44 protein-coding genes, 1 tRNA gene, 1 rRNA gene and 1 other RNA gene are annotated in these 51,632 nt (G+C 69.1%); 19 read left to right on the top strand and 28 right to left on the bottom strand.

The features are described from left to right. Positions 1-382: 382 nt before the first annotated feature. Positions 383-756, bottom strand: a transfer-messenger RNA (tmRNA) gene (gene ssrA, locus GEV28_RS15550). A gap of 190 nt (positions 757-946) precedes the next feature. Here ssrA and GEV28_RS15545 point away from each other — a divergent pair. The 3 genes from GEV28_RS15545 to GEV28_RS15535 all read left to right on the top strand — a co-directional run bounded on the left by GEV28_RS15545 (position 947) and on the right by GEV28_RS15535 (position 3,524). After that, on the top strand, positions 947-1,666 hold the full coding sequence (locus tag GEV28_RS15545; protein ID WP_291412776.1) for a sensor domain-containing protein: 720 nt from the start codon (positions 947-949) through the stop codon (positions 1,664-1,666). Positions 1,667-1,776: 110 nt separating this feature from the next. Continuing rightward, on the top strand, positions 1,777-2,892 hold the full coding sequence (locus tag GEV28_RS15540; RefSeq protein ID WP_291412779.1) for a sensor domain-containing protein: 1,116 nt from the start codon (positions 1,777-1,779) through the stop codon (positions 2,890-2,892). After that, positions 2,880-3,524 (top strand): response regulator transcription factor, encoded by a 645-nt coding sequence (locus GEV28_RS15535; protein ID WP_291412775.1) that lies wholly within the window; start codon positions 2,880-2,882, stop codon positions 3,522-3,524. The genes GEV28_RS15540 and GEV28_RS15535 overlap by 13 nt, the downstream gene beginning before the upstream one ends. Before the next feature lie 61 nt (positions 3,525-3,585). Here the strand turns inward: GEV28_RS15535 and lon are convergent, their stop codons facing one another. The 8 genes from lon to GEV28_RS15495 all read right to left on the bottom strand — a co-directional run bounded on the left by lon (position 3,586) and on the right by GEV28_RS15495 (position 12,560). Continuing rightward, complete coding sequence (lon, locus tag GEV28_RS15530) at positions 3,586-5,967, bottom strand: endopeptidase La (RefSeq protein WP_291412774.1); 2,382 nt, start codon at positions 5,965-5,967, stop codon at positions 3,586-3,588. Positions 5,968-6,015: 48 nt separating this feature from the next. Then, positions 6,016-6,939, bottom strand: coding sequence for an amidohydrolase family protein (locus tag GEV28_RS15525; RefSeq protein ID WP_291412773.1), 924 nt, complete (start codon positions 6,937-6,939; stop codon positions 6,016-6,018). Next, positions 6,936-7,412: an SsrA-binding protein SmpB gene (gene smpB, locus GEV28_RS15520; protein ID WP_291412772.1), complete on the bottom strand. Its 477-nt coding sequence runs from the start codon at positions 7,410-7,412 to the stop codon at positions 6,936-6,938. Before smpB ends, GEV28_RS15525 begins: the two co-directional genes overlap by 4 nt. Positions 7,413-7,442: 30 nt before the next feature. Next, positions 7,443-8,345, bottom strand: a complete 903-nt coding sequence (gene ftsX / locus GEV28_RS15515) for a permease-like cell division protein FtsX (protein ID WP_291412771.1) — start codon at positions 8,343-8,345, stop codon at positions 7,443-7,445. 54 nt (positions 8,346-8,399) lie between these two features. Further along, a complete protein-coding gene (gene ftsE, locus GEV28_RS15510) occupies positions 8,400-9,089 on the bottom strand; it encodes a cell division ATP-binding protein FtsE (RefSeq protein ID WP_291412770.1) in 690 nt (229 codons plus the stop codon). 150 nt (positions 9,090-9,239) lie between these two features. Then, complete coding sequence (gene prfB / locus GEV28_RS15505) at positions 9,240-10,343, bottom strand: peptide chain release factor 2 (protein WP_291412769.1); 1,104 nt, start codon at positions 10,341-10,343, stop codon at positions 9,240-9,242. A gap of 50 nt (positions 10,344-10,393) precedes the next feature. Further along, complete coding sequence (locus GEV28_RS15500; RefSeq protein ID WP_291412768.1) at positions 10,394-10,894, bottom strand: PadR family transcriptional regulator; 501 nt, start codon at positions 10,892-10,894, stop codon at positions 10,394-10,396. 97 nt (positions 10,895-10,991) lie between these two features. Next, a complete protein-coding gene (locus tag GEV28_RS15495) occupies positions 10,992-12,560 on the bottom strand; it encodes an FAD-binding oxidoreductase (RefSeq protein WP_291412767.1) in 1,569 nt (522 codons plus the stop codon). A 271-nt stretch (positions 12,561-12,831) separates the two neighbouring features. On the opposite strand from GEV28_RS15495, the gene GEV28_RS15490 reads away from it, so the two are divergent. After that, positions 12,832-12,908, top strand: a tRNA-Met gene (locus GEV28_RS15490). Between the two features lie 293 nt (positions 12,909-13,201). On the opposite strand, the gene GEV28_RS15485 is transcribed toward GEV28_RS15490, so the two are convergent. Beyond that, complete coding sequence (locus tag GEV28_RS15485; protein WP_291412766.1) at positions 13,202-14,239, bottom strand: zinc-binding alcohol dehydrogenase family protein; 1,038 nt, start codon at positions 14,237-14,239, stop codon at positions 13,202-13,204. On the opposite strand from GEV28_RS15485, the gene GEV28_RS15480 reads away from it, so the two are divergent. Together GEV28_RS15480 and GEV28_RS15475 are read left to right on the top strand one after the other, a co-directional pair. Next, complete coding sequence (locus GEV28_RS15480; RefSeq protein WP_291412765.1) at positions 14,238-14,684, top strand: MarR family winged helix-turn-helix transcriptional regulator; 447 nt, start codon at positions 14,238-14,240, stop codon at positions 14,682-14,684. The genes GEV28_RS15485 and GEV28_RS15480 overlap by 2 nt on opposite strands. 394 nt (positions 14,685-15,078) lie before the next feature. Beyond that, on the top strand, positions 15,079-15,498 hold the full coding sequence (locus GEV28_RS15475) for an Lsr2 family protein (RefSeq protein WP_291412764.1): 420 nt from the start codon (positions 15,079-15,081) through the stop codon (positions 15,496-15,498). A 333-nt stretch (positions 15,499-15,831) separates the two neighbouring features. Here the strand turns inward: GEV28_RS15475 and GEV28_RS15470 are convergent, their stop codons facing one another. After that, complete coding sequence (locus GEV28_RS15470; protein ID WP_291412763.1) at positions 15,832-18,813, bottom strand: UPF0182 family protein; 2,982 nt, start codon at positions 18,811-18,813, stop codon at positions 15,832-15,834. Between the two features lie 146 nt (positions 18,814-18,959). On the opposite strand from GEV28_RS15470, the gene GEV28_RS15465 reads away from it, so the two are divergent. Beyond that, a complete protein-coding gene (locus GEV28_RS15465; protein ID WP_291412762.1) occupies positions 18,960-19,508 on the top strand; it encodes a PPA1309 family protein in 549 nt (182 codons plus the stop codon). 9 nt (positions 19,509-19,517) lie between these two features. Here GEV28_RS15465 and GEV28_RS15460 read toward each other — a convergent pair whose 3' ends face one another. Continuing rightward, positions 19,518-20,612: a PDZ domain-containing protein gene (locus tag GEV28_RS15460; RefSeq protein ID WP_367115107.1), complete on the bottom strand. Its 1,095-nt coding sequence runs from the start codon at positions 20,610-20,612 to the stop codon at positions 19,518-19,520. Positions 20,613-20,692: 80 nt separating this feature from the next. On the opposite strand from GEV28_RS15460, the gene GEV28_RS15455 reads away from it, so the two are divergent. Further along, the gene (locus GEV28_RS15455; RefSeq protein ID WP_291412761.1) at positions 20,693-22,036 is read left to right on the top strand and encodes a zinc-dependent metalloprotease; all 1,344 of its coding nucleotides are present in this window, start codon (positions 20,693-20,695) and stop codon (positions 22,034-22,036) included. A 66-nt stretch (positions 22,037-22,102) separates the two neighbouring features. On the opposite strand, the gene GEV28_RS15450 is transcribed toward GEV28_RS15455, so the two are convergent. Next, complete coding sequence (locus tag GEV28_RS15450) at positions 22,103-22,630, bottom strand: M48 family metallopeptidase (protein ID WP_291412760.1); 528 nt, start codon at positions 22,628-22,630, stop codon at positions 22,103-22,105. 122 nt (positions 22,631-22,752) lie between these two features. On the opposite strand from GEV28_RS15450, the gene GEV28_RS15445 reads away from it, so the two are divergent. The 3 genes from GEV28_RS15445 (at position 22,753) to GEV28_RS15435 (ending at position 26,184) form a co-directional block, all read left to right on the top strand. Beyond that, on the top strand, positions 22,753-23,868 hold the full coding sequence (locus tag GEV28_RS15445) for a ThiF family adenylyltransferase (RefSeq protein ID WP_291412759.1): 1,116 nt from the start codon (positions 22,753-22,755) through the stop codon (positions 23,866-23,868). Then, positions 23,858-25,162: an AarF/ABC1/UbiB kinase family protein gene (locus GEV28_RS15440; RefSeq protein ID WP_291412777.1), complete on the top strand. Its 1,305-nt coding sequence runs from the start codon at positions 23,858-23,860 to the stop codon at positions 25,160-25,162. Before GEV28_RS15445 ends, GEV28_RS15440 begins: the two co-directional genes overlap by 11 nt. 101 nt (positions 25,163-25,263) lie before the next feature. Further along, positions 25,264-26,184, top strand: coding sequence for a hypothetical protein (locus GEV28_RS15435; protein WP_291412758.1), 921 nt, complete (start codon positions 25,264-25,266; stop codon positions 26,182-26,184). Positions 26,185-26,314: 130 nt separating this feature from the next. Here GEV28_RS15435 and GEV28_RS15430 read toward each other — a convergent pair whose 3' ends face one another. The 7 genes from GEV28_RS15430 to GEV28_RS15400 all read right to left on the bottom strand — a co-directional run bounded on the left by GEV28_RS15430 (position 26,315) and on the right by GEV28_RS15400 (position 31,789). Next, entirely contained in the window at positions 26,315-26,503 is a 189-nt protein-coding gene (locus GEV28_RS15430) for a hypothetical protein (protein ID WP_291412757.1), read from the bottom strand. A gap of 16 nt (positions 26,504-26,519) precedes the next feature. Next, a complete protein-coding gene (locus GEV28_RS15425) occupies positions 26,520-27,401 on the bottom strand; it encodes a trans-aconitate 2-methyltransferase (protein WP_291412756.1) in 882 nt (293 codons plus the stop codon). Then, positions 27,385-27,783 carry a DUF742 domain-containing protein gene (locus tag GEV28_RS15420; RefSeq protein WP_291412755.1) on the bottom strand — a complete coding sequence of 133 codons (399 nt, stop codon included), beginning with the start codon at positions 27,781-27,783 and terminating at the stop codon, positions 27,385-27,387. Before GEV28_RS15420 ends, GEV28_RS15425 begins: the two co-directional genes overlap by 17 nt. A gap of 821 nt (positions 27,784-28,604) precedes the next feature. Next, the gene (locus tag GEV28_RS15415; protein ID WP_291412754.1) at positions 28,605-28,820 is read right to left on the bottom strand and encodes a hypothetical protein; all 216 of its coding nucleotides are present in this window, start codon (positions 28,818-28,820) and stop codon (positions 28,605-28,607) included. An 8-nt stretch (positions 28,821-28,828) separates the two neighbouring features. Continuing rightward, complete coding sequence (locus GEV28_RS15410; protein WP_291412753.1) at positions 28,829-29,215, bottom strand: WhiB family transcriptional regulator; 387 nt, start codon at positions 29,213-29,215, stop codon at positions 28,829-28,831. A gap of 129 nt (positions 29,216-29,344) precedes the next feature. Further along, positions 29,345-29,575: a hypothetical protein gene (locus GEV28_RS15405; protein ID WP_291412752.1), complete on the bottom strand. Its 231-nt coding sequence runs from the start codon at positions 29,573-29,575 to the stop codon at positions 29,345-29,347. A 123-nt stretch (positions 29,576-29,698) separates the two neighbouring features. After that, positions 29,699-31,789 carry an ATP-dependent DNA helicase UvrD2 gene (locus tag GEV28_RS15400; RefSeq protein WP_291412751.1) on the bottom strand — a complete coding sequence of 697 codons (2,091 nt, stop codon included), beginning with the start codon at positions 31,787-31,789 and terminating at the stop codon, positions 29,699-29,701. A gap of 94 nt (positions 31,790-31,883) precedes the next feature. On the opposite strand from GEV28_RS15400, the gene GEV28_RS15395 reads away from it, so the two are divergent. Beyond that, on the top strand, positions 31,884-32,618 hold the full coding sequence (locus tag GEV28_RS15395) for a DUF4191 domain-containing protein (protein ID WP_291412750.1): 735 nt from the start codon (positions 31,884-31,886) through the stop codon (positions 32,616-32,618). Positions 32,619-32,654: 36 nt separating this feature from the next. Here the strand turns inward: GEV28_RS15395 and GEV28_RS15390 are convergent, their stop codons facing one another. Continuing rightward, complete coding sequence (locus GEV28_RS15390; protein WP_291412749.1) at positions 32,655-33,140, bottom strand: RDD family protein; 486 nt, start codon at positions 33,138-33,140, stop codon at positions 32,655-32,657. Positions 33,141-33,303: 163 nt separating this feature from the next. Between GEV28_RS15390 and glnA the strand changes: the two genes are divergently transcribed. The 6 genes from glnA to GEV28_RS15360 all read left to right on the top strand — a co-directional run bounded on the left by glnA (position 33,304) and on the right by GEV28_RS15360 (position 44,058). Further along, positions 33,304-34,728, top strand: a complete 1,425-nt coding sequence (gene glnA, locus GEV28_RS15385; protein WP_291412748.1) for a type I glutamate--ammonia ligase — start codon at positions 33,304-33,306, stop codon at positions 34,726-34,728. 581 nt (positions 34,729-35,309) lie between these two features. Beyond that, positions 35,310-35,978, top strand: coding sequence for a hypothetical protein (locus GEV28_RS15380; RefSeq protein ID WP_291412747.1), 669 nt, complete (start codon positions 35,310-35,312; stop codon positions 35,976-35,978). 30 nt (positions 35,979-36,008) lie between these two features. Further along, positions 36,009-38,039 (top strand): N-6 DNA methylase, encoded by a 2,031-nt coding sequence (locus tag GEV28_RS15375; RefSeq protein WP_291412746.1) that lies wholly within the window; start codon positions 36,009-36,011, stop codon positions 38,037-38,039. Between the two features lie 10 nt (positions 38,040-38,049). Beyond that, positions 38,050-39,657: a class I SAM-dependent DNA methyltransferase gene (locus tag GEV28_RS15370; RefSeq protein ID WP_291412745.1), complete on the top strand. Its 1,608-nt coding sequence runs from the start codon at positions 38,050-38,052 to the stop codon at positions 39,655-39,657. Beyond that, positions 39,650-40,903, top strand: coding sequence for a restriction endonuclease subunit S (locus tag GEV28_RS15365; RefSeq protein ID WP_291412744.1), 1,254 nt, complete (start codon positions 39,650-39,652; stop codon positions 40,901-40,903). The genes GEV28_RS15370 and GEV28_RS15365 overlap by 8 nt, the downstream gene beginning before the upstream one ends. 14 nt (positions 40,904-40,917) lie before the next feature. Then, on the top strand, positions 40,918-44,058 hold the full coding sequence (locus tag GEV28_RS15360; protein ID WP_291412743.1) for a type I restriction endonuclease subunit R: 3,141 nt from the start codon (positions 40,918-40,920) through the stop codon (positions 44,056-44,058). Positions 44,059-44,343: 285 nt separating this feature from the next. On the opposite strand, the gene GEV28_RS15355 is transcribed toward GEV28_RS15360, so the two are convergent. Continuing rightward, positions 44,344-44,904 (bottom strand): TetR/AcrR family transcriptional regulator, encoded by a 561-nt coding sequence (locus tag GEV28_RS15355; protein ID WP_291412742.1) that lies wholly within the window; start codon positions 44,902-44,904, stop codon positions 44,344-44,346. A gap of 98 nt (positions 44,905-45,002) precedes the next feature. Here GEV28_RS15355 and GEV28_RS15350 point away from each other — a divergent pair, with 98 nt between their 5' ends. Then, the gene (locus tag GEV28_RS15350) at positions 45,003-45,392 is read left to right on the top strand and encodes a nuclear transport factor 2 family protein (RefSeq protein WP_291412741.1); all 390 of its coding nucleotides are present in this window, start codon (positions 45,003-45,005) and stop codon (positions 45,390-45,392) included. On the opposite strand, the gene GEV28_RS15345 is transcribed toward GEV28_RS15350, so the two are convergent. The 6 genes from GEV28_RS15345 to rrf form a co-directional block, all read right to left on the bottom strand. After that, a complete protein-coding gene (locus tag GEV28_RS15345; protein ID WP_291412740.1) occupies positions 45,389-45,811 on the bottom strand; it encodes a thioesterase family protein in 423 nt (140 codons plus the stop codon). The two genes, GEV28_RS15350 and GEV28_RS15345, sit on opposite strands and share 4 nt — an antisense overlap. Positions 45,812-45,864: 53 nt before the next feature. Next, a complete protein-coding gene (locus tag GEV28_RS15340; protein WP_291412739.1) occupies positions 45,865-48,867 on the bottom strand; it encodes a bifunctional [glutamine synthetase] adenylyltransferase/[glutamine synthetase]-adenylyl-L-tyrosine phosphorylase in 3,003 nt (1,000 codons plus the stop codon). A 196-nt stretch (positions 48,868-49,063) separates the two neighbouring features. After that, positions 49,064-49,819 (bottom strand): type 1 glutamine amidotransferase, encoded by a 756-nt coding sequence (locus GEV28_RS15335; protein WP_291412738.1) that lies wholly within the window; start codon positions 49,817-49,819, stop codon positions 49,064-49,066. A 33-nt stretch (positions 49,820-49,852) separates the two neighbouring features. After that, positions 49,853-50,695, bottom strand: a complete 843-nt coding sequence (locus GEV28_RS15330) for a GNAT family N-acetyltransferase (RefSeq protein WP_291412737.1) — start codon at positions 50,693-50,695, stop codon at positions 49,853-49,855. A gap of 40 nt (positions 50,696-50,735) precedes the next feature. After that, positions 50,736-51,428: an alpha/beta hydrolase gene (locus GEV28_RS15325; protein ID WP_291412736.1), complete on the bottom strand. Its 693-nt coding sequence runs from the start codon at positions 51,426-51,428 to the stop codon at positions 50,736-50,738. 72 nt (positions 51,429-51,500) lie between these two features. Next, a 5S ribosomal RNA gene (rrf, locus tag GEV28_RS15320) occupies positions 51,501-51,617 on the bottom strand. Positions 51,618-51,632 lie beyond the last annotated feature (15 nt).

The following is a 51,632-nucleotide window of genomic DNA, read 5'->3' as shown; positions in this document are numbered from 1 at the left end:
CCGTCACCGCCCAGGCCTCACGCTCCCGGCAGACACGACGAACGAGGGATGGGGACTTTCACCTGGCCACCAGCGAGGACCTCGACCTGGCCACACGCGAGGACTTTGTCATGGCCATGGACAGAAGCCGAAGGCGAGCAGTCCCGAAGCCGAAGGCGAGCAGTCCCGAAGCCGAAGGCGAGCAGTCCCGAAGCCGAAGGCGAGCAGTCCCGAAGCCGAAGGCGAGCAGTCCCGAAGCCGAAGGCGAGGACCCAGCTGGTCAATGCCCAACAGCACCGAGCCGGGTCCGGAGGAGCTCGCACCGTGGGGGTTTGGGGGGCTCGGCCCCCCAACGTGATCCGAAAACGAGCCGGCGAGCGCTCTCCGCGAGCACTCGCCGGCCGAGTGGAGGTGCCGGGAATCGAACCCGGGTCCTCTGCCGCCTTTCCAGGGCTTCTCCGTGCGCAGTTCACTGTGCCTCTACTCGGCCCCGCCGGTCACATGAACAAGCCGGTGTGACGGGCCCAGCCGCTGTAAATGTCCCGCCGTAGGTCCGCGGCCAACCCGCGGCGGTGAGCCTCCTAGCTGATGCCGGCGAACCGGGTCGGAGGCGACCCCGGGCCGACAGACATCACTCTGGCTTAGGCAGCGAGAGCGACGTCGCGCTGGGAATTAACCTTGGCGCATATTGGTTTGCGGCGACGCTTGAGGTGGCCATCCGCCTGCACCTGCACGCTTCCCCTGAAGCAACGTCCAGAGTCGAAACCGTTCACCCCCTGATCATGGGCACTTCGCCCGTCAAGCATAACGCCGATGCCCGTCGGGATCATCCCGGTTCCGCCGTCTGCGGCAAACCTCGGCAAAAGGTAGGGATAACCCCACCCCCAACTCGGCGGTGTGCCCCATGGCCGCCACCCCTCCCGCCAGGCGATCCTGGTCTCGCGACAGAAACCGAAGGAGACTTCCGATGACCACCGAGCGCGACGGCACCCGCCCGAACCCCACCCTGCTTGGCTCGCTCGCCTACCTGGTGATGAACCTGCCCATCGGCATCGCTTCGTTCGTGTTCGTCGTCACCTCGGTGTCCGTCGGCGCGGGCACGGCCGTCATCTGGGTCGGGCTGGCGGTCTTGGCCGTCTCGATGCTCGTCTGGCGCGGGTTCGCCCAGGTCGAGCGCGCCCGCGTGCACGCCATGCTAGGCACCTACATCGCCTCGCCGTACCGGCCGATGCCCGAGGGCGGCGGCAAGCGCTGGGGCACCCGCATCAAGGACCCGGCCACCTGGAAGGACATGGCCTACTGCGTCCTGCTGATGCCCATCGGCATCGCCGAGTTCACGCTGATGGTCAGCTTCTGGGCCACGAGCCTGTGGCTCACACTGCTCCCGGTCTACTGGAGCTGGATGCCCGACGCGTGGCGCCCGGTGGTGTGGGACCAGCCCGTGTTCAACGTCGGCTCGTGGCCGGAGACCCTCCCCTGGGCCGCGCTCGGCGTGCTTGTCCTGGCCATCACCATCGCGCTCACCAGGTCTCTCGGCATCCTGCACGCCCGCTACGCCCGTGCCCTGCTCGGCCCGAGCGAGCGCCGCATCTCCAAGCTGGAGGCACTGAACACCGCCGGCGCGATCGACTGGAGCACCGAGTGGCCGCACACGACGCAGATGAGCTACCGGCCGGTGTCGAGATGACCAGCCCCGAGCCGGCACCCCTCTACCTGGTGCCCGGTTCGCCCACCGGGGATGCTGTCACTGTGGCATCCCCACCGGTGAGCACTGTCGACGACGAGCCCGGCCCCACCATGGTCCGGCGAGGCTTCCGCGCCGCGGGCTTCATGCTGGCGGGCTTCCCCGTCAGCGTGCTGTCCTTCGTCCTCATCGTCACGCTGTTCTCGGTGGGCGTCAGCACGCTGATCGTGTGGATAGGGCTCGCGGTGCTGCTGGTGCTCACCAAGGTCGTCTCCGGGTTCGCCGGGGCCAACCGCCGGCTGATCCGCCGCACGCTCAAGGTCGACATCCCGACCCCGCAGATCGAGCTCGACCGCACGGGCTCGTTCTGGCGCCGCTACCTCAACCGGCTGATCAATCCGCAGATGTGGCGCAACATCGCCTACCTGATGCTCTCGTTCCCGCTGCACGTCTTCGAGCTTCCGCTCGCCATCGTCGGCATCGTGATCCTGCCGGTCGGCCTGTTCGTACTGCCGGTCATCGCGGCGCTGCACGTCATGCTGGCCAAGGCGCTGCTCGGACCCAACACCAACGAGCAGCTCACGCAGAAGGCCGAGCACCTGCAGGCATCCCGGGCGCGCGGGGTGGACGCCGCCGAGGCCGAGCGCCGGCGCATCGAGCGCGACCTGCACGACGGTGCCCAGCAGCGCCTCGTCGCCGTGGCGATGGGTCTCGGCCGGGCCAAGAACAAGCTGGCGGCCGACCCGGACGCGGCGCGGATGCTGATCAACGAGGCGCACGCCGACGCCAAGCTGGCCGTCTCCGAGCTGCGTGACCTGGCTCGGGGCATCTACCCGGCGGTGCTCGGGGATCGCGGCTTGGACGCGGCGCTGTCCTCCCTGGCGGCGAAGTGCCCGATCCCGGTCGAGGTGCACGTGGCGATCGACCCGCGCCCGCCGGCCGCGGTGGAGAGCACGGCGTACTTCATCGTGGGCGAGTCGCTCACGAACATCGCCAAGCACTCCGGCGCGACGGAGGCCAAGGTCAACGCCTGGCGCGAGGAGCGGCCGAGCGGCGACCTGGTGATCGTCGAGATCACCGACGACGGCCAGGGCGGCGCGACGATGCGTTCCGGTGGAGGCCTGTCCGGGCTCGCAGACCGGGCTGCCACGATTGACGGCGTGATGACCGTGGTGAGCCCCATCGGAGGGCCGACAGTGATCAGGGCCGACCTGCCATGCACGTGGTGATCGCGGAGGATTCCGTACTGCTGCGTGCCGGGATCCAGCGACTGCTGGCCGACGAGAACATCGAGACCGTTGCGGCGGTCGAGGACGGTGACGGGCTGCTGGTCGCGGTCAGCGAGCACCGTCCCGACCTGGCGATCGTCGACGTGCGCATGCCACCGACGTTCACCGACGAGGGCCTGCGCGCCGCGCTGCGGGCGCGGGAGCAGCTGCCGGGGCTGCCGGTGCTCGTGCTGTCCCAGTACGTCGAGGAGCGCTACGCGGTGGAGCTCCTGTCCGGTGGCGCGGGTGGGGTGGGCTACCTGCTGAAGGAGCGGGTGGCCGACGTCGCCGAGTTCGTGGACGCGGTGCACCGGGTCGCCGGCGGCGGCACGTGTATCGACCAGGAGGTGATCGCGCAGCTGATGGCGCGCGGGCGCCGTAACCCGATCGACGTGCTGACCCCGCGGGAGCGTGAGGTGCTGGGCCTGATGGCCCAGGGCCTCACGAACGTGGCGATCGCCAAGACGCTCACCGTGTCCGACGGCGCCGTGGAGAAGCATGTCGGGAACATCTTCTCGAAGCTGGGGATGGAGCCGAGCGCGGAGGAGCACCGGAGGGTCCGCGCGGTGCTCACGTTCCTCGACAGGGGCTGATCGCGACCGGACGGCGCCCCCACCCACCAGGGAGTGCGGGCGCCGTCCGGATTCGAGCGGATCAGGCGGCCACGGTGGCAGCCGTGGCGGCGGCGGGAGCCGGCGCCAAGGCCACGTCCAGCACCTCGCGGACGTCGCTCGTCAGGTGCACCGTCAGGTCCGACAGCACCGACTCCGGCACGTCCTCCAGGTCCGGCTCGTTGCGCTTGGGCAGCACGATCGTCGTGATGCCGGCGCGGTGCGCGGCCAGCAGCTTCTGTTTCACCCCGCCGATCGGCAGCACCCGGCCGGTCAGTGAGACCTCGCCGGTCATCGCCACGTCGGCGCGGACCGGGCGACCCGACAGCAGCGACGCGAGCGCCGTGGTCATCGTGACGCCCGCCGACGGGCCGTCCTTCGGGACCGCGCCGGCCGGGACGTGCACGTGGACGCCCCGCTCGGACAACGACTCCACCGGCACGCCGAGCGTGTCCCCGTGCGAGCGCAGGTACGACAGCGCGATCTGCGCCGACTCCTTCATCACGTCGCCCAGCTGACCCGTCAGCGTGACCCCGCTGGCGCCCGAGTCCTTCGACGCCACCGACGCCTCGACGAACAGCACGTCACCACCGGCGCCGGTCACCGCCAAGCCGGTCGCAACACCCGGCACGGCAGTCCGTTCGGCCGACTCCGGGGTGTGCTTCGGCTGGCCCAGGTAGGTACGGAGGTCGCCGATGTCCAGCGCCAGCGGCAGGGACACCGACCCGAGGGCGAGCCCCGCGGTCACCTTCCGCAGCACCCGCGCGATCGACCGCTCCGGCTGACGCACACCGGCCTCGCGGGTGTACTCCCCCGCCACCAGCCGCAGCGCGTCGTCGGACAGCGAGACCTCGTCGGCGGACAGACCCGCCCGCTCCAGCTGCCGGGGCAGCAGGTGGTCGCGCGCGATCGTGACCTTCTCCTCCTCGGTGTAGCCGTCCAGCCGGACGAGCTCCATCCGGTCCAGCAGCGGGGCCGGGATCGACTCGATCACGTTGGCCGTCGCGAGGAACACGACGTCCGACAGGTCCAGCTCGACCTCGAGGTAGTGGTCGCGGAACGTGTGGTTCTGCGCCGGGTCGAGCACCTCGAGCAGCGCAGCGGTCGGGTCGCCCCGGTAGTCCGCGCCGACCTTGTCGATCTCGTCCAGCAGCACCACCGGGTTCATCGAGCCCGCCTCGGAGATGGCCCGCACGATCCGGCCCGGCAGCGCGCCGACGTAGGTGCGCCGGTGCCCGCGGATCTCGGCCTCGTCCCGGATGCCGCCGAGCGAGACCCGGACGAACCTGCGGCCCATCGCGCGCGCCACCGACTCGCCCAGCGAGGTCTTGCCGACCCCGGGCGGGCCCGCGAGCGCCAGCACGGCACCGCTGCGCCGGCCTTCGACGAGTCCCAGTCCACGCTCCTCTCTCCGCTTGCGCACGGCCAGGTACTCGATGATCCGGTCCTTCACGTCGTCGAGCCCCGAGTGGTCCGCGTCCAGAACGGAGCGCGCGCCGACGATGTCGTAGGCGTCGTCGGTCCGCGTGTTCCACGGCAGCTCGAGCACGGTGTCGAGCCATGTGCGGATCCAGCCGACCTCGGGCGACTGCTCGGAGGTCCGCTCGAGCTTGTCCACTTCGGACATCGCCGCGGTGTGCACCTTCTCCGGCAGCGCGGCGGCCTCGACCCGCGCCCGGTAGTCCTCCTCCTCGGACTCCGGCTTGCCGTCCAGCTCGGCCAGCTCCTTGCGGATGGCGGAGAGCTGCTGGCGCAGCAGGAACTCCCGCTGCTGGCGCTCCATGCCTTCCTTGACGTCCTTGCGAATGGTCTCCGCGACGTCCAGCTCGGCCAGGTGCTCGCGACCCCACTCGAGCAGCTTCTCCAGCCGCTCGGCGACATCGGGCGTCTCCAGCAGCCACACCTTCTGCTCGTCGGACAGGTACGGCGCGTACCCGGCCATGTCGGCGAGCGCGGCCGGGTCGTCCTCCTGCTGGACCGAGTCGACCACCTGCCACGCACCACGCTGCTGCAGCATTGTGATGACGAGCGACTTGTACTCCTTCGCGAGCTCGCGGGTGTGCTCGGACGCCGGGGGCACCGGGGAGACCTCGACCTGCACCCACAGCGCCGCGCCCGGCCCGGTCGTCCCGGCGCCGATGCGCACCCGCTCGGTGCCGCGCACCACCGCGGCGAGCTCACCGCCGGGCAGCCGCCCGACCTGCTCGACCACGCCCAGCGCGCCCACCCGGGCGTACTTGCCGTCCAGCCGCGGCACCATCACCACACGCGGCTTCTCTCCCGAGACGACGATCGCCTGCGCGGCCTCCACCGCGGCCCGGACCTCGGTCCCGTCGGTGCCGGCCAGCCGGATCGGCACGACCATGCCCGGCAGCAGCACCGTGTCGTCCAGCGGCAGCACCGGGAGCGTCAACGACTCTGCCATGATTCCACCCTCCAAAGTTGAGTCTGTTCAGCTCAACCCGGAAATGGTTCAGGATGTTTCCGCTGGGTGTTCGCCCACAGCGAGCAACCGGCTGGGTGTGTCGTGCAGCACAGCCCGCAGGAACGGCTCGCCAAGCCGGTCGTCGGCGGCCGCCCACCCGGCGATCGCGGCCAACTGCACGGCGTACTCGTAAGGGATGTTCGGGAAGTCGGTCCCGAGCGCGACCCGGTTGCCCACGTCGGCCAACCGCGCGGACCAGTCGTCCGGGAGCATCGAGTCGCCCCAGTTGAACGGGATGCCGACCATCGTCGTGTCGATGTACACCCGCGGGTACCGGGCGACCAGGTCGAGCGCCAGGTCGAACTGGGGCGACCCGGCATGCGCGAGCACCGCGAGCAGCCGCGGATGACGGGCCAGGACCTCGCCGAACACCTCGAGCCCGGTGAACTCGCCCGGCACCGGGCTGTGCCCGCAATGCACCACCACCGGCACGCCGGCCTCGGCGAGCAGTCCCCACGCCGGGTCGAGCAGCTCCGAGCGCGGGTCGTAGGCGCCGACATGCACGTGTGCCTTCACACACCGGGCGCCGGCGTCCAGCGCGGCGGCGAGGTAGTCGGTGACGCCGGGCTCCGGGTACAGCGTCGCGGTCGGTACCGCGCCGGGCGTGTTCGCCGCGAAGTCGAGCACCCACTCGGTGAGCCACGCCGCCATGTCCGGCTTGTGCGGGTACACCAGCGGCGCGAACGTGCGGACCTCGAGCTTGCGCAGGATCGCCAGCCGCTCCTCGACCGGCAGCCGGTACTGGATCGGCCACTCCGTGCCGTACTCCTGCGCGGCCCGGTCGAAGAACGCCCACACCTTCCGCTGCACCGCGTCGGGCAGGAAATGCACGTGCAGGTCGACCAGCCCGGGCAGGCCGAGGTCGGCGACGAACCGCGGGACGTCGGCGTCCGACGCCGGCGGCGCGATCACCAGCGGCCCTTGGCCGCCCGCCCCGCGGCCCTGGTCATCTCCCGCTCGGCATCGCGCTTGGCGAGCGACTGGCGCTTGTCGTAGGCCTTCTTGCCCTTCGCGAGCGCCAGCTCGACCTTGACCTTGCCGTCCTTGAAGTACATCGACAGCGGCACCAGCGAGAGGCCACTCTCCCGGGTCTTGCCGATGAGCCGCAGGATCTCGCCCTTGTGCAGCAACAGCTTGCGGGTACGCCGCGGCGTGTGGTTGGTCCACGTGCCGAGCACGTACTCCGGGATGTGGAGGTTGCGCAACCACACCTCGCCGCCGTCGACCGTGGCGAAGGCGTCCACAAGGGACGCCCGCCCCTCACGCAACGACTTCACCTCGGTGCCCACGAGCGCGATCCCGGCCTCGTAGGTGTCCAGGATCGTGTAGTCGTGCCGCGCCTTGCGGTTCGACACGATGACCTTGTGACCACGTTCCTTGGACATGCCGACAACTCTACGTGCCCGCGCACACCGTTATTGCCGCACGTACAGGCGCAGCGTCACGTAGCCGGTGATCGCGGAGATGCCGATCGAGGTCAGCAACAGCCATGGGGAGACCAGCAGGATGTCGAGCCCGTCGATGGGGCTGAGCACCCCGGACGCGAAGACTCCGCCGAGGACGGTGTCGAGGAACCACACCTTGGCGCCCACCAGCAGCCCGATGGCGAGCACCGCGCCTATCACGCCGGCGACCACCGCCTCCAAGAGGAACGGTAGCTGCGTGTACCAGCGGGTCGCGCCGACCAGCCGCATGATGTTGACCTCGGTGCGCCGGGTGAACGCGGACACCTGGACGGTGTTGGAGATCAGCAGCAGCGCCGCGACCGCCTGGACCAGCGCGATGGCGAAGGTCAGGTTCCGCACGCCGTTGAACGCGTTGAACAGGCGTTCGAGGAACTCGCTCTCGTCGACGATCGAGTCGACGCCGACACTGCCCGCGTAGGTCTGGGTGATCACCTCGGGACGGTCGGGGTTCACCAGGCGGACGTTGAACGACGCCGGCAGCGACGAGGCCCGGACGAGCTTGAGCAACTCCGGCTGGGCCTCGAAGATCCGCTTGAATCGCACGAGGGCCTGGTCGCGGCTCTCGAAGCCGACCGACACGACCGCCGGGTCGTTCTCCAGGCGCTCGCGCAGGCCGGTGCAGAGCTCCTGGGAGCAGGTCTTGTCGTTGGCGCTGATGTCGTCGGTGAGATTGACGTTGACGTCGACTTCTTCCTCGTACACCGCCTGGGTCTTGTCGATCATCCGGACGACGAGGAGGCCACCGCCCAGCAGGGCGAGCGAGATCATTGTCGTGAGGATCATCGCGACGGTCATCGTCACGTTGCGCCGGAGGCCGGTCAGGACCTCACTGAACACGAAGCTGGCACGCATCGGGGGATGTAGTCCTCGGGGTTTCGGCGGTCGGGGGTGGCGGCGGTCGGGATGCTAACGGCCGACGCCGTATACACCGCGTGAGTCATCACGGACGACCTGCCCGAGATCGAGCTCGACGACACGGCGGCGCATCGAGTCGACGATCGAGTGGTCGTGCGTGGCCATCAGCACCGTCGTGCCGGTGCGGTTGATCCGCTCCAGCAGCAACATGATGTCCTGGCTGGTGTCCGGGTCGAGGTTTCCGGTCGGCTCGTCGGCCAGCAGCATCAGCGGCCGGTTGACGAACGCGCGGGCGATGGCCACCCGCTGCTGCTCACCGCCGGAGAGCTCGTGCGGCATGCGCGCCGACTTGCCATCCAGGCCGACCAGCTCCAGCACCTCGGGCACCACCTTGCGGATGGTGTTGCGCGGCTTGCCGATGACCTCGAGCGCGAACGCCACGTTCTCGTGGACGGTCTTGTTGTTCAGCAGCCGGAAGTCCTGGAACACGCAGCCGATGGACTGGCGCAGGCGGGGGACCCGGCGCCGGGCCATGCGAGCCACGTCGAAGTTCGCCACGTACACCCGGCCCTTGGAGGGCACCTCCTCGCGCAGCAGCAGGCGCAGGAAGGTGGACTTCCCGGAGCCGGACGCGCCGATGAGGAAGACGAACTCACCCTTGTCCATCTCGACGGACACGTTCTCCAACGCGGGTCGCGTGGAGGTCTTGTACACCTTCGATACGTGCTCGAGCCGGATCACGAGGCGCGAGTCTACCTCCGCCCGTTACCGACCCGTTGCCTTGGCATCCTCTGGCGACCAGCGGCGGGTTCGGCGCGGTCAGCGGCGGCGCGGTACCGCTCGGCTCTTGATCGGTGCCGATTCGGCGCAGACCTGGTCAACACGTGAACCTCAGGCGGCGTGAGTGCGTCGCCAGCGGACGCCGGCCTCGATGAACCCGTCGATCTCGCCGTCGAGCACGTTGCCCGGGTTGCCGACCTCGAACTCGGTGCGCAGGTCCTTGACCATCTGGTACGGGTGCAGCACGTAGGAGCGCATCTGGTTGCCCCAGCTCGACCCGCCGTCGCCCTTGAGCGCGTCCATCTCGGCCCGCTCCTCGATGCGCTTGCGCTCGAGCAGCTTGACCTGCAGCACGCGCATGGCCGCGGCGCGGTTCTGGATCTGCGACTTCTCGTTCTGGCAGGACACGACGATGCCGGAGGGCAGGTGGGTGATGCGCACCGCCGAGTCGGTGGTGTTCACGCTCTGCCCGCCGGGTCCCGAAGAGCGGAACACGTCGATGCGGATGTCCTTCTCCGGGATGTCGATGTGGTCGACCGCCTCGACGAAGGGCAGCACCTCGACGCCGGCGAACGAGGTCTGCCGGCGGCCCTGGTTGTCGAACGGGGAGATGCGCACGAGCCGGTGGGTGCCCTGCTCGACCGAGAGGGTGCCGTAGGCGTAGGGCGCGGTGACCTTGAACGTGGCCGACTTGATGCCGGCCTCCTCCGCGTAGGAGGTGTCGTAGACCTCGACCGGGTAGCCGTGCCGCTCCGCCCAGCGCAGGTACATGCGCATCAGCATCTCGGCCCAGTCGGCGGCGTCGACCCCACCGGCCTCGGAGCGGATGGTGACGAGCGCGTCCCGCTCGTCGTACTCGCCGGACAGCAGCGTGCGCACCTCGAGGGAGGAGATGTCCTTCCGGAGCTTGACGCGCTCCTTGTCGGCCTCGGCGGTGTCCTCGGCCGAGTCCGCCTCCTCCGCGAGCTCGTAGAGCACGCCGAGGTCGTCGAGGCGCTGGCGCAGTTCCTCGACGCGGCGGAGCTCACTCTGCTTGTGCGAGAGCTGGCTGGTGACCTGCTGTGCCGACTCTGGGTCGTCCCACAGATCCGGCCGGGAGGCCTGCTGCTCCAGATCGGTGATCTGGGCGCGCAGGGCGGCCAGGTCCGTCACCACCTCCACGCTGGCGAGGGTGTCGGACAAATCCATGAGGTCAGCAGCGACGTCCGGGTTCACGACAAACCAGGCTACGTGAACCCGGACGTCTCGCGCTCGGGAGACCCAGGTCAGGACGCCGGAATGGAATCGAGCAGCTTCAGCACCGCACGAGCCCGGGCGACGCCGAACTCGGCGACCGCCTTCGCGTAGGGATCGCCGGCCGCCTTGACGGCCGCCTTCGCGGCGTCCTGCTCCTCCGCGTAGACCTTCTTGGCGGACTCGATCAGCGCCGAGCGCTGCCGCACGGTCAACGCGTTCGCGTTGACCAGCCGAAGGATCAGCGGACTGCGGAGGTGATCCGGGCCGGGCTCGCTGCCGAGCCAGGACTTGAACGCCTTCTTACCGGCGGCGGTCACCAGGTACTGCTGACTCGAGCGGGGCCCCTGCTTGCCGAGCCGGACGAGGCCGGAGTCGGCCAGCGCCGGGAGCTCGCGGTAGACCTGGCTCCGCGTGACGCTGAAGAACGAGCCGAATCGGTCGCGGGCGGCGGAGACGAGCTGTCCACCGGTCGCCGGGCCTTCGTGCAGCAGGCCCAACAGGGCCGCGGCGGTTGCATTCAGTTCAGACACCCCTCCACCGTGCCACGAAGCAGCGCCGGTGTCCACAGTGGCCCGGATATCTGTCCACTGTGGCTGATCGTGGTCTTGTGCCGGCCCAGGCGGTGTTCTAGTCGAACAGTACGCCGGGATTGAGGATGCCGTGCGGGTCCAGAGAACTCTTCGCAGCGCGAAGGACTTTGCAGTACTCGTGCGGCCGTTGGGCGTCGTACCAGCGACGATGGTCGCGGCCGACGGCGTGGTGGTGTGTGACCGAGGCCTCGAGACGGTCCAGGATGTCGCTCGCCGCGGCCTTGATCTGGTCCCACATCTGGACTTCGGAGCCCCGCCGGGAGCGGGCTATGACGGTGAAATAGGGCGCTACTCCATCCGGGTAGACATGTGTGACGCGGGCCGTGACGATCCCCGGTTCGCCGCAGACTTCCGTGATCGCGGCCTGCACACCGGTTCGGACAGTCGCACACAGCTCGGCCGCGGTTCGCCACGTACAAGCGGTCTCGAAGGTTTCCACTATCGCGCCCGACCGGGCCAGCGCGTCCCTGACGTAGGGCATCCGCAGGAACGCCGACCGCCACCCGCCGACCGAGTCCTGAGTGGACTTCGGGTCCGCGGTGCCGCCGTGCGCCTCGGCGATCTCGACCGCCCGCGCGAGCGCCGGGTCGACCGGATGGTCCGCGGACTCGAAGCCGAGCACCAGAACCGCGCGGCCGTCGGCCCGGCCGGTGTTGATCGCCGCCTCGGCCTCGTCGAGCAGCCGGCAGTTGCTGGGATCCAGGCCGGACTGGGCGATCGCGCGCACAGCGTCCAGCCCGGCCGCGAAGTCGCCGAAAGAAATGCCGCGGGATGCCTTGTGCACCGGACGATCCTGCAGTCGCAGCCAGGCCTCGGTGATCACGCCGAGAGTGCCCTCCGAGCCGAGGAACAACCGGTCCGGCGACGGTCCCGCACCGGAGGAGGGCAGCCGGCGGGTCTGCGTCAGGCCACTCGGGCTGATCACCCGCAGCGCCTCGACGAAGTCGTCGATGTGTGTGTGCCGCATGGCGAAGTGGCCGCCGGCGCGGGTGGCGAGCCAGCCGCCGAGGGTGGAGAACTCGAAGCTCTGCGGGAAATGCCGCAAGGTGAGGCCGTGCGGGGCGAGCCGGCTCTCGAGGACCGGGCCGAGCGCGCCGGCCTGGATCAGCGCCGCGCGAGAGGTCCGGTCCACCTCGAGCACCCGGTCCAGTCTGGTCAGATCGAGGGAGAGCACCGCGTCGTGACCGTCCCCCCGGTACTCCACGCCACCGACGACGGAACTGCCGCCGCCGTAGGGGATGACGGCCGTGCCGGTGTCACCGGCCCAGTCGAGGAGCCGGCCGATCTGCTCCTCGGTTTCCGGGAACGCCACCAGGTCCGGCGCGCGGGCGAACTCGCCGCGCAGCGCGCGAATGACGTCCCGATAGGCCTTTCCATAGGTATGCGCCACTCGCACGTGCGGATGCGCGGTACAAATGGGAGCGAGAGAGTCGGGGGTTCGCACCCGCGGCGGACGCAGGTCGAGATCGTCGACCCGCGGTACGGGCATCGGGTCGGCGACCCAATGCGGCGGAAGCCGGCCGACGAGCCCTTTCCGTTCCGCCTCGCCGACCGCCGCGTCCTGCCAGCCCCAACCCCACCATGACCGAATCCGTTCCGTCCGCACGACGGTCATGCTGCCCCATGGAACCGGCAGGCACTGAACGTTCACCGAACCCGAACCGCACGCATTTCCGCACACATCTGTAAGAGGTCTGACCAGACCGGCCGGCACCCAATGACCGGCACGGGGCACCGGTCGCGGCGTGCGACGTGCCGGACCCGACGACAGGACCGGCCGACAGACGCCTCCACCAGGCCTCCGACGGTGGTCGGGGCCGTAGGAGGGGGTGGTGTGCGGACCCCTCGGGGCCCGCGTATAGTTCGTCTTACAGCAACGCGGGGTGGAGCAGCTCGGTAGCTCGCTGGGCTCATAACCCAGAGGTCGCAGGTTCGAATCCTGTCCCCGCTACCAGGTGAACGGCCCTCCAAGAGTCTTCTTGGAGGGCCGTTCACATGCCCTGGTATCCAGAGTACGTGGTTGGAGACGAGTCCCATCGCGGCACTCGCCACCCCCGGTCGGCCAGTCCAACTCGACGGTTCGCGGTTGCGGTACCAGTAGTGGTCGCCGTCGTCGGCCACCGGCTCTCCCGGCGGCTCACTAACTCAGCCCTCCGTCGGATCGGCTGCCGGCGATGTAACCAGTCTCGCATTCCAGTGGCAGATCGGTTATGAAATGCTCAAGTAGCCAACCGACCGGATGCGGGATCAGGGCACCAGGACGATGCGCTGGTTGGTGCCGGCGGAGTCGGTCCATGCTCGTTCGACGTCGGCGAGCGGCATCGGCCGCGCGTCGATGTCGAAGGTCCCGTTGGTGATCTGCTCGGCGAGGGCCGGGAGCTCGGCGATGATTTCGCGGGCGCTGACGGAGCCTTGGCCGCTGCCGACGATCTGGAGGTGCGCCGCGCGCAGCGCGGCCGAGGGAATAGCGGCGGTGGGTCCCGCGACCGAGCCGATCTCGATCCAGGTCAGCGGCTTGGCGCGGTCAGCGCGGGCCGTGACGACGGCGACCATGGCGGCCGCGGTGGGTTCGCCCCAGAGGTAGTCGATGACGACGTCGACGTCGGTGGCGGCCCGGCCCAGCCGGTGGGCGACATCGGCGGGATCGCCTTCCAGTAGCACGGTGTCGCTGGCGCCGAGGGCGGGCAGCTCGGCCAGTCGGTCCGCGCCGCGTCCGGCACCGATGACCGCGTTCGCGTCGAACAGTCTCGCGATCTGGACGGCCATCCGGCCCGCGTTGCCGGTCGCGGCGAGGACGAGGACGTTCTGGCCGGCCTGGAACTTCACCCGCCGGCGCAGCGCGACCCAGCTGGACATGGCCGGATTCATCGCGGCGGCGATCGCGACGGGGTCGCTGGACTCGGGCAGCACGACGCTGCGTCGGGTGTCGATGATGGTCTGCTCGGCCATCGCTCCCATCGTGGTGTCGGGGAGGACGAAGTACCGCAACAGCCCGTCCGGGCCGCGTCCGACACCGTCGATGCCCGGCACGAGTGGCAGTTCGTCGGTGCTCGTGTAATGCGAGCCGTCGGCCTGGGACCGGACGCGCGGGTGGAGCCCGGCCGCAAGCACGTCAATGAGCATCTCGTCGTCGTCGGCGCGGACGGGGGTCGGGAACTCCTGGTAGCGGGGCGCGGAATCAAACGACGTGACGACGGCGGCGTGCATGCTTGGCTCCTGAGATAGTTGGTAGTACATACTAAATTTAGTTGGTAATACAAACAGAAGCAAGTAGGCTCGGCGCATGGCAGCCTCCGACCCGGCCGAACAGCCGGCGGTCGTCGAGCAGGACGATCTGGTCGACGCTCTTGTGCAGACGTCGTTCCTGACGATGGCGTCGTTGAACAAGGTCGGCGCCGAGCACGACCTGTCCCTCACCCAGCTTCGCGTGCTTGCGATCCTGCGGGACCGGCGGCTGAAGATGACCGATCTCGCCGACTACCTCGGGCTGGACAAGTCGACCATGACCGGCCTCGTCGACCGGGCCGTGAAACGCGGACTGCTGGAACGAGTCCGCAACCCGACGGACGGCCGCGCCGTGGACGTGCGCATCAGCCCCGATGGCGCAGCGCTCGCCGAGCGTGTCTACCCCCGCGTCGTGCGGCTGCTATCGCCCATGATCGGCACGCTCACGCCTGCCGATCAACGCCGGCTGCGGACACTGCTGGAGACCATGCTTGGCCGCCATTGAGTCCCATACGGATTCCGTCGAAGCGGCGTTCGTCATCCTCGACCCATAGCGCTCCTGAACTCAGGTAACCCTCGTCACATCAGCCACCTGCTCTCCGGTGTGGACGGTGCCGTTCCGGCTCGCGGGATACCGACGCGTCCGAGTGGTCCAGATGGGTGTATAGCCGCCAAACAAATGCGCGACCTGGGCATCCGCCTCGGCCAATGAAAGCCGGAACCGGAAATCTTGTACTGGACACCGCCGTCGCCGGAAACGAGCGGGCGACGCGGGTGTTCCGATCGGGCCCGATGTCGACCGTCGTGTACCGGCTTGGCGAGTATATTTGCTACTGTGCGGTCACAAACAAACGGGTGTGCGCGAATCTCGCGCGCATAGCGGTCTAGGGAGCAGCCGAATGGCTCAGAAAGTATTGGTTCAGCTCGTCGACGATCTGGATGGCACGAGCTCGCAGGATGTTTCCACGGTCCTCTTCGGTCTGGACGGGGTGACCTACGAGATCGACCTGACCGACCCGAACGCCGAGCGGCTGCGCGAGAGCCTGGCCGAGTTCGTCGACTCGGCGCGACGCGTCGGCGGTCGGGTGAAGCGGGGCATCAGGCCCGCGTCGGGCAGCAAGGCGGCCAACGCCAGCGAGGCCGGCCAGATCCGGGAATGGGCGCAGGAGAACGGGTTCGAGCTCGCCGGGCGCGGCCGGATCCCTTCGCACGTCGTCGAGGCGTACAAGGAGGCACAGGCCGAGCCCAAGCCTAGGGCGAGGACCGCGGCGGCCGCCAAGACACCGGCGAAGCGCCGCACGCGCGCGAAGAAGAGCTGACCCCGACCCGGCTCCGCTCCCCGCGTCCGCCATGGACCCGGCCCACCGGCCGCAGAGTCCACAGTAGAGGTCCCGCTCCCTGGCCCGCCGTCGGCCGCGAGACGCGAAAATTTCTTGAGTACGGCCCCCCGATCGGATCCGGGGGGCCGTTCTTGTACCCATTCCAACCCACCGCGCCTGCAAATTGCAGATTTCGCCCGGTCGTGACGAACCGGCGCGGCCCGGTACGAACCAGCAACTGGCGCAAGACCGTTGAGACGGCTTCCCAGCCGTACCAATGAGAACGGCCCCCGAATCGATCGGGGGCCGTTCTCGGTCCGTCAGAGGCGGAGGTCAGCCGCCGCCGTTGCCTGGTGGGGGCGACGAGCTGGTCTGTCCGGAACCGTTGCCGTCACCGCCACCGCTGTTGCCGCCCGCGGTGGCTTGGGCCGCCTCGTACGCCTTCGCCGCCTTGTCGAGGTCGGCCAGTGCCTGGCCTTCCGCGGCGAAGTCGTTGCTCTGCCGCGCCTCCTTCAACGCGGCGAGCGCGCTAGCGATGTCCTGCACCGCCTGGCTCAGCTCCGGCGACGTCCCGCCGCCACCGGTGTCCGGTGGTTGCGTGGTCGACGGCGGCGAAGACGTGGACGGCGGCTGCTCGGCCTCGTTCGGTGTCCCGCTGGTACTGCCCTCGCCGAAGACGTCGTTCAAGGCGCCCTCGAGAGTCGGCTTGAAGCCGACCTTGCCGCCGAAGTACACCAGCACCCGGGCGAGCTGTGGGAAGGCGTTCTCGTCCTTCTGCTCGATGTAGATCGGCTCGACGTAGAGCAACCCGTCCGCGACCGGCAATGTCAGCAGGTTCCCGTACTTGACGTTGACGTTCGGGTTGTTGAACAGGGTCCGGTTCTCGGTCACCTGATCGGTGGTCTCGAACTCGTTCTGCACTTGGACCGGGCCCTTGGGTTGGTCCTCGGTGGGTAGTCGGAGCACCCGGAACTTTCCGTAGTCCCCGGGATCGGACGACACCGACACCCACGCCGCGAGGAACTGCCTGTTGAGCAACGTCAGCGCGCTGGTGATCTGGAACGTCGGCTGCGCCTGCCCGGGCGCCTGGGCCAGCACGTAGTACGGCGGCTGGTTGGGCGCGGTGGCGCCTGCCTCGTTGTTCGCGCTGTTCGGGTCCGGCGGCACGTCCCAGAAGGTCTGGGTCGAGTAGAACTGACTGGAGTTGTCCACGTGGTAGTTCGCGAGCAGCTCGCGCTGCACCTTGAACAGGTCCTCCGGGTACCGGAAGTGCTCGCGCAGCGAGTCGGCGATGTCGCCGTGCTTGACCGTGCCGGGGAACACCTGCTCCCACGCCTTGAGCACCGGGTCCTTCTCGTCGATCGCGTGCAGGGTCACCGTGCCGTCGAACGCGTCCACGGTGGCCTTGACCGAGTTGCGGATGTAGCTGATCGTGCGGTTGTCCTGCCGCGCCACCCCGCTCAGCGTGTCCGCAGTGGCCTCGCCGAGCGCCGTGCGCTGCGCGTACGGGTAGTTCTCCAGGGTCGTGTAGCCGTCGACGATCCACTGGATGCGACCGTCGACCACCGCCGGGTACGGGTCGCCGTCGACGGTCAGCCACGGGGCCACCTTGGACACCCGCTCCCGAGGATCACGGTTGTACATGATCTTCGAGCCGTCCTTGATGTCCCCGTTGAACAGGATGTTCCGCTCGCCGTAGTGGGCGAAGAAGACCAACCGGTTGAACCAGCCGTCGACGGGCACACCGCCCTTGCCCTGGTAGCTGTAGTCCTGGTCGCTGGCCGTGTCGAACTCGCCGCGTGCGTTCACGATCGCGTAGTCGGTGGCCAGCTCACCGTAGTAGATGCGCGGTTCCTTGACCGGGATGTCCATCTCGCGGTCCGCGTTGATCGCGTCCAGGTCGCTCACCGTGAACACCGGATAGCCGCCCTCGCCGCTGGACTCGCCCTCCCCCAAGGCACGGTTGATCTTGTTCGCCGGCGCGGCGACGAAACCGTTGCCGTGGGTGTAGACCAGGTGCTGGTTGATCCACGAGGTCTGGTTGTCCACCAGCCGGTTCGGATCGAGCTCGCGGGCCGCGACCACGTAGTCCTGCAGCTTGCCGTCGACCTCGTAGCGGTCCACATCGAGCTTCTCGGGGAAGCCGTAGAAGTTCTCGCCGCCCTCGCGCTGGGTGAAGGTCCGGGACAGGATGCTCGGGTCGAGCAGCCGGACGTTCGGGATGGTTCCCTTGTCGTCGCGGATCTGCTGCGGTTCGGCCGTGGTCACACCGGCGTAGTCCTGGATCTCCACCTTGTCGTCGGTGAGCCCGAACGCGTCCTTGGTGGCCGCGATGTTCCGGTCGATCGATTTCGCTTCCTTCTCCGCGGCGTTCGGCCGGACGGAGAACTGTTCGAGCACGGCCGGCCAAGCCCAGCCGACCAGGATGCTGGACAGGATCAGCAGCACGATCGCGATCGCGGGTAGCTGAAGGTTGCGCACGAACGCGCCGACGAAGAACGCCACCGCACAGAACCCGGCGATGAACATCAGGATGAGCTTGGCCGGGAGCACCGCGTTGAGGTCTGTGTACGTGGCGCCGTCGAACAGGTCGTTGCGGGTGGAGAAGAGAAGCTCGTAGCGGTCGAAGAAGTAGTCGATCGCGAGGATCACGACGAACACGCCCGCGGTGACCGACAGCTGCACGCGTGCCGGGACCGAGAAGTTCTCGCCCTTCTGGCCGAGCCGGATGCCGCCGAACACGTAGTGGGTGACGACCGCGCCGATCAACGCGATGATCACGGCCGCGTACAGCCACGTGGTGAGCCAGCTGATGAACGGCAGGGTGAACGCGTAGAACCCGAGGTCCTTGCCGAACTCGGGGTCCGTGGTGCCGAACGCGGTGCCGTTGAGCATCAGCTGCACCGGCTGCCAGTCCGACTGCCCGGTGGCGCCCGCGATGAGGCCGACCACCAGCGGGATGCCGATGCCGAACAGCCGCACCCGCTGCACGATGGTGGACCGGTACCGCGCCAGCGGGTCGTCCGCGCCGGACACCGGCACGAACACCGGCCGGCTGCGGTAGGCGACGGTGAGGCTCACCGCCAGCAGTCCGCCGACGAACGCGGCTATGGCGAAGAACAGGATGACTCTGGTCAGCAGCATCTTGCTGAAGACCGACTGGAAGCCGACCTCGCCGTACCACAGCCAGTCGACGTACGTGTCGAGCAGCCTGGCTCCGACCAGCAACACGAGGATGAGCGCACCCGCGATGCTGAGCAGAATCTTGGCGCGTCGGGAAAGTTTTGGCATCCCGATCGGGGGCCGTGTGGCCACGGTGCACTCTCCTGAATCGCGTTCAACGAGGTCCGAGCGGACGGCAACAGAGCTGTCCTAGATGTCCAACTCTAATCCGGCCCTGTCTGGTTCCCGTTCGGGTAGGTCGAAATGGTCGAGAGCGAGGATAGGTGAGGATGGTGGGCATGCCCGCCAGCCATGCCCAGCAACTGTCCGCCGTCGCCCGCGAGGTCGAGGATTTCGTCGCCACCGCGGGGTGGGACCAGCCGCCCCAACTGTTCGCCCTGGTCCCGACAGCCGAGCTGGTCGAACGGGAACCCGACCTGGCCGGCCAGGTCGACCAGGCGGCGCCGCTGACCCCGGTCGCGCAGGACGCGCTGCCGAGCGAGGACCTCGGCGACGCGCTCGCCGGCATCATGTGGCCGGACGCGGTAGCTGGGTGCGCGCTCGCGCAGGAGATCGTGGTGCTGCCGCCCACGGCCGAGGCCGCCCTGCCGCCCGGCGAGGACACCGGCGACTCGGCGACGATGCGCCGGATCGCCGCCGAGCACCCGCACCGGCGGGAGGCCCGGCTGGTGGCCGCGGTGCTGCGCGACGGCACGGCGGCGTGCGTGCTGCGGCTGCGCGGCGAGGGCACAGGGGACGGCGAGGGGGACGGCGACGGCGATCAGATCGTCGAACACCCGGAGCTCGCGCCGAACCTCACCGACGCGCTGCTCGAGACCCTCCGCTGAGCGGCCAGGTCAGCAGCTGGGCGGGTTCTTGCCGGCGTCGAGGTCCTCGAGCGCCTGCACGGCCGAGGCGAGCGTGTCGACCTTCACGAGCCGCAGCCCGTCCGGCACGTTGGCCTTGGCCTCGGCGCAGTTGCCCTCGGGTACGAGGAACGTCGTGGCGCCCGCGTCGCGGGCGGCGACGAGCTTGAAGGAGATGCCGCCGATCAGGCCGATGTTGCCCTTGACGTCGATCTCGCCGGTGCCCGCGACGGTCTGGCCGTCCTCCAGCTCACCGGGTGTGAGCTTGTCGACGATGGCCAGCGCGAAGATCAGCCCGGCGGACGGGCCGCCGACATCCTCGAGGTGGATGGTCGTCTCGAAGGTCACGTCCGCGCGGTCCGCCGGCAGCAGGCCGAGGAAGCCCTCCTTGCGGTCGTCGGAGCCGAAGTCGGACGCCTTGCCGAGCTCGACCGTCTTGGTCTGCTCGGCCTGGCCGTCGGGCTGGAAGGTGATCTCGACCGTCTCCCCCGGCTTGGTGCCCTGCAGCGCGTCCCGGACGTCCTCCTGGACCTTGATGTCGTGCTCGTTGACCCTGACCAGCTGGTCACCCGGCTCGAGGACCTTGTCGGCCGGCGCGTCCCGGGTGACCTCCTGCGCGACGACCTTCACCGGGTAGTCCAGGTACCGCAGCGCGGCCACCTCGGCGTCGCTCTGCGAGTCCTGGAACATCTTCGTGTTCTCCCGCCGCAGGTCCTCCTCGGACTGCCCGGGGCCGAAGTACTCCTCGCGCGGCATGAGCGCGTGCTGGCCCGACAGCCACAGGCCGAGCGCGCCGAACAAGCTGACGTCGTCGCTGACCGAGACCGTGGTCATCCGCAGCTGACCGCTGGTCTCGTAGGTCTTCTCCCCCGCGACCTGGATGACGACCTGGTCGTCGACGCTGCCCAGCGTGTCGTAGGTGGGGCCGGGGCCGATCGAGACGTACGGCACCCGGACGAGCCCGCCGAGGAGACCGAGGATCGCGGCTATCGCGAAGCTGAACACGATCGTCCAGCCGCGCCTGGTCATTCGCCAGGCGCCCGTCGAGTCGCGGTCGTCGATCACTGGGGCTGGGGAGTCACTCACGACGCAAGAGAGTACGGCGTGTTCTCGGGAAGCGAATCACCGCGCGTTACTGGCGTGGCGGTCCCGCGTACCGTGGACATATGACCGAGTTTCCCTTTGGCTTCGGGCCGCCTGACCCGAACGACCCCGACCGGAGTGGCAAGAACGACCCGGCCGAGCAGGGCGGCGGGCAGGAGAACCCGGCCGAGGCCTTCAACCAGCTCGGCCAGATGCTCAGCCAGCTCGGCCAGATGCTCAGCCAGGCCGGCAGCTCCTCCGGTCCGGTCAACTACGACCTGGCCAAGCAGATCGCCCTGCAGAAGCTGGCCGGCCAGCCCGGCTTCGGCCCGCCCACCGACTCGGTGAGCGCTGTGCGCGACGCCGTGCATCTGGCGGAGATGTGGCTGGACCCGGTGACCACGCTGCCGGCCGGGGCCACCAGCGCGAAGTCGTGGACCGCCCGGGACTGGGTCGAGCACACGCTGCCCACCTGGCAGCGGCTGTGCGACCCGGTGGCTCGCCGGGTGTCCGGCGCATGGGTCGAGGCGCTGCCCGCGGAGGCCAAGCAGGCGGCCGGGCCGCTGCTGTCGATGGTCGGCCAGATGGGTGGCATGGCGTTCGGCTCACAGCTGGGCAACGCGCTCGCCCAGCTCGCCTCCGAGGTGCTCACCTCCACCGACATCGGCCTGCCGCTCGGCCCGCCGGCCACGGCCGCGCTGCTGCCGGCCAACATCGAGGAGTTCACCAAGGGCCTCGAGCGGCCGAGCAGCGAGGTGATGGTGTTCCTCGCCGCCCGCGAGGCCGCCCACCAGCGGCTGTTCGCGCACGTCCCGTGGCTGCGCCAGCGGCTGCTGGCCACGGTCGAGGAGTTCGCCAGCGGCATCCGGGTGGACACCGCCGCACTCGAGCAGCTGGCCACGCAGGTCGACCCGGCCAACCCGGCGTCGATCGAAGAGGCGATGAAGTCGGGCATGCTCGAGCCGCAGACCACCCCGGAGCAGCAAGCCGCGCTCAACCGGCTCGAGACACTGCTCGCGCTGGTGGAGGGCTGGGTCGACGTGGTGGTGGGCGACGCGGTGGCCGAGCGGCTGCCCGGTGCCGACGCGATGCGCGAGACGCTGCGCCGCCGGCGGGCCAGCGGCGGCCCGGCCGAGCAGACGTTCGCCACGCTCGTGGGCCTGGAGCTGCGGCCGCGCCGGCTGCGGGCCGCGGCCGCGCTGTGGCGCGTGGTCGGCGACCGGCACGGCATCGAGGTGCGGGACAGCGTGTGGGCGCATCCCGACCTGGTGCCGACGGCCGAGGATCTCGACGAGCCGATGGACTTCGCCGACCGCCTGGGCACGTCGGGCACGGAGGGCGACCCCATCGACGACCCCATCGCGGCGATCGAGCGCACCGAGCAGGCCGAACGCGCCCAGAACGACCCCGACACCGACACCGACTGACCCGCGAGTCCAACACTCGCGATCGGCCCGGCCAGGCATGGCGCCTGCCGGGCCGATCCGTTGTCGTCAGTCCTCGGTCATGCCCCAGCCGGCCGCCGCGGAGAGGCCCTCGAGGTAACCGATGGCCCGGTCGGTGCGCGGGTAGTCGCGCACGAGGTCCCAGAACCGGGCGTTGTGCGAGGGCACCAGCAGGTGGGCGAGCTCGTGCACGAGCACGTAGTCAAGCACCCAGGTGGGCACCTCGCGCAGGTGCTCGCTGACCCGGATGGACCCGTCGGTCGGCGTGCACGACGCCCACCGGGTGCGCATCGGCGCGACCCAGCGCACGCTGGCCGGCTCCGCCCGGCCGTTCAGATGTCTGTCGGACAGCTCCTGACACCGGCGCAGCAGCGTGGCGTCGGAGGTCTTGGCGGGCGGCCGGCGCTTGGCCTCGCCGCGTAACAGCTTCCGCTGCATCTCAGCGACCCAGTGCGCCTCCTCGGCCTTCGACAGCCGGGCAGGGATCAGCACGACCAGCGTGTCGCCTTCGCGATACGCGGTGACGGTGCGGGTGCGCCGCTTGCTGCGACGTACCTCGACGCGGGGTTCGGCCACGATCCCAACTTACGACCAAGCACCGACACTTCGGGAGGACCGAGCTCTGTGAAATAGCCGCCACCTGGGCAGCCTGTGGATAACGATTTCGCCGCCGGCCCGTCGGCGAGGAGCCTGGAGGCATGGAAGCAACACTGCCGAGGCGGCCGCGCGTGATCCCCGGCCTTCCGGTGCTACGCCGCCGGTCCGACGAGATCCAGATCGGCCTCGACCCGCGGCTGGCCGCGGTCGTCTCCGGGCTTCCCGAGCCCGTCGTGGCCGCAGTCCAGCAGCTTTCCGGCCAGCACGGCGCCGACGAGCTGGTGGCCGGGCTCGGCGAGCACGGGTCGACGCTGCGTGAGCTGCTGCACGCGCTCACCGCTCGAGGCCTGGTCGAGGACGCGTCCAGGTCGGCGGGCCCGCTGCCCGGCCGGCTCGCCGGCGACCAGTCGGCGGCCGCCATGCGGGTCGCCGTCGACGCGGGTCGGGGTCCCGATCACGGTGGCAGCCCAGCGGCTCGGCGCGGGCTCGCGGTGGCCGTGGAGGGCGACGGCAGACTGGGCGTGTCGCTCGCCGCACTGCTGGCCGGGGCGGGGGTCGGCTGGGTGCACGTGCTGGCCACGGGCACGGTGCGGCCGGAGGACACCGGCACCGGCTACCTGGCCGACGACGTCGGGCGCCGCCGGTCCATCGCGGCCCGGGAGGCCGTGCAGCGGGTCGACGGCGGCGTGCGGACCAGCCGATTCAGCGTCAACAACGGGCCCGACCTGGTGGTACTGACGGACGCGGTGGTGCCGGAGCCGGGTCGGGTCGGCGCCCTGACCTCGGCGGGCGTGCCGCACCTGAACGTGCGGATGCGCGACGGCATCGGCATCGTCGGACCACTTGTGGTGCCCGGTCTCACCAGCTGCCTGCGCTGCGCCGACCTGCAGCGATGCGACCGCGACGCGTGCTGGCCGCAGCTCGCGGCGCAGCTGGCCGGCAAGATCCAGCCGGCGGACCTGGCCAGTACCCAGGCCACCGCCGCGTTCGCGGTCGGTCAGGTGCTGGACGCGGTGCGCTGGCTCAAGGGCTCCGCGGGCCCGCCGACCACCTGCGATGCCAGCGTCGAGCTGGACCTCGGCACGGCCGGCGTGCGGCATCGGGCGTGGCCCGCACACCCTGCGTGTTCGTGCGGTGCCGCTGGGCGCTGCTCCAATGTTGCTGCGGACACCATGGAGGAGTTGAGAGAATCGAGTTGTGACGGAGATGCCTCGTAAGACCGCGGCACGTACCGCGCGGCTCGCCAGCATCCCGCTCGGAGTGGCCGGCCGAGCGGTCGGCGGCTGGGGGAAACGCCTGGTCGGACACAGCGCCGAGCAGGTGAGCGCCGAGCTGTCGGCCAAGACGGCGGAGCAGTTGTTCGCCGTCCTCGGGCAGCTCAAGGGCGGCGCCATGAAGTTCGGCCAGGCGCTGTCGGTGTTCGAGGCGGCGGTGCCCAGCGAGATGGCGGAGCCCTATCGCGAGGCGCTCACCAAGCTGCAGGCCGCGGCACCACCGATGAGCAGCCAGACCATGCACCGGGTGCTCGCCGAGCAGCTCGGGCGGTCGTGGCGCGAGCGGTTCTCCTCGTTCGACGACACGCCGGCGGCCGCGGCCAGCATCGGCCAGGTCCACCAGGCCGTGTGGCACGACGGCCGGCGGGTCGCGGTGAAGGTGCAGTATCCGGGGGCCGACCAGGCACTCATGTCCGACCTGCGGCAGCTGCAGCGGTTCAGCCGGCTGTTCCAGATGCTGGTGCCGGGCACCGAGGTCAAGCCACTGCTGCAGGAGCTCACCGACCGGATGAGCGAGGAGCTCGACTACCGCGCGGAGGCCGCGCACCAGCGGGCCTTCGCCAAGGAACTCGACGGCGATCCGCACGTGATCGTGCCGCGGGTGGTGGCCAGCTCACCGAAGGTCCTGATCAGCGAGTGGGTGGACGGTCGCCCCCTGGCGTCGGTCATCCGGGACGGCACGCGGGCCGAGCGCAACCGGGCCGGCCTGCTGCTGGCCGAGTTCCACTACTCCTCGCCCGCGCGCGTCGGCATGCTGCACTCGGACCCGCATCCGGGCAACTTCATGATCACCGAGGACGACCGGCTGTGCGTGATCGACTTCGGTGCGGTGGCGCAGCTGCCGGACGGCCTTCCGCCGGCACACGGTCGGATGATGCGGCTCGCTTTGGACGGCCGGTCCTGTGACCTGCTGCAACTGCTGCGCGAGGAGCACTTCCTGCTGCCCGGGGTGCGGGAGCCGGAGGCCGAGCACGTGTACGCGTACCTGGCACCGTTCGTGGAACCGCTGAAGGGGCCGACGTTCCATTTCACCCGGCGGTGGATGCAGAAGCAGGCGATGCGGGTGAGCAACATGCGCAGCCAGGACTTCCGGACGGGGCGGTCGTTGAACCTGCCGCCGCAGTACCTGCTGTTGCACCGGGTGCTCGGTGGGTCGACGGGCATTCTGTGCCAGCTGGACGCCGAACTGCCGGTCCGCGATCTTATCGAACGCTGGCAGCCGGGTTTCAGCACGTAGACCCTGGTCTCACGGTGCGAATGGACCATTCGCACCGCTGAGTTGTCCACAGGCCGCTGCCCTCCCTCGACTCTCCCTCCGCCCCGGCCGACGATCAATGCATGACCCGCACCGCCCTCACCCCCGCCGACCCGCACCAGTCCGCGCTCGACAATGTCGTGCGCATAGCCGACCTCCGCGCGGCGGGGGTGTCCAACCACGCGATAGCCGCCAGGTGCCGGCCGTCGGGGTCGTGGCAGCGGATCCTGCCCGGGATCGTGCTGTTGTCGAACGCTCCTCCCAGGCGCCGACACCGCGTCCGGGCGGCCTTGCTGTACGCCGGCCCGGAGGCGGTCCTCACCGGCCCTGATGCCGTCCACGCCCACGGCCACGCGGTGCCGTTGCCGGAGGAGGTCCTGGTCCTCATCCCGTCCGGTAGGCGCCTGGCCAGCCGGAACTACCTCACGGTCGAGCGAACCACCCGCCTGCCGCCGCCCGTGCGCCGGACCGGCCTGTTGGTGGCGCCCCTGGTCCGCGCGACCCTGGACGCCGCCAGACACGAACGTGATCGGGATCGCCTGACCACCCTCCTCCTCGCACCCGTGCGGTCGGGCGCGTGCACGATCGCGGACCTGCGGGTCGAGCTGAACACCGGCAACCAGCGAGGCAGCGCCGCGATCCGGGCCTTACTGGCCGGCCGGGAGCACGAGGTGGTGCCGGTGACTCATGGCTTGGCGAAGCGGATCGTGCGCCAGGCACCCCTTCCGCCCCCGCGCTGGCAGGTGCAACTCCACGCCCGCGACGGCACCGTACTGGGCATGGCCGACGCCTGGTGGCCGGAGGCCGGTCTGGCCTGGAGCCTCGGCACCCAACAACACCCACTCCCAACGGACGAGCCGACCACGATGGCGTTGACGGAGCTGGGCATCACGGTCATGCACACGAACCCGACCCACCTACGCACGAACCCGGACAAGGTGATCGCCGACCTGGCCGCCGCCTTCGGCTACGCGACAACGAACCCCCACCACAACCGGCGATAACCACCGTCCCCGGGCCTACCGCGCGCCAATATCCCGCCCCGAACCACGGATCTGCCCCGAGCCGGCGGACCGGCTCGGGAGTCGGCCTTCCCTTACCCCACAACCGATCGGAGGCAGCGATGGGTGATGGTCACCAATACTCGGTGGGCAGCTTTCCCTCGATGTCCCGCACATGCTGGCGAGCGCAAGCGGGGCACGTCCACCGCTGCCCTCGCCGGTCGTTCTCCATGCTCCATGCCAGCGCTTCGGCCGGTGTCGCGTCGGCGCGCGATCGGCCGCAGCGCTCACATATCGGGGGTTCCTGGGACCTGTCAGCCATGGCGCACAAGCCTACGTCACGCGTCACGTCGTCCAAGATGGACTGTCGACGCGCCGAGCACGAACACGTCGTCACGCCTGGCGACGTATGCCTCGTCGTCCGGATCCAGCAACCGTTGCACCACCTGGCGATCCGACTCGCTCAGGGCGTCCTCGCCCACCCCCGACATCCAGGCCAACCAGTCCACAACGGACAGTCGGACCTTCTCGGGCACCGGGGCGGGCAGGTCGATCAGAAAGCTGAACGACGTGGTGTCCACCAAGCCGGCGGCGGCAAGCGCGCTGGTCCACCCCACCGGCAGCGACACGGACCCCGGCATCTCCGCGCGCATCTGCACGAACCAGGCGTCCCCAGCGGCGGTCAGCCGGCTCCCGAGGCCTGGCTCGCCGATGCCGAGATCCCACGGCAGGCATCGGGTCGCCAGGCCGCCTTCGCTCAGCGCGAGCCATCCGCCAGGGGCCAACACCTGGGCCAGCCGGTCGATGGCCTTTTGTTGGTCGGGGAGGTGATGCACCACCCGTGACGCCCACACCAGGTCGGCCGCGGGCAACACGTCGGGCAGGTTCTCGTCGGCGGCGTCGATGTGCACGGACTCCACCTGTACAGAGTCGCCGGCCGCGGCCCGGGTGCTCTCGACCGCGGCCGAGAGCAGCACGTCCACCGCGTCGGCGAGCACCACTCTGCCGCCGCCGCGAGCGGCGAGCGCGGTCGCGAACGCGATGCTCATGCCACCGGCACCGGAGCCGATGTCCATCACGACAGGAGGAGACCCACCAGAACTCACCAGGTCGACCAGCCGCTCCGCGGTCCGCAGGTTGGGCTCGGCGTCCCGCTCGTCGGCGCGCCGAAGCCCGGCGAGTCGTTCCGTCCAGTCGATGCCGTCATGTGTGTGCGCCATGGACGCGACGGTAGTGGGCCGGCGCATCACAAGCGGCGAAGGCCGACCAGCACCCGATGCATCCGATGACCGAGCCATCGGTGGCGAGATCGCCGAGCAGAACCCGCGCGACGCCGAGCGGCACCGACAGCAGGGCGGCGACCTCGGCGACCGACCTCGGCCGAGCGCAGAGCTCCATGATCATCCGGCGTTGCGGCGTGGTCTCCTCGGGAGGGATCCAGCGGCTGGTGGAGATCAATGCCTCCATGGCGAGGTCATAGCTGGACCGGGTACGACCACCGGTGTGCGCGTAGGGCCGAACGATGGCCGACGCCCAGGGCAGCTCCGATCGCTCGGCGTGCGCCGGGACGGACGGCCGACCGTCCGGCCGAGTCCCGCCCAACGGCGCCACCCCGTGCGGGTCGATCGACAACGCCCCCCGCTCCCGAGGCGACGGCCGAGGGCTGCCTGACCACCCACCGTGGTCCGGACCACGTCGAACGAGGTCTGAACCCTGCACACGATGGTCGGGTCCACGAGTGGGCCGCCCGGTCCCGTCGCGCCCGAACGCGGAGCCGGCGCCAACAACGGAGGAGGAGGTGGAGGGAGGGGCGGGGGCGGGGGCCCCGGGCTCGGAAGGCTTGCCACGTTTGGGCTTGCGCACCGAGTACGGCCCGAAACGCGCACCGGTTCGACCCACCTCGGCGTCCTCCGCGGCGTCCTCGGCGGCGCCGAGGTCCGCCGACGACGCCACGATGTCCGGCTCGGGCTCAGGCTCGCCGACGGTCGCGGCGGACGGGAACCGGGCACCGGTGCGGCCGACACCGCTCGTTCGTGGAGCCTTCGCCAGGCGCCGGCGACCGCCGGATGACGCCTTTCTCGAACCGCCGTCGTCACGTGTCGCCACTGCGCCGTCCCGTTGAGAGTCCCGGGTCTGAGGTCGAACCAACCCGACACCTTACGACCGATCCGGTCGCGTTCGGTGACGTCCGCGTTACCGACGCATTCCACAGCCATGACACGTGCCGACACACCACCGGGAATCCGGGTCGAGCCCACGGCCGGCGATGTGCGCCGACCCCGCGGGCCCGTGCATGGCGTGGCGAAGCCGTCGGCCACCCGCTTCGCCGCGGGACATGGACCCACGACAACGAACCCTGGAGTGGCGAACCGCCCGCCACCCAAGGAGGGTGACGGGCGGTTGTGAGAAGGATCCGGTCGTGCTCAGAGGAGGTCGTTCGCGCGCTTGGCGCGTCTGGCCGCCCAGGCCGACAGCCGTTCCCAGCGTCGGGCCGAGCTCAACCGGCGGACCAGGCGGGCGTGCTCCGCGGCCTGTTCCGCCTCACGCATTCGTTCTCTCGCGAGATTTTCGTAGATCAACATTGTCTTGCTCCCATTCGGGCGAACGTCGGTCATCAGGTCGGTCATCGGGTCGGTCACTGTCGAGTTCATGCGGCTGCCTCCTGGGCGCGGGCGGCACGCTCGGCCGCCTCACGAGCGACGTCCTCCTTGCGCGGACGGCCCCGAGGCCGCTTGCGGGCGATGACCGCGCCACGCTCGAAGATCTCGCCGCCCCACACACCCCAGGGCTCCTGCCGGGCCAGCGCGCCGGCGAGGCACTCGGTCCGGACCGGGCAGTCCAGGCAGAGCTCCTTCGCCCGCTCGAGATCGGCGGGAGTGTCGGCGAACCACAGGTCGGGGTTGCTGCCCGATCTGCAGGGGAGGTCCAGCCCCGCCGAGGGGGCGACGTCGAGCAGGTCGCTCACGCCGAGCCCACCAGGTCTGAGCAGGTCCGGAAGTGCCCCACTGGACAGTGGGACAGTCGCGGTAGACATGACTTGGAACTCCTGTTCTCGTTGCTACCTGTTTCGCGGTTTTCCGTTGGTGTACCTGAAAAAACACGAAGGCCGCGGATCCGATGTACGGGTCCGCGGCCTTCGTGAGCCTGGCGACTTGACGGGGCGTCAAGTTCTTCGCTCAGAAGTCGTAGCGGACATATCGCACGGGAGATCGGCAATTGCGGTCTGCGTTCGGACGATCAGCCTGACGGCGGCAGCGGCGCTGAACCGCTCACGCTTGGCGTGCTTCGGCCCGACAAACGTCGACGGCTTCGCCTGGTTGATCACCGACACAGCAGTGGCCCCGGACATGGGCATGGGGTAGCCAGCGGTGCGGCTGATCATGATTCCGTTCACCGGGCCACCTCCTTAGTCGTCCGAAGATCTCTCGGGCAGTTCTGCCCTGCACATGCAGGCTATTAGCCCGCAGCACACCCTTGCAACAGGTTTTTCGGGACTTCCTCGAGAACTGTTACGGGGTCACCCGCTGGTGCGTAGCAAGGAGAGCACCTCGGTGCCGAACTTGTCCAGTTTGCTCGCCCCGATACCGGCGATCGCGACCAGGCCCGCGGTGTCCAGCGGCCGCTGCTCGGCGATCGCCATCAGCGTCGCGTCGGTGAACACGACGTAGGCCGGCACCTTCAGCGCGCGGGCCCGCTTCGCCCGCCATTCCTTGAGCCTGGCCAGCAGTTCTTCGTCCAGATCGGCCGGGCAGCTCGCGCACCGGCCGAGCTTCACCGCCGCCGCGTCGAGCAGCGGTCCGCCACAGACCCGGCACCGCGGTGCGGCCGCCGAGCCGTCCCGCTGCTGCCGGGACCGCGCCGTCCGCGCGCTCGGGTGGTCCTCGGGAATCAGCCCATAGAGAAACCGGCTCCGCCGACGGTTCCGGCGCCCGCCGTCGGCCCGGGCGAGCGCCCAGGACAGCGACAGGTGCCTCCGCGCCCGGGTCACGCCGACGTACAGCAGCCGCCGCTCCTCCTCGACCGCCGCGTCGTTGCCGTCCGCATGCTGGATCGGCACTGTGCCCTCGACCAGCCCCACGAGGAACACCGCGTCCCACTCCAGGCCCTTGGCCGCGTGCAGCGACGCGAGCGTCACGCCCTCGACCGTCGGCGGGTGCTGAGCGCGGGCCCGCATGTCGAGCTCGGCGACGTACTGCGCGAGGTCGGCTCCCTCGACCGCGGCGGACAGCTCCTCCGCCAGCTCGACCAGCGCGAGCAGCGACGCCCACCGCTCGCGCGCCGCGCCGCCCGCCGGTGGGTCGGCGGTGAGGCCGAGCGGTTCGAGCAGCTCGCGCACGAGCTTGGGCAGCTCACCGGTCGGCCCGGCCGAGGCGGCCGTGCGCAGCGCGATCGTGGCCTGGCGCACCTCGGCCCGCGCGAAGAACCGCTCGCCGCCACGCAGCAGGTACGGGATGTCCAGCTCGGACAGCGCCTGCTCGTAGGTTTCCGACTGCGCGTTGACCCGGTACAGCACGGCGATCTCGCTGGCCGGCGTGCCCGCGTCGAGCAGCTCGCTGATCCGCCGTGCGACCGCGGCGGCCTCGGCAGGCTCGTCGTCGTACTCGGCGAACGTCGGCTGCGGCCCTGGCTCCCTCTGGCCGACCAGCGTCAGCCGCGACCCGGCCGGCCGGTCCCGCGCGGCACCGATCACCCGGTTGGCGAGCGACACGACCTCCGGTGTCGACCGGTAGTCCCGCTCCAGCCGCACGACCGTCGCGTTGGGGAACCGGCGGGTGAAGCCGAGCAACGGGCGCGGCGACGCACCCGCGAAGGAGTAGATCGTCTGGTTCGCGTCGCCGACCACGGTCAGGTCGTCCCGATCCCCCAGCCACGCGTCCAGCACGCGCTGCTGCAGCGGGGTGACGTCCTGGTACTCGTCGACGACGAAGCAGCGGTAGCGGTCGCGGAACTCCTCGGCGACCACGGCGTGCTCGTCCAGCGCGGCGGCCGTGTGCAGCAGCAGGTCGTCGAAGTCCAGCAGGTTGGCCTTGGTCTTGAACGACTCGTACCACCGGTACACGCTCGCCACGAGCTCGACCGGCGCCGGCGGCTGGCGCAGCGCCTTGCCTGCGGCCACGGCGTAGTCGTCCGGGGCGACCATCGACGCCTTGGCCCACTCGATCTCGGTGGCGAGGTCGCGGAGCACCTCCGACTCGGTGCCGGCGCCCGCCCGGTGCGCGGCCTGGCTGACCACGCGCAGCTTGCTGTCGAGCAGGTCCCACTGCGGGCCGCCGACCACTCGCGGCCAGAAGTAGCGGAGCTGGCGCAGCGCGGCGGCGTGGAAGGTGCGGGCCTGGGCACCGTGCACGCCGAGCCCGCGCAGCCGGGTGCGCAGCTGGCCCGCGGCCCGCGCCGTGAACGTCACGGCGAGCACCTGGCCCGCGGAGACGTGCCCGTTGTGGATGAGCTGCGCGATGCGATGCACGATCGTGCGGGTCTTGCCGGTGCCGGCGCCCGCGAGCACGCACACGGGCCCTCGCGGTGCCTGGACCGCGGCGAGCTGCTCGGGGTCGAGCTCGGCGAGAAGTCCGTTCTCCTGTGTCCCCGGTTCCACCCGCCACCCAGCCATGGGAGGCATCCTGACAGAAGCGACCGACGGCGTCGGCGCGGGACATGCCGGCGGCCTGAGTCAGGCGTCGGCGCGGCACCGTATCCTGGGGGTTATGGCTCAGAAGCGGGACAAGGCGGCGACCACCGAGGCGAAGAAGGCTCGGAAGGCGGCGTCCAAGGCCAAGCGGTCGCAGATCTTCCAGGCGTTCAACATGCAGCGCAAGGAGGACAAGGCGCTCCTACCGCTGATGCTGGGCGCGTTCGTGGTGGTCGCGGGCGTGTTGTTCGGCGTGGGCCTCATCGTCGGCATCGAGTGGTTCCTCCTGCCGGTGGGCATCGCCTTCGGTCTGCTCGCGGCGGTCATCCTGTTCGGCCGCCGGGTGCAGAAGAACGTCTACGGCAAGGCCGACGGCCAGCCGGGGGCGGCGGGCTGGGCGCTGGACAACATGCGTGGGCGCTGGCGCGTCACGTCCGCGGTCGCCGGCACCACCCAGGGCGACTTCGTGCACCGGGTCCTGGGCCGTCCCGGCGTCGTGCTGGTCGCCGAGGGTGCGCCGCACCGGGTGAAAACGCTGCTCGCGCAGGAGAAGAAGCGGATGGCGCGGGTCGTCGGCGACACCCCGATCTACGACTTCGTGGTGGGCAACGACGAGAACCAGGTGCCGCTGCGCAGGCTGCAGCAGCGCATCATGAAGCTGCCCAACAACCTGAAGCCGGCGCAGATCGACGCGCTGGAGAAGCGGATGTCCGCACTGGCCGCCCGCAGCGCCGGCACGCAGCTCCCGAAGGGCCCGATGCCGCAGGGCGCCAAGATGCGCAGCGTGCAGCGAGCCATGCGCCGCCGCTGACACCCGGCCGAACCGGATCGACCACTGCGCGCGGGTCTATCGGACGCGCAGAACGATGGTTCCGGCTGCCTTGTCGTGCAGCCCTCTGCCGTCGGCGTCCCAGATCGCGGCCGGGATGATGATCGCGGTGAGCACCGCCCGCGGGATGGCGCGAATCGGTCCGATCATCGCGGTGCCGTCGAGGCGCACCGCGCGGATGCCGAGCGCCGCCATGCCCGCGGTGAACCCGAACAGCGAGATCGCACCGACCGAGATCAGGAACCACACCGCGATCGCCCAGCGGTTGAAGTGGCCCATGACCTCCGGTGACTGGATGTCCATCCGCACGAAGAGGCTGGTGACCAACCCAGCGATCACGAAGTCGAGGAGCAGCGCCACCAGCCGCGCGCCGCGGGAGGCCACCGAGCCGGGGCCCTCCGGCGGCAGCCCCAACCGCTCACCGGGCCACGCCTGCGTCGCGTGCTCGTCGGGATCGTGCGCCGCGCTCGGCCCGGACAACCACGAACCGGTCCACCTACTCACGTCCACCAGAGTAGGACCACGTGCGCGCGGCGCTGCTCACTGGCATGCTCAAGGGCTCACACCGCGTCGTTAACACCGGCGAAACATGAGGGTGATGGCCGGGCAACACCGCCCTCATAACTTGGCCGCGAGCGTCTGAGCAAGAGGTAAGGAGCCAACCAGCGTGTTCAACACTTCCGACGAGGTCCTGAGTTTCATCTCCGACGAAGAGGTGAAGTTCATCGACGTCCGGTTCTGCGACCTGCCGGGCATCATGCAGCACTTCACGGTGCCGGTTCAGTCGTTCGACGAGGGCACGATCGACGAGGGTCTGGCGTTCGACGGCTCCTCCGTGCGCGGGTTCCAGCAGATCCACGAGTCGGACATGCTCCTGCTCCCCGACCTGGCCACCGCCCGGATCGACCCGTTCCGCGCCGACAAGACGCTCAACATCAACTTCTTCGTGCACGACCCGCTGACCCGCGAGGCGTACAGCCGCGACCCGCGCAACATCGCGCGCAAGGCCGAGGAATACCTGAACGAGTCGGGCATCGCCGACAGCGCGTACTTCGGTCCCGAGGCCGAGTTCTACATCTTCGACTCGGTGCGCTTCGACAGCGCGGAGAACGGGTCCTTCCACGAGATCGACTCCGTCGAGGGCTGGTGGAACACCGGCACCGACGAGGTCGGCGGCAACCGCGGCTACAAGACCAAGTACAAGAGCGGCTACTTCCCGGTGCCGCCGGTGGACCACTTCGCCGACCTGCGTGCCGCGATCTCGCTGAACCTGATCGACTCCGGCTTCACCGTGGAGCGCGCGCACCACGAGGTCGGCACCGCCGGCCAGGCCGAGATCAACTACAAGTTCAACACGCTGCTGCACGCCGCGGACGACCTGCAGCTGTTCAAGTACATCGTGAAGAACACCGCGTGGGCCGCCGGCAAGACCGCGACGTTCATGCCCAAGCCGCTCTTCGGTGACAACGGGTCGGGCATGCACTGCCACCAGTCGCTGTGGAAGCACGGCGAGCCGCTGTTCTACGACGAGTCCGGGTACGCCGGGCTGTCGGACTCCGCGCGGCACTACATCGGCGGGCTGCTGCACCACGCCCCGAGCCTGCTGGCGTTCACGAACCCGACGGTGAACTCCTACCACCGGCTCGTGCCGGGCTTCGAGGCGCCGGTGAACCTCGTGTACTCGCAGCGCAACCGGTCGGCGTGCGTGCGCATCCCGATCACGGGTGACAACGCGAAGGCCAAGCGCATCGAGTTCCGCTGCCCCGACTCGTCGGGCAACCCGTACCTGGCGTTCTCGGCGATGGTGATGGCCGGCATGGACGGCATCAAGAACAAGATCGAGCCGCCCACGCCGATCGACAAGGACCTCTACGAGCTGCCGCCCGACGAGGCCAAGGACGTGGCCACGGTGCCGGCGTCGCTGAACGCCGTGCTGGACAACCTCGAGGCCGACCACGAGTTCCTGCTCGAGGGTGGCGTGTTCACCCCCGACGTGATCGAGACGTGGATCGACTTCAAGCGCGAGAACGAGATCGACCCGCTGCGGCTGCGCCCGCACCCGTACGAGTTCGCCCTGTACTACGACGTGTGATCCTGAGAGTCTACTCAGCGGCATGACCAGCGGAAACGCTGGCCAGGCCGCTCTCCCAGGCCGTCCACAGGCCGTCCCAACATGAAGAGATGGGCCGCCAGCCGAGCGCTGGCGGCCCATCGCGCATCTTGCGCCGCACGAGTCCGAAACCTAACCCTCATCGCACTGAACAGCCGAAACGGGTCTACTTGCGCCCGCTCCCAACACGCTCACCGAGACTACGTTCAGTGACAGACGACCGTTACTGCCTCGACACTGCCTGCGCACAAGTAGGACAACTGCGTGAACTGGGCGTCGCCCCCTTGTTGCACTACTTGGGTCACGGTCACCAAGGCGATCGCACTCTCGCGTCGACCGACAGGGAGCAGCACCTGAGAAGTGCCCTTATCAGCATACCTTGACGGGTGAAGCCTTCCGCAGATACTCTGATGACAGAGTGAAGTGGCGATGGATCGGGGCTCGTCCCCTGACGCTGAGCCGCATCAAGAAAAGCGGCGCCCCGGGCAGCATGCTGAGCAGAGGCTGACACCGGGGCTTACGCCACCACTGTACATCATCCCGACCAGAAGCTGGGGGTCTTCATGGACGAGGAGTTCGAGGGCCTCCTGGCGGCGTTCTCGGCAGCGCGGATGGAGCCGTACCTCAAGCATTGCAATGGCGATGTCGCCAAAGCGTTCCGGCTGTACGCCTGGAATGTCGAGGTGTCGGCTGCGCTCAATGGTCCCCTGGGTTGCCTCGAAGTCGTGCTGCGAAATGCGTTGCACGAGCGGCTCGCCGCGATGGTAGGGCGATCCGACTGGTGGCTTGACCGCCGGGTCAATCTGCACGACGTCGCCAAGGGACTGCTCGCCGACGCTGCCACGAAGTTGGCGAAGCACGGCAAACCGGCCGTACCTGACGCGATGGTCGCCGAGCTGCACTTGGGGTTCTGGATCGCATTGCTCGGCAAGGGCAGTAACTACGAGACCACGCTTTGGCGTCCCGCGTTGCGGCACGCGTTCCCGAATTACTCGGGCGGACGTCGCGACCTGCATTGGCGGCTGGACACGATGAGGTTGCTGCGCAACCGGATATCGCACGCCGAGCCGATCCACCAGCGCCACATCAAGGCCGACCACGGGACGATCCTCGACTTGATCGGGTACATCTCGCCGCCGGCCGTGGAGTATGTACGGCGGCATGATCGGGTGGAACACGTGTTGCGCCGCCGCCGCGCCGTATGCGATGGCGATGCCGATCCAGAGTTCTGACTGGGTCGACGTTGGTAAGAGGTGACGACCATGACAGATCGAACCGTGGTGACGATGACGGACATAGCCGAGCTGGCACGGGTCCGTCGCCCGACCGTGAGCAACTGGCGCCGACGTCACGACAACTTCCCCAAACCGGCCAAGGACAACGGATCCGCACCGCTGTTCGACGCCGAGAAGATCGCCCGCTGGTTGGACAGCCGGCCTGTCGATGACGACCATACCTATGGCCAGGTGTTCCGGGACAGCCTGCGCGTGCGCGCCATGGTCCGGCTCAGCGGCGCGATCGGCGGTGACGACATCCTGCGACTCTCAGTCGCGCTGGTATCCCTTCGTGCACATGCAGGTACGCCGTTGCCATCCACTTCGGACACAATCGCTGCGCTCGCCGGGCGCGTCGAGCGGGACCATCCGGAACTGGCCGGAATGTTCATCCCGGACCTGACGAACACGCCCACATTCATCGACCAGCTCGCCGTGACAGTCGACGAGTTGACTCGCTCGGTGGGGCCGGCTGCGGCGATCGACGAGTTCATATCCGCGGCCGACCGGATGGACTCGGCCCTGCGGTCGACGATGACACCCACGCCCGTCGCCGACCTGATCGCCTATCTCGTCGGCGACGTAACCGGCCGTACTGTCTGCGATCCCGCAGCCGGAGTCGGCAGTCTGCTGTTGCGAGTGCTCGACGGCCACGCCGCCGGTCGGGTAACCGTGGCCGACTCGCATCCGACGTGGTGCCGCATCCTGCGCCACCGGCTGTCGGCACACGGCGTGCAGGCGGAGATCCGCTGGGGTGACAGCACAGCCGACTGGCCAGGTGGGCGGTCAGACGTGATTGTGCTTGACCCGCCGTACATATCCGGCGAGTTCACCGACCGGAAGGCGGCAGAGCGGGGTGCCGGCCCGCTGGACTGGGCGATGTTCTCGGCTCGGCACCTCGCCCCAGGCGGCCGCGCTTATGTTGTCGTGCCGACCTGGACATTGACCCGGGAGCCCGCTGCCCGCCAGCGGCTGCTCGACGCCAAGGTGCTGGCGTCAGTGATCCAATTGCCGCGCCGGGCGCATTCGTTCCTCACCGGCACCGAGTTGGCAGTGCTCGAACTCACCGCCCCTGGCGAAGCGAGCGATGATGTCGTGTTGTGCAACGCCGATCGTTTGGCTGGTGCCGACGAGGCGTGGCCTGCGACGGCTGCCAAGTTGGTTCGCGCACCTGCCCCAGACCGCGCAGAAGTATGCCGCAGAATGCCGCTCACCACGCAGGTCGGCACCTTGCTACCAGCGCATCGCCTGACAGAGGAACGGACGTCGGTTGATCACGTCGCAGAGGCGATCGGTGCCGTCCAGCTCGTCCGGGACTTGTTCCCTGACCAGGTGACGGCGCGATGGCCTGGCGTCGCCCAGGCTCGTGAGCAGGTGCGGCTAGTGCCACTTACCGCCATCGCGACGTTGCGCGGCGGTCACCGCATCTCGCGGGACGACATCACCGATGTCGATCTCGGCATCGGCGGCACAGCGGTGATCGGACCGGAAGAGCTACGTGGTGAGCGGGCCATGCGCACGCGGTGGATCGACAATCTCGCGCTAGCCAAGTACGAGTCGGCACAACCCACCGAACCAGGCGACGTAATCGCACTCGCCGAGGGAGGGCTGGCGGCCGCAGTGGATCAAATCGGAGGTCACCTCGTGTTGGCTCCCGCGCAGGTGGTACGCCTGAGACCGAAACACCCTGACCGTCCCGCGCCACCGATGCGGCCCACCCTGCTCGCCAAATTGCTGACCTCGCCGCGCAACGTCGGCAGGGAAAGCGGATCGCTGGTGCGTCGGGTTGACCTGCGAAGGCTGGAACTGCCGGTCCTCACCGAGGACGAAGTCGTCACCCTCGATGACTACTTTGCCGACCTGGAGCGACGCCGATCGGACCTGGCCGTCAAGATGAACGCACTGGCACGACTGGACGATGCGTTGTCGGCAGGTATCGCCGATGGTGTGCTGGCGGTCGCGGCGGTCCCGGACGTGCCACGCACGAGGGTCGATGAATTCGAGAACGAGCAGGATTGAGGAGCATTAGGTGGCGAAACGATCCGCCCCGACCACAACGGCGGACATGAAGGAAATCCTGTGGAAGGCCGCGGATAAACTGCGCGGCAGCATGGACGCCGCCAACTACAAGCATTTCGTGCTCGGCCTGGTCTTCCTGAAGTATGTCTCGGACTCGTTCGACGAGCGGCACGAGCAGATCACCGAGGAACTGGCCGCCGAGGGCACCACCGGCGAGCGGGCTACCCGGCTGATTGAGGACCGCGACGAGTATGTCGGTCATGGCGTGTTCTGGGTTCCGCAGGTAGCTCGCTGGGAAGCCGTCGCCGAAGGCGCGAAGGCCGTCTCAGGCGGCAAGTCCGTCGGCGAGCTGATCGACACCGCGATGAACGCGGTGGAGAAGGAGAACCCCGAACTGCGTGGCGTTCTGCCGAAGCTGTTCAACCGGAGCAACGTGGACCTGCGCCGGCTTGGTGAGCTGGTCGACCTGATCGGCCGGATCGGCTTCCACGGACAGCTCGACTTCAACGGCGGCACCAAGAAGGCTCGCGATGTGCTCGGCGAGGTGTACGAGTACTTCCTCGGCAAGTTCGCCCTCGCGGAGGGCAGGCGCGGTGGCGAATACTTCACCCCGCCGAGCGTGGTGAAGCTGCTCGTCGAGATGTTGGAACCGGCCAAGGGCGAGCGGGTGTACGACCCTTGTTGTGGTTCGGGCGGCATGTTCGTGCAGGCCGAACGGTTCGTGGAAAGTCATGGCGGGCGGACCATCGACATCGCGGTGTACGGCCAGGAGTTGAACGAGAACACCTGGCGGCTGGCCAAGATGAACCTGGCCATCCACGGCATCAGCGCCGACCTGAGCGATCGGTGGGGCGACACCTTCCATGACGATCGGCACCCAGACCTACGTGCTGATGTGGTGTTGGCCAATCCCCCGTTCAACATCTCCGACTGGGGTGGCGACCGGTTGGGCGGCGACCAGCGCTGGACCTACGGAGTGCCGCCGAAGGGAAACGCGAACTTCGCCTGGTTGCAGCACATGGCTTACAAACTGCGCCCCAGAGGACGGGCCGGGATCGTGCTGGCAAACGGCTCGATGTCGTCGAAGCAATCCAACGAGGGCGACATCCGACGGACAATGGTCGAACGCGACCTGGTGGCCTGCATGGTGGCGCTGCCGCCGCAGTTGTTCCGGTCGACCCAAATCCCCGCGTGCTTGTGGTTCCTGACCAGAGACAAGACCCCGCAAGGAGCCAAGCGGCTGGCCGACCGGCGCGGCGAGGTCCTGTTCATCGACGCGCGCGGGCTTGGCGAGCTGGTCAACCGGACCGAGCGCGAACTGTCGGCCGCCGACATCGAACAAGTGGCCAGCACTTACCACCGCTGGCGTGGCACCGATCGCAGTGCGGAGTACGCCGACGAACCGGGATTCTGCTACTCGGCTGGCCTCGACGAGATCAAGCAGAACGACTTCGTACTCATCCCCGGCCAATACGTCGGCAGCGTCGCTGCCGAGCAGGACGTTGAGCCGATCGCCGACAAGATCGCCCGGCTCACCGAGCAGCTTTACGCTCACTTCGCGGAGTCAGCTCGGCTGGAGCGGGAAGTCCGCACTCAGCTCGGGAGTCTCGATGCCTGAGTCGCTCTTTCATGTTTCGCCGCGTAACTGGGAAACTATGACTCTGATGGACATCTGCGTGCACGGTGGCGGGGATATACAAACTGGCCCATTCGGGAGTCAGCTTCACGCGGCAGACTACGTTCCCGATGGTGTTCCTAGCATTATGCCTCAAAATATTGGCGATAACCTAATCATCGAAGACAGCATAGCAAGAATCTCCGAAGAAGATGCTTCTAGATTGAGTAAATATCTCGTGCGGGTTGGCGATATCGTCTACTCTCGACGAGGTGATGTCGAGCGAAGGTCACTTGTTCGCGATCGAGAGTCGGGATGGCTTTGTGGCACCGGATGTCTTCGCATCCGACCTGGAGAGGGGGCCCACTCCCTGTTTCTATCATACTATCTTGGGCATCCTGCTGTTCGCGCTTGGATAGTGCGCCATGCAGTAGGCGCGACGATGCCGAACCTAAACACGAAGATTTTGGGCGCCGTTCCCGTGGTCCTGCCGTCGAAGGACGAGCAACGGTCGATCGCTGCAGTTCTTGGAGCACTGGATGACAAGATCGCGGTCAACGAGCAGATTGTCGACACGGCTCTCACCCTTGCCTGCCTTCGGTACGCTGTGTTCGTCGCTGATGAGGCACGAGTTGGCCAGCAACGCATTGGCGAGGTCGCTGATGTATTCGACGGACCACATGCGACTCCGAAGAAGACGGAGCATGGGCCATGGTTCCTGGGTATTGGCAGCCTGAGCCATGGGTTGCTTGACCTCGATAGTTCGGCCCACTTGTCTGATGAAGACTTCACACGCTGGACACGTCGTGTCACGCCGCGCGCTGGCGACGTTCTCTTTTCCTATGAAACCCGCCTCGGTGTCGCGTCGTTGATGCCACCCGACATGCGAGCGTGCCTTGGGAGACGGATGGCGCTTATGCGACCAATCGACGATCGCGTGGGTTCGGCGACGTTGCTACACGCGTATCTAGTGGACGAGTTCCAGGAGACCATCCGCAAGCGCACGATCCACGGTGCGACAGTCGACCGCATACCGCTGACGGATCTGCCGTCGTGGACCATCACGCTGCCGCTGCCGGAATACCGGCCGATCGTGGAGAGGGCACTCAGTGCGCTTCACCGCACAATCGAGACTCGACAGCAGGAGAATCGTGCGCTGGCCGAGTTGCGGGACACGTTGTTGCCGAAGTTGATCTCGGGAGAGTTGCGGATTCGGGATGCGGAGCGACATGTAGCTGACGTGATCTGAGGGGAGGGGCGGCGATGGCGGGTATGTCCGAGGCTGACTGGGAGGCGCACGCGCTGGACGAGTTGGCCGAGTGGTCGTGGCAACACCTGGACGGCCCCGCGGTGGCCCCGCGCACCGGGGAACGTCCGGGCTGGGACGAGCTGATCCTGACGAAGCGGTTGCGGGCCGCGCTGGGCGCGATCAACCCGGACCTCCCTCCATCGGCGCTGGATGCTGCGCTCGCCGAACTGCTCGACCGCCGCTCGCAGGATGCCCTGCACGAGAACCACCGGATGCATGGCCTGCTCACCCGTGGCGTCCGCGTCTCCTACACCGACGAGGGCGGCACCGAACGCCATCCCACGGTGTGGGCGGTCGACTTCAACGACCCCTACGCCAACGAGTTCCTGGCCGTCAACCAGGTCCGACTCGCTGATCGCAAGCACACCCGCCGGTTCGACATCGTCTGTTACGTCAACGGGCTGCCCTTGGCCGTGTTCGAGCTGAAAAGGGCGGACACCGAAGACAACAGCGAGACCGCCTACCGCCAACTGCAAACATACCGCCGCGAGTTCGGAGTCATCGGGTTCGCCGTGCCGATCGTCGCAGTCGTTTCCGACGGCGTCACCGCACGCGCTGGCACGCCGTTCAGTCCGTGGGAGCACATGGCGCCGTGGAACGTCGACGAGCAGGGCAAGCGAGTGGACGTTCGTGCCGGCAACGCGCTTGAGGTCCTGATCACCGGGATGTTCGCGCCGGAACGCTTTCTCGACCTGATCGCCGACTTCGTGTCGTTCTCCGCGGACAACGGCGGTGCGGTGGACACCGTGCGGCTGGCCAAGGCGCACCAGTTCCACGCGGTCAATCAGGCGGTCGCAGCGACCGTGCAGGCCGTTGCGACCGACGGCCGGGCCGGTGTCGTCTGGCACACCCAGGGCTCGGGCAAGAGCAAGGAGATGGAGTTCTACACCGCGAAGGTGGCCAGGCATCCCGCGCTCGCCAACCCCACGGTGCTGATGCTCACCGACCGGATCGACCTGGACAGCCAGCTGTACGAGACATTCTCGGCAAGCACCCTTCTGCCGGAGCGGCCGAAGCAGGCGCTCACCCGTGCCGAGCTGCGTACCGAACTCGACCGGCCGAGCGGCGGCATCATCTTCTCCACACTACAGAAGTTCAGCCTCACCAAAGTGGAGAAGGAAGCCGGCCGTAGGCATCCGGTGCTTTCACCACGCCGCAACCTGATCGTGGTGGTGGACGAAGCGCACCGCAGTCACTACGACTTCATCGACGGCCTGGCGCGCGCCCTACACGACGCCCTGCCGCACGCGAGTTTCATCGCGTTCACCGGCACTCCGATCAGCCGAGCCGAGGCAAATACCGAAGCCGTGTTCGGTGACTACATCGACATCTACGATCTGACCCGCGCGGTGGACGACGGTGCGACGGTGCCTGTCTTCTACGAGAACCGGCACATTCCGGTGCACCTGCCAGAAGGCGTCAAAGTCGCCGATCTCGACGAGCGAGTAGAGGACCTGACCGCCGACCTGGACTCCGACGAGGCCCGCGAGATCGCCAGGGGAACCAAGATCTACGAGGACGTGGTCGGCGCCCCGGAACGGCTGCGGCAACTGGCCGAGGACAGCGTGGAGCACTGGGAGGCCCGCCGGGAGCAGCTGCACAAGCTGACCGGAGTGCCGGGCAAAGGGATGATCGTCGGCTACACCCGGCGAATCTGCGCGTTGCTCTACGACGAGATCATCAAGCTCCGACCGGAGTGGGCATCGGCCGACGACGGCAAGGGGATCATCAAAGTCGCCTACACGGGCACGCCTGGCGAGAAGCCGCCGGTTGGCACGCACGTCCGAACTCCGGCCAAACTCAAGGCGATCAAGAAACGGGTCACCGACCCGGACAACGACCTTGAACTGGTGATCGTCCAGTCGTTGTGGCTGACCGGATTCGATGCCCCGCCGCTGCACACGCTCTATCTGGACAAGCCGATGCGCGGCGCATCGCTGATGCAGGCGCTGGCCAGGGTGAACCGCCGGTTCGGCGAGAAGCCATCCGGTCTGGTGGTGGACTACCTCGGTATCGCGGAGGACCTGACCCGCGCGCTGGCCGAGTACACGGTGGCCGACCGCAACCGCAAGCCGATCGGCCGGGATACGAACGAAATCCTGGATCTTGTGCGCGAACTACACAGCGTGTTGGTCGCACAATTGGCCGACATTGAATGGCGCACGGCGCCGGATTCCGGACGACCCAAGGCTTTCCACGATGCGGCCGTGGACGTGGCGAACTACCTCAAGCGGCCCGAACCCGATCGTCTGGAAAACCAGCCGACCGCCCAGCAACGGTTCACCAAGGCCGCACACGACCTGCTGCGCGCGTTCGCGTTGCGCCCCAAAGCAAGCGAACTAGCGGGCCTCGTCGACGATATAGCGTTCTTCGAGACGGTTCGGGTTTACCTCGCCAAGTGGGATGCCGAGGAGCGCGCCGAGCGGGGCATCTCCGGCCGGGCCGAGGTCGAGTTCCTGGTCCGCCAACTCACCGCCGGGGCCGTCGCGGTGGACGATGTGGTGGACATCTACGCCGCCGCCGGGCTAGAGAAGCCGGACCTCTCCCACCTCGACGAGGCGTTCGTGGCTCGGCTTCGCGAGAGTAGGCGCCCGGAGTTGGCGTTGGAGGCGCTACGCCGCGCGATCGAGCGGGAGATCCGTGCGGTGCACCCACACAACCTGATACGGCAACGCACGTTCTCTGGCAAGTTGCTGGAGACCATGCGTCGTTACACCAATGGCGCACTGGCCTCGGCCGAGATCATCGCGGCGCTTGTGGATCTAGCCAAGGAGGTGTCCGCGGACCGGGGCCGGGCCAAGGATCTCGGTCTCACCGAGGATGAGTTGGCGTTCTACGACGCGGTCGCGAACAACGAGTCCGCCGTGCGGGTGATGACCACCGGCGCTCTTGCCGAGATCGCACGGGATCTGGTCACAGCGGTCCGGGTGGACAGGGCGGTGGACTGGTCTGTGCGTGAGCAGGTACAGGCCCGGTTACGTAGCAAGATCAAGCGGTTGTTGGCTCGGCATGGATACCCCCCGGATGCAGAGGCACGCGCCGTGGAGCTGGTGCTGCGGCAAGCCGAAACCTTCGCCGAAGATGACGCCGCCTGACCAGCAACGCCCGAACCGGGTCACACTGCGTCACAACCGCCGTTTCGGATTGCGGACGACCCAGGCCGTCTACAGGCCGTCATACGTCGAAGAATGACCACCGACTACGACTGACAACAACCACAAACCACCGGGTCAACGGCGGTACGCGTGGTAAAGATGCAGGTCAGCAACGGGCGTGAGCAGTTCTACGACGTGTGATCAAACCTGTGTGATCAAACCTGGGTGATCCACCCTGGGCACGGCCCGGCGGTCGCGGAGAAGTCCCACCCGCCGGGCCGTTTTCTATTGCCCGGCGCGAAGACCGTCGAACAGGAGCGCGAGGCTTTTCTTGCGCAGGGCCGGGTCGGGGGTGTGTTCGGCGGCCAGACAGGCGCCGGCCAACAGGACCATGATCTCCGGCAGGGCGACATCCTCCCGGAGCGCACCGGCCGTCTGGGCGGCTTCGAGCAGGGCGCCGATCATCCGGCGGATCTCCTCGCCCACGGCGGGGGCCGTCGCCTTCACGTCCAGGCTCAGGACCGCCATCGTGTCGGCGAAGGCCTTCTTCGCGGCCGCCTCCTCCACGAGCCGGGTGAAGAACGCCTCGAACGCGACGCGCGGGTCGTCCGAGCCGGCCGGGGCCTCGGCGACCAGGCGGGTCAGGCGGCGGACCACTATCGCCTCGTAGAGGGCCTCCTTCGTCGGGAAGTGGCGGAACACCGTGCCGATGCCGACGCCCGCCCTGCGGGCCACCTCCTCCGTCGACGCCGAGGCGCCCTGCTCGCCGAACACCGACTCGGCCGCCTCCAGCACGCGTTCGCGGTTGCGGCGGGCGTCCGCACGCAGCCCGCGAGGCGCGGTCACGAGCGGGCGCCGTTGACAAGCGGAGTAGCCAGTCCGTATCGTCGAATTAGCGGAGTCACGACTCCGATTCTAGGGTATAGCTACGTCAGGGAGGCACCATGTCCGACACGCCACGCGAGGTGGCCGCGCGCCTGCTCCAGGGCATCACCGACGGCCGCTGGTCCGAGCTGCCCGACCTCTACGCCGACGACACCGTGGTCGAGCAGCCGTTCAGCCCACCGAGACCCGCCGTCATCCGCGGGAAGGAGGAGATCGCGAAGCATTTCGCCGGCAGCCTCACCCAGCAGATCCGGCTCAGGGCGCACAACGTGGTGACGCACGAGACCACCGACCCCGAGGTGGTCGTGGTCGAGTACGACTACGAAGTGTCCGCGGCCGGCCGCACGAGCACCGTGCACAACATCCAGGTGATCCGGGTCCGCGACGGCCACATCGTCGCCTCGCGCGACTATCACGACCACCAGGCGATGCTCGAAGCGCTCAGCTAGTCGGACGCGGACAGCACCGCCGGGTCGAACCCGCCGCTCTCGAGCATCGCCCGCGGGTCGACGAACAGCTTGCGTGCCTCGATGTCCATCACACCCACGATGCAGTAGACCTCGGCGGCGACCGTGCCGTCCGCCTTGGTGATCATCGAGTTGATGTTGAACGTCTTGCCGGTGCCGAACTTGACCTCGCAGGACACGTCGATCTCCTCGTTCGCGCGTAACTCGCGACGGAAGTTCGCGGTGGTGCTGAGCAGCACGGGCGCCGCCCGCCGGTCCATCAGCCCGTCCCAGTCGCAGCCGGCCGCGCGGAACCCGTTCATCCGCGCGACCTCGGCGTACTGGTGGTACACCGCGTGGTTGACGTGCCCGAGGGCGTCCAGCTCGTAGCTGCGCACCACGATGGGGATGCGAAAAGTCACGAACCAACTGTAAAAGCAGGGTCCGACAAAAAGCCCGCGATGAGACCCAAGGCTCAGTCCTCGTAGAACAACCGCTCCACGACACCGCGGGCCCGGCGCAGCGTCCGCCGGTAGGAGTCGAGGAACTCGCCGGGCTCGGCGTCGGGGCGCAGCACGGCTGCCACCGCCGCCAGGTCCCGGCCCGACGACGGCAGCTGGTCGGTGATCTTCCCGCGGACGACCGTGATCGCGTTGCGCACCCGGGTGGCCAAGAGCCACGCCTCGCGCAACGCGGTCGCGTCGATCTCGTCCACCAGGCCCGCCTCCACCGCCGCACCCAGACCGTCCACCGTGGAGGTGGTGCGCAGCGACGGCACGCCGTGGGCGTGGCGCAGCTGCAACAGCTGCAGCGTCCACTCGACGTCGGCCAGGCCGCCGCGGCCGAGCTTGGCGTGCGTCGCGGGGTCGGCGCCCCGCGGCAGCCGCTCGGTGTCGACCCGCGCCTTGATCCGCCGGATCTCCCGGACGCGCTCGGCGTCGAGCCCACCCTGCGGATAGCGCAGCGGGTCGATCATCTCGATGAACCGGGCCCCGAGGTCCTCGTCGCCCGCGATGGGCCGGGCGCGCAGCAGCGCCTGCGCCTCCCACACCTGCGACCACTGGTCGTAGTACGCGCGGTAGGACTCGAGCGTGCGCACGATCGGCCCCTGCCGCCCCTCCGGCCGCAGGTCGACGTCCACCTGCAGCGGCGGGTCCTGGCTCGGCGCGCCGAGGAGCTTGCGCACGGTCTGCGCGACCCGGGAGGCGTACTTCACCGCGTCCGAGTCGGACACGCCCTCGGCGGGCTCGCACACGAACAGCACGTCCGCGTCGGAGCCGTAGCCGAGCTCCGCACCGCCGAGTCGGCCCATACCGATCACCGCGATCGTCGCCCGATGACCTCCGGCCGACACCGCCTCGGCCCGGTCGACCGCGGCGAGCGTGGCCTGCAGCACCGCGGACCAGACGCTGGACAGCGCATGGCACACGGTCAGCACGTCCATGAAGCCCAGCAGGTCCGCCGAGGCCACCCGTAGCAGCTCGTGTCGACGGCCCGACCGGGCCGCGGCCACCGCATTGCCCAGGTAGCCCTGCCGGTTCACCGCCTGGCGAAGCGACGTGGCGACCTCGGCGGTGTCCCGGCCGGCGAGCTGCTCGGGGTCGCCCAGCAGCCGCAGCACCTCGGGCGCGCGGACGATCAGGTCGGGCACCAGCTTCGACGTGCCGAGCAGCGTCGCGAGCCGCTCGACCACGGCCGCCTCGTCCCGCAGCACCCGCAGGTACCAGTCGGTGGCGGCCAGCGCCTCGGACACCCGCCGGTACGCGAGCAGGCCGCCGTCCGGGTCGGGCGTCTCGGCGAGCATCTCCAGCAGCGCCGGCAGCAGCGCGCGCTGGATCGCCGCGCGCCGCGACACCCCGGCGGTCAGGGACTCGATGTGGCGCAGAGCGCCGTCCGGGGCCGCGTAGCCGAGCGCGGCCAGTCGCGCCTCGGCCGACTGGGGGGACAGCCGCAGCGCCTCGCCCGGCACGCGGGCGACGGCCTCGAGCAGCGGGCGGTAGAACAGCTTCTCGTGCAGCCGGCGGACCAGGCGCAGATGCCGATGGAACTCGCTCTGCAGTACGTCGCCCTCGGACTTGCCGCGGTCCGGCTTGATGCCCGCCGCGCGAGCGAGCCGGCGCAGCTCGTCGGTGTCGCCCGCGTCGGGGAACGTGTGGGTACGGCGCAGCTTCTGCAGCTGCAGCCGGTGCTCGAGCATCCGCAGGAACCGGTAGGACTCGCCCAGCTCGGCCGCGTCGGCGCGGCCCACATACCCGCCATCACCCAACGCCGCCAGGCTGTCCACGGTGGAGCGCCTGCGGAGCGACTCGTCGTTGCGGCCGTGCACGAGCTGCAGCAGCTGAACGGCGAACTCGACGTCCCGCAACCCGCCGCGGCCGAGCTTGAGCTCGCGGTCGATCAGCTCGGCCGGCACGTGGTCCTCGACCCGCCTGCGCATCGAGCGGACGTCGTCGACGAAGTTGTCCCGGTCCGCCGCCGACCACACCAGCGGCTGCACGACGTCGAGGTAGTCCTCACCCAGCGCCGCGTCGCCGGCGATCGGCCGCGCCTTGAGCAGCGCCTGGAACTCCCAGGTGCGGGCCCAGCGCTGGTAGTAGGCGGCGTGCCCGTCGAGCGTGCGCACGAGCGGGCCGGCCTTGCCCTCCGGCCGCAGCGCCGCGTCGACCTCGAAGCACGCCTGCCCGGCGACCCGCAGCATCGTACTGGCCATCCGGGTGGCGGTGTCGACGTCACCGTCCCCGATGAACAGCACGTCGACGTCGCTGACGTAGTTCAGCTCGTGGCCGCCGCACTTGCCCATGGCGATCACCGCGAGCCGGCAGTTGTCCCGTGCCTCGCCGACATCGGCGGCGGCGACCGCGAGCGCGGCCCGGATGGCGGCTTCGGCGAGCGCGGTCAGCCGGTGGGTGGTCTGCGCGTAGCTCGACACCGGCAGGTCGCGCTCGACGACGTGGCCGAGGTCGTCCGCGGCGATCTCCAGCAGGAGCCCGCGGTAAGCGGCCCGTAGAGCGCGGGTCGCCTCGGGCTTGGCGAGCCCGGCGACCGGGTGCGGCCCGGACCGGGCGGCCCCCGCACGCTCGGCTCCGACGGCGCCGAGCAGCACGTCGGCGTAGTCGGCGACCGAGTGCTGCCGGTCGGTGAGCAGCCTGCGCCACTCCCCCTGTCGCGGGATCACGAAGTCGGCGAGCGCGGTCGAGCCGCCGAACACGGCGAGCAGCCGGCCACGCAACCCGCGGTCGGTGGCGATGGCGCGGTCGACGGCGGGCCAGCCGTCGACGTCGGCGGTGCGAATCCGGTCGACGGCGAACAACGCCAGGTCGGGGTCGGCCGTACGGGACAGCGCGATCATGCTGGCCTCGCGGTCCGGGGCCGGTCCGCCCTCGCCCCACCAGCCGGCCGCGCGCAGGTGCTCGGCGGCGCGGTCGTCGGTGAGCCCGTATCGCGCGGTCGAGGGTGCCGAACGAACGCGGTCGGCCATCACTGGTGTCCCCCGCCGGGAGTCTGTTGCGTGCGTCGGCGAGTCCAGGTTTCTGCTGGCAAGGCGCCGGTTCGTCCTCGTACCGGTGCTGTTACTTGTCGGGCTCGGTGGCGTAGCGCCAGTTTGGGCGGACCGGCAACGCCGCCAGCAGGAAGCTGGGCCGGCGAATCGAGTGACGAACTTCCGGCGGGGGACACTAGTGGCCGAGTAGCGGTAGCTGGGTGCGCGCCGAATCGGCCGGGGCCAGGTCACCCGCGGCGAGGCGGACGAACTGGGTGGCGACCGGGCGCCAGGTCTCGGCGAGGTCGGCATGCAGCTCGTCGAGCCGCTCGGCCGTGAGGTCGCCGGGGCGGGCGAACTCGGCCTCGCGCGGGAAGTCGCGGGCCCAGAGCCGCACGATGTCGGTAGTGGTCTCGATGTGGAACTGCAGGCCGTAGCCGCACCGACCGACCCGAAAGGCCTGGTTCGGGTAGCGGGTGGCGGACGCGAGCAGCGCGCTGTTGGGTGGCAGCCGGTCGACGACGTCGGAGTGGAAGTGCAGCACGTCGGGCACCAGCGGCAGGTCGGCGAACAGCGGGTCTGTCCACGCGATGTCGCGCTTGGCGACGAGCTGCGGGCCGACCTCGGGCCCTTCCTCCCCCACGGTGACGCTGCCGCCCGCGGCGACCGCGAGCAGCTGCGCACCGAGGCAGACCGCGAGCGTCGGCAGCTGCTTGCTGACCGCGTTGGACAGGAGCCGGCGGATGTCGGCGAGCCACGGGTGGTCGAGGTCGTCGAGCGCGCCCATCGCGCCGCCGAGAACGACGAGCCCGGCGTAGCCGTGCAGGTCGGCGGGCAGCGGGTCGGCCGGCGGAGCGAGGATGTGCAGCTCCGCGCCGGCGCCGGTCAGCCAGTCGCCGAGGGGACCCACCGGGTCCTGGGGGTCGGGCTGGATGACGAGCAGACGGGTCACGGTTTAAGGGTAGCCAGGCTGTTTCGGCGCTCGTCAGGGTGCGGGCGTGAACTCGATCTCGCAGATGTCGAACACCGGGCGGTAGCCGACCTTCTGGTAGATCGAGTTCGACGTCGGGTTGGCGAGGTCGGTGAACAGCAGCACGTGCTCGGCGCCCGCGTCGCGGGCCCACGCCGAGGCCGCGGCGGTGACCGCCGAGCCGTAGCCGTGGCCGCGGAGCTCGGGCGGGGTGTAGACGGGGCCGACGCGGGACATGCCGTCGATCGGCGCGCCGACGTTGGCCCAGGACATGACGCGGCCGCCGGTCTCCCACAGGGCAAGCCCGTCACCGCGCTCGATCGCGGTCAGGAGGAGCTCCTCGGTACGCTCGGCCTGCCGGTCGTGCCCCAGGGCCTCGGCCTGGAAGGCGCGCCGCCACTGGGCGAGCAGCGGGACGTCGGCCTTGGTGGCCCGCCGGGACCGGCCCGGCACGGTCGGCGGGAGCAGCTCGCCGAGCCGGTAGAGCCGGCCGGCCATCGCCTCGTGCAGGCAGGCGCCGGTGCGCGCGGCCCAGGCGGTGGCGAACGCCTCGGCCAGCTCGCGCGGGCCGTTGACGCCCGGCAGCTCCGGGTCGACCTCGGCCAGCACCGCGGCGACGGGAGCGGCCGCGTCCGCCGGGAGCCCGCTGATGATGAGCGGCCACGGCGGCGTGCGGAAGGCGATGCCGTGGAGCACGCCGTCGCGGTGGGCGGTGAGCATGACCGGCGAGATGAGCGGGTCGTCGAGGAAACGGGCCATCACGGTGATCGCGAGGGTGTGCCGCACGGGGTCGACCGAGTACCAGCTGCCGACCGCGGTCCGGAACTCGCGCGGGTCATCATGTGCCTGCACGTCCATGCCACAGGCTCGCCCGCGCCGGCCCGTGCCGTCCAGTGATTTAGCCGAGAATCTCGACGCGGTAGGACTCGAGCCAGTCCACGAGCGAGTCCGGGTGGCCGAACGCGACGAGGTGGCCGCCGGGGATCTCGTCCGGGGTGATGCCGAGCCGCTCCTTGGTCAGGCGGCGGGCGAAGTCGAGCGGGAAGAGCCGGTCGCCGCGGGCGATGAGCACGCGGGTGGGCACGCCGGGCCACTGCTCGAGCGGCCACGGCTGGGCGAAGATGTTCTCCGACTGGCCGGGCACCCCGTGATCGAGCACCGCGGCGACGACCTCATCGGGCACGTCGTGCAGGAACGTGGTCACCACGTCGAACGCGCCGTCGGGGTCCCGGCCCTCCCGCTCGTCGAGCTCGCGCTGAGCCTGGGGCTGGCCGGTGTTGCCCCACCAGTCGCCGGGTGTCTCGCCGGGCGCCGGGATCATCGGCGCGACCAGGATGAGCAGCTCGACGGGGACTCGCTGGCAGACGATCGGCGCGGTGAAGGCCCCCATGGACTGCCCGACGACGACCAGGTCCGACCGGTGCCCGATCGCACTGACCACGGCATCCGCGTAGTCGGCGAAGCCGGCGTCGCCGTCCCCGATCGGCAGGTCGGGTGCGACGACCTCGTGCCCACGGTCCTGGAGCAACGGCACCACACGGTGCCAGTAGAACGCGTCGGAGGCGCCATGGATCAGTACGTAGGTGGCCATGGCCAACCCTCCCGCACAAACCCGGAAAAGCCAACGAGCCCCGCGAAAATCGCGGGGCTCGTTGGAATGATTGCTCGGCGGTGTCCTACTCTCCCACACCCTGTCGAGTGCAGTACCATCGGCGCTGGTGGGCTTAGCTTCCGGGTTCGGAATGGGACCGGGCGTTTCCCCACCGCTATAACCGCCGAAACTCTATGAAACTGT

It is taken from the genome of Actinophytocola sp. (assembly GCF_009379765.1).
Lineage (GTDB): Bacteria > Actinomycetota > Actinomycetes > Mycobacteriales > Pseudonocardiaceae > Actinophytocola.
The sequence above is the reverse complement of the archived record's forward strand: the minus strand, read 5'-3'. Positions and strand labels throughout refer to the sequence as shown.

Coding starts and splice junctions, on each gene's coding strand:
- GEV28_RS15545 (WP_291412776.1), top strand. CDS start 947: ATGACCACCGAGCGCGACGGCACCCGCCCGAACCCCACCCTGCTTGGC.
- GEV28_RS15540 (WP_291412779.1), top strand. CDS start 1,777: ATGGTCCGGCGAGGCTTCCGCGCCGCGGGCTTCATGCTGGCGGGCTTC.
- GEV28_RS15535 (WP_291412775.1), top strand. CDS start 2,880: ATGCACGTGGTGATCGCGGAGGATTCCGTACTGCTGCGTGCCGGGATC.
- lon (WP_291412774.1), bottom strand. CDS start 5,967: ATGGCAGAGTCGTTGACGCTCCCGGTGCTGCCGCTGGACGACACGGTG.
- smpB (WP_291412772.1), bottom strand. CDS start 7,412: ATGTCCAAGGAACGTGGTCACAAGGTCATCGTGTCGAACCGCAAGGCG.
- ftsX (WP_291412771.1), bottom strand. CDS start 8,345: ATGCGTGCCAGCTTCGTGTTCAGTGAGGTCCTGACCGGCCTCCGGCGC.
- GEV28_RS15480 (WP_291412765.1), top strand. CDS start 14,238: ATGGCAGCCTCCGACCCGGCCGAACAGCCGGCGGTCGTCGAGCAGGAC.
- GEV28_RS15485 (WP_291412766.1), bottom strand. CDS start 14,239: ATGCGCCGAGCCTACTTGCTTCTGTTTGTATTACCAACTAAATTTAGT.
- GEV28_RS15475 (WP_291412764.1), top strand. CDS start 15,079: ATGGCTCAGAAAGTATTGGTTCAGCTCGTCGACGATCTGGATGGCACG.
- GEV28_RS15465 (WP_291412762.1), top strand. CDS start 18,960: ATGCCCGCCAGCCATGCCCAGCAACTGTCCGCCGTCGCCCGCGAGGTC.
- GEV28_RS15455 (WP_291412761.1), top strand. CDS start 20,693: ATGACCGAGTTTCCCTTTGGCTTCGGGCCGCCTGACCCGAACGACCCC.
- GEV28_RS15445 (WP_291412759.1), top strand. CDS start 22,753: ATGGAAGCAACACTGCCGAGGCGGCCGCGCGTGATCCCCGGCCTTCCG.
- GEV28_RS15440 (WP_291412777.1), top strand. CDS start 23,858: ATGCCTCGTAAGACCGCGGCACGTACCGCGCGGCTCGCCAGCATCCCG.
- GEV28_RS15435 (WP_291412758.1), top strand. CDS start 25,264: ATGACCCGCACCGCCCTCACCCCCGCCGACCCGCACCAGTCCGCGCTC.
- GEV28_RS15430 (WP_291412757.1), bottom strand. CDS start 26,503: ATGGCTGACAGGTCCCAGGAACCCCCGATATGTGAGCGCTGCGGCCGA.
- GEV28_RS15425 (WP_291412756.1), bottom strand. CDS start 27,401: ATGGCGCACACACATGACGGCATCGACTGGACGGAACGACTCGCCGGG.
- GEV28_RS15410 (WP_291412753.1), bottom strand. CDS start 29,215: ATGTCTACCGCGACTGTCCCACTGTCCAGTGGGGCACTTCCGGACCTG.
- GEV28_RS15400 (WP_291412751.1), bottom strand. CDS start 31,789: ATGGCTGGGTGGCGGGTGGAACCGGGGACACAGGAGAACGGACTTCTC.
- GEV28_RS15395 (WP_291412750.1), top strand. CDS start 31,884: ATGGCTCAGAAGCGGGACAAGGCGGCGACCACCGAGGCGAAGAAGGCT.
- GEV28_RS15380 (WP_291412747.1), top strand. CDS start 35,310: ATGGACGAGGAGTTCGAGGGCCTCCTGGCGGCGTTCTCGGCAGCGCGG.
- GEV28_RS15375 (WP_291412746.1), top strand. CDS start 36,009: ATGACAGATCGAACCGTGGTGACGATGACGGACATAGCCGAGCTGGCA.
- GEV28_RS15365 (WP_291412744.1), top strand. CDS start 39,650: ATGCCTGAGTCGCTCTTTCATGTTTCGCCGCGTAACTGGGAAACTATG.
- GEV28_RS15360 (WP_291412743.1), top strand. CDS start 40,918: ATGGCGGGTATGTCCGAGGCTGACTGGGAGGCGCACGCGCTGGACGAG.
- GEV28_RS15350 (WP_291412741.1), top strand. CDS start 45,003: ATGTCCGACACGCCACGCGAGGTGGCCGCGCGCCTGCTCCAGGGCATC.
- GEV28_RS15340 (WP_291412739.1), bottom strand. CDS start 48,867: ATGGCCGACCGCGTTCGTTCGGCACCCTCGACCGCGCGATACGGGCTC.
- GEV28_RS15330 (WP_291412737.1), bottom strand. CDS start 50,695: ATGGACGTGCAGGCACATGATGACCCGCGCGAGTTCCGGACCGCGGTC.
- GEV28_RS15325 (WP_291412736.1), bottom strand. CDS start 51,428: ATGGCCACCTACGTACTGATCCATGGCGCCTCCGACGCGTTCTACTGG.